The 57399-nt window shown below is 43.1% G+C and carries 61 protein-coding genes, 1 tRNA gene and 2 pseudogenes (2 of these 64 cut by a window edge); 45 read left to right on the forward strand and 19 right to left on the reverse strand.

Going from position 1 to position 57399, the window contains the following annotated elements:
* Positions 1 to 366, reverse strand: the 5' portion of a protein-coding gene (locus AC4G47_RS09080; RefSeq protein ID WP_491105783.1) for an Ltp family lipoprotein. Its footprint begins 216 nt before the window's first position; 366 of the gene's 582 nt are visible here — the first part of the coding sequence; it begins with the start codon at positions 364 to 366; the stop codon falls past the left edge of the window.
* Between the two features lie 265 nt (positions 367 to 631).
* Here AC4G47_RS09080 and AC4G47_RS09085 point away from each other — a divergent pair, with 265 nt between their 5' ends.
* Positions 632 to 2212 (forward strand): SIR2 family protein, encoded by a 1581-nt coding sequence (locus AC4G47_RS09085; RefSeq protein ID WP_491105784.1) that lies wholly within the window; start codon positions 632 to 634, stop codon positions 2210 to 2212.
* Positions 2213 to 2369: 157 nt separating this feature from the next.
* Here the strand turns inward: AC4G47_RS09085 and AC4G47_RS09090 are convergent, their stop codons facing one another.
* Positions 2370 to 2696 (reverse strand): toxin-antitoxin system HicB family antitoxin, encoded by a 327-nt coding sequence (locus tag AC4G47_RS09090; RefSeq protein WP_491105785.1) that lies wholly within the window; start codon positions 2694 to 2696, stop codon positions 2370 to 2372.
* A gap of 84 nt (positions 2697 to 2780) precedes the next feature.
* A complete protein-coding gene (locus tag AC4G47_RS09095) occupies positions 2781 to 3005 on the reverse strand; it encodes a type II toxin-antitoxin system HicA family toxin (protein WP_076328831.1) in 225 nt (74 codons plus the stop codon).
* A gap of 909 nt (positions 3006 to 3914) precedes the next feature.
* Here AC4G47_RS09095 and AC4G47_RS09100 point away from each other — a divergent pair.
* Together AC4G47_RS09100 and AC4G47_RS09105 are read left to right on the forward strand one after the other, a co-directional pair.
* Complete coding sequence (locus tag AC4G47_RS09100) at positions 3915 to 4589, forward strand: hypothetical protein (RefSeq protein ID WP_491105786.1); 675 nt, start codon at positions 3915 to 3917, stop codon at positions 4587 to 4589.
* 72 nt (positions 4590 to 4661) lie between these two features.
* Complete coding sequence (locus AC4G47_RS09105; protein WP_491105788.1) at positions 4662 to 5765, forward strand: thermonuclease family protein; 1104 nt, start codon at positions 4662 to 4664, stop codon at positions 5763 to 5765.
* A 253-nt stretch (positions 5766 to 6018) separates the two neighbouring features.
* Here the strand turns inward: AC4G47_RS09105 and AC4G47_RS09110 are convergent, their stop codons facing one another.
* The gene (locus tag AC4G47_RS09110) at positions 6019 to 6690 is read right to left on the reverse strand and encodes an SOS response-associated peptidase (RefSeq protein ID WP_491105789.1); all 672 of its coding nucleotides are present in this window, start codon (positions 6688 to 6690) and stop codon (positions 6019 to 6021) included.
* Positions 6691 to 6905: 215 nt separating this feature from the next.
* Here AC4G47_RS09110 and AC4G47_RS09115 point away from each other — a divergent pair, with 215 nt between their 5' ends.
* A complete protein-coding gene (locus AC4G47_RS09115; protein ID WP_491105790.1) occupies positions 6906 to 7937 on the forward strand; it encodes a fibronectin type III domain-containing protein in 1032 nt (343 codons plus the stop codon).
* Between the two features lie 53 nt (positions 7938 to 7990).
* On the opposite strand, the gene AC4G47_RS09120 is transcribed toward AC4G47_RS09115, so the two are convergent.
* The 3 genes from AC4G47_RS09120 to AC4G47_RS09130 form a co-directional block, all read right to left on the reverse strand.
* Entirely contained in the window at positions 7991 to 8848 is an 858-nt protein-coding gene (locus AC4G47_RS09120) for an ATP-dependent DNA ligase (RefSeq protein WP_491105791.1), read from the reverse strand.
* 144 nt (positions 8849 to 8992) lie between these two features.
* Positions 8993 to 9418 carry a stress protein gene (locus AC4G47_RS09125; protein ID WP_491105792.1) on the reverse strand — a complete coding sequence of 142 codons (426 nt, stop codon included), beginning with the start codon at positions 9416 to 9418 and terminating at the stop codon, positions 8993 to 8995.
* 304 nt (positions 9419 to 9722) lie between these two features.
* A complete protein-coding gene (locus AC4G47_RS09130; RefSeq protein ID WP_491105793.1) occupies positions 9723 to 10466 on the reverse strand; it encodes a hypothetical protein in 744 nt (247 codons plus the stop codon).
* 472 nt (positions 10467 to 10938) lie between these two features.
* Here AC4G47_RS09130 and AC4G47_RS09135 point away from each other — a divergent pair, with 472 nt between their 5' ends.
* The 4 genes from AC4G47_RS09135 (at position 10939) to AC4G47_RS09150 (ending at position 16179) form a co-directional block, all read left to right on the forward strand.
* Entirely contained in the window at positions 10939 to 11133 is a 195-nt protein-coding gene (locus tag AC4G47_RS09135) for a hypothetical protein (RefSeq protein WP_062319556.1), read from the forward strand.
* Positions 11134 to 11144: 11 nt separating this feature from the next.
* Complete coding sequence (locus AC4G47_RS09140; protein WP_491105794.1) at positions 11145 to 11429, forward strand: hypothetical protein; 285 nt, start codon at positions 11145 to 11147, stop codon at positions 11427 to 11429.
* Positions 11430 to 11442: 13 nt separating this feature from the next.
* Positions 11443 to 11778: a YolD-like family protein gene (locus AC4G47_RS09145; RefSeq protein WP_491105795.1), complete on the forward strand. Its 336-nt coding sequence runs from the start codon at positions 11443 to 11445 to the stop codon at positions 11776 to 11778.
* 1479 nt (positions 11779 to 13257) lie between these two features.
* Positions 13258 to 16179: an insulinase family protein gene (locus AC4G47_RS09150; protein WP_491105796.1), complete on the forward strand. Its 2922-nt coding sequence runs from the start codon at positions 13258 to 13260 to the stop codon at positions 16177 to 16179.
* A gap of 155 nt (positions 16180 to 16334) precedes the next feature.
* Here the strand turns inward: AC4G47_RS09150 and AC4G47_RS09155 are convergent, their stop codons facing one another.
* The gene (locus AC4G47_RS09155) at positions 16335 to 17042 is read right to left on the reverse strand and encodes a helix-turn-helix domain-containing protein (RefSeq protein WP_458123320.1); all 708 of its coding nucleotides are present in this window, start codon (positions 17040 to 17042) and stop codon (positions 16335 to 16337) included.
* Between the two features lie 249 nt (positions 17043 to 17291).
* Here AC4G47_RS09155 and AC4G47_RS09160 point away from each other — a divergent pair, with 249 nt between their 5' ends.
* The 5 genes from AC4G47_RS09160 (at position 17292) to AC4G47_RS09180 (ending at position 20845) form a co-directional block, all read left to right on the forward strand.
* Positions 17292 to 18512: a MalY/PatB family protein gene (locus AC4G47_RS09160; RefSeq protein WP_491105797.1), complete on the forward strand. Its 1221-nt coding sequence runs from the start codon at positions 17292 to 17294 to the stop codon at positions 18510 to 18512.
* 159 nt (positions 18513 to 18671) lie between these two features.
* Positions 18672 to 19340 carry a uracil-DNA glycosylase gene (gene ung / locus AC4G47_RS09165; RefSeq protein ID WP_145322965.1) on the forward strand — a complete coding sequence of 223 codons (669 nt, stop codon included), beginning with the start codon at positions 18672 to 18674 and terminating at the stop codon, positions 19338 to 19340.
* 19 nt (positions 19341 to 19359) lie between these two features.
* On the forward strand, positions 19360 to 19779 hold the full coding sequence (locus tag AC4G47_RS09170; RefSeq protein WP_017687369.1) for a hypothetical protein: 420 nt from the start codon (positions 19360 to 19362) through the stop codon (positions 19777 to 19779).
* Between the two features lie 232 nt (positions 19780 to 20011).
* On the forward strand, positions 20012 to 20596 hold the full coding sequence (locus AC4G47_RS09175) for an LOG family protein (protein ID WP_491105798.1): 585 nt from the start codon (positions 20012 to 20014) through the stop codon (positions 20594 to 20596).
* A 120-nt stretch (positions 20597 to 20716) separates the two neighbouring features.
* Positions 20717 to 20845, forward strand: coding sequence for a YjcZ family sporulation protein (locus AC4G47_RS09180; protein ID WP_458123317.1), 129 nt, complete (start codon positions 20717 to 20719; stop codon positions 20843 to 20845).
* 219 nt (positions 20846 to 21064) lie between these two features.
* Here AC4G47_RS09180 and AC4G47_RS09185 read toward each other — a convergent pair whose 3' ends face one another.
* Positions 21065 to 21331 carry a hypothetical protein gene (locus tag AC4G47_RS09185; RefSeq protein WP_336761686.1) on the reverse strand — a complete coding sequence of 89 codons (267 nt, stop codon included), beginning with the start codon at positions 21329 to 21331 and terminating at the stop codon, positions 21065 to 21067.
* Positions 21332 to 21562: 231 nt separating this feature from the next.
* Between AC4G47_RS09185 and AC4G47_RS09190 the strand changes: the two genes are divergently transcribed.
* From AC4G47_RS09190 to AC4G47_RS09230, 9 genes and pseudogenes are all read left to right on the forward strand, one after another.
* Positions 21563 to 22300: a glycerophosphodiester phosphodiesterase gene (locus tag AC4G47_RS09190; protein ID WP_491105799.1), complete on the forward strand. Its 738-nt coding sequence runs from the start codon at positions 21563 to 21565 to the stop codon at positions 22298 to 22300.
* A gap of 272 nt (positions 22301 to 22572) precedes the next feature.
* The gene (locus AC4G47_RS09195) at positions 22573 to 23628 is read left to right on the forward strand and encodes a FecCD family ABC transporter permease (RefSeq protein WP_458123314.1); all 1056 of its coding nucleotides are present in this window, start codon (positions 22573 to 22575) and stop codon (positions 23626 to 23628) included.
* 2 nt (positions 23629 to 23630) lie between these two features.
* On the forward strand, positions 23631 to 24662 hold the full coding sequence (locus tag AC4G47_RS09200; RefSeq protein ID WP_491105800.1) for a FecCD family ABC transporter permease: 1032 nt from the start codon (positions 23631 to 23633) through the stop codon (positions 24660 to 24662).
* A 44-nt stretch (positions 24663 to 24706) separates the two neighbouring features.
* Positions 24707 to 26422 (forward strand): ABC transporter ATP-binding protein, encoded by a 1716-nt coding sequence (locus AC4G47_RS09205; RefSeq protein ID WP_491105801.1) that lies wholly within the window; start codon positions 24707 to 24709, stop codon positions 26420 to 26422.
* Positions 26423 to 26654: 232 nt separating this feature from the next.
* On the forward strand, positions 26655 to 26984 hold the full coding sequence (locus AC4G47_RS09210) for a hypothetical protein (RefSeq protein WP_458123311.1): 330 nt from the start codon (positions 26655 to 26657) through the stop codon (positions 26982 to 26984).
* Positions 26985 to 27109: 125 nt separating this feature from the next.
* Complete coding sequence (locus AC4G47_RS09215) at positions 27110 to 27691, forward strand: DUF3221 domain-containing protein (RefSeq protein ID WP_491105802.1); 582 nt, start codon at positions 27110 to 27112, stop codon at positions 27689 to 27691.
* 180 nt (positions 27692 to 27871) lie between these two features.
* A pseudogene (locus AC4G47_RS09220) lies at positions 27872 to 28929 on the forward strand (DUF3626 domain-containing protein).
* A 282-nt stretch (positions 28930 to 29211) separates the two neighbouring features.
* Entirely contained in the window at positions 29212 to 29391 is a 180-nt protein-coding gene (locus tag AC4G47_RS09225; protein WP_017687382.1) for a ribbon-helix-helix domain-containing protein, read from the forward strand.
* A 112-nt stretch (positions 29392 to 29503) separates the two neighbouring features.
* On the forward strand, positions 29504 to 29797 hold the full coding sequence (locus AC4G47_RS09230; protein ID WP_047843715.1) for a DUF6809 family protein: 294 nt from the start codon (positions 29504 to 29506) through the stop codon (positions 29795 to 29797).
* A 224-nt stretch (positions 29798 to 30021) separates the two neighbouring features.
* Here AC4G47_RS09230 and AC4G47_RS09235 read toward each other — a convergent pair whose 3' ends face one another.
* Complete coding sequence (locus tag AC4G47_RS09235; RefSeq protein ID WP_491105803.1) at positions 30022 to 30924, reverse strand: manganese catalase family protein; 903 nt, start codon at positions 30922 to 30924, stop codon at positions 30022 to 30024.
* A gap of 259 nt (positions 30925 to 31183) precedes the next feature.
* On the opposite strand from AC4G47_RS09235, the gene AC4G47_RS09240 reads away from it, so the two are divergent.
* From AC4G47_RS09240 to AC4G47_RS09255, 4 genes are all read left to right on the forward strand, one after another.
* Positions 31184 to 31441 (forward strand): hypothetical protein, encoded by a 258-nt coding sequence (locus AC4G47_RS09240; protein ID WP_491105804.1) that lies wholly within the window; start codon positions 31184 to 31186, stop codon positions 31439 to 31441.
* A 106-nt stretch (positions 31442 to 31547) separates the two neighbouring features.
* Positions 31548 to 31868: a DUF3889 domain-containing protein gene (locus tag AC4G47_RS09245; protein ID WP_491105805.1), complete on the forward strand. Its 321-nt coding sequence runs from the start codon at positions 31548 to 31550 to the stop codon at positions 31866 to 31868.
* A 196-nt stretch (positions 31869 to 32064) separates the two neighbouring features.
* Positions 32065 to 32286, forward strand: coding sequence for a hypothetical protein (locus AC4G47_RS09250; protein ID WP_491105806.1), 222 nt, complete (start codon positions 32065 to 32067; stop codon positions 32284 to 32286).
* Positions 32270 to 32551, forward strand: coding sequence for a hypothetical protein (locus tag AC4G47_RS09255; protein ID WP_458123307.1), 282 nt, complete (start codon positions 32270 to 32272; stop codon positions 32549 to 32551). Before AC4G47_RS09250 ends, AC4G47_RS09255 begins: the two co-directional genes overlap by 17 nt.
* 74 nt (positions 32552 to 32625) lie before the next feature.
* On the opposite strand, the gene AC4G47_RS09260 is transcribed toward AC4G47_RS09255, so the two are convergent.
* The 3 genes from AC4G47_RS09260 to AC4G47_RS09270 form a co-directional block, all read right to left on the reverse strand.
* Entirely contained in the window at positions 32626 to 32862 is a 237-nt protein-coding gene (locus AC4G47_RS09260) for a DUF3892 domain-containing protein (RefSeq protein ID WP_076211448.1), read from the reverse strand.
* A 112-nt stretch (positions 32863 to 32974) separates the two neighbouring features.
* A complete protein-coding gene (locus tag AC4G47_RS09265) occupies positions 32975 to 33418 on the reverse strand; it encodes a GNAT family N-acetyltransferase (RefSeq protein WP_458127301.1) in 444 nt (147 codons plus the stop codon).
* 239 nt (positions 33419 to 33657) lie between these two features.
* Positions 33658 to 33915, reverse strand: coding sequence for a hypothetical protein (locus tag AC4G47_RS09270; protein ID WP_491105807.1), 258 nt, complete (start codon positions 33913 to 33915; stop codon positions 33658 to 33660).
* A gap of 204 nt (positions 33916 to 34119) precedes the next feature.
* On the opposite strand from AC4G47_RS09270, the gene AC4G47_RS09275 reads away from it, so the two are divergent.
* Together AC4G47_RS09275 and AC4G47_RS09280 are read left to right on the forward strand one after the other, a co-directional pair.
* A tRNA-Val gene (locus AC4G47_RS09275) sits at positions 34120 to 34191 on the forward strand.
* Positions 34192 to 34420: 229 nt separating this feature from the next.
* A complete protein-coding gene (locus AC4G47_RS09280) occupies positions 34421 to 35809 on the forward strand; it encodes a recombinase family protein (protein WP_491105808.1) in 1389 nt (462 codons plus the stop codon).
* A gap of 182 nt (positions 35810 to 35991) precedes the next feature.
* Here AC4G47_RS09280 and AC4G47_RS09285 read toward each other — a convergent pair.
* The 3 genes and pseudogenes from AC4G47_RS09285 to AC4G47_RS09295 all read right to left on the reverse strand — a co-directional run bounded on the left by AC4G47_RS09285 (position 35992) and on the right by AC4G47_RS09295 (position 39434).
* Positions 35992 to 37451 (reverse strand): annotated as a pseudogene (locus AC4G47_RS09285) (IS1182 family transposase).
* 440 nt (positions 37452 to 37891) lie between these two features.
* On the reverse strand, positions 37892 to 38494 hold the full coding sequence (locus AC4G47_RS09290; protein WP_491105809.1) for a hypothetical protein: 603 nt from the start codon (positions 38492 to 38494) through the stop codon (positions 37892 to 37894).
* An 85-nt stretch (positions 38495 to 38579) separates the two neighbouring features.
* Positions 38580 to 39434, reverse strand: a complete 855-nt coding sequence (locus AC4G47_RS09295) for a hypothetical protein (RefSeq protein WP_491105810.1) — start codon at positions 39432 to 39434, stop codon at positions 38580 to 38582.
* A 924-nt stretch (positions 39435 to 40358) separates the two neighbouring features.
* Between AC4G47_RS09295 and AC4G47_RS09300 the strand changes: the two genes are divergently transcribed.
* The 10 genes from AC4G47_RS09300 to AC4G47_RS09345 all read left to right on the forward strand — a co-directional run bounded on the left by AC4G47_RS09300 (position 40359) and on the right by AC4G47_RS09345 (position 47695).
* Entirely contained in the window at positions 40359 to 42578 is a 2220-nt protein-coding gene (locus AC4G47_RS09300; RefSeq protein ID WP_491105811.1) for a M1 family metallopeptidase, read from the forward strand.
* A 340-nt stretch (positions 42579 to 42918) separates the two neighbouring features.
* A complete protein-coding gene (locus tag AC4G47_RS09305) occupies positions 42919 to 43176 on the forward strand; it encodes a hypothetical protein (RefSeq protein WP_145322923.1) in 258 nt (85 codons plus the stop codon).
* Between the two features lies 1 nt (position 43177).
* Positions 43178 to 44176: a hypothetical protein gene (locus AC4G47_RS09310; protein WP_491105813.1), complete on the forward strand. Its 999-nt coding sequence runs from the start codon at positions 43178 to 43180 to the stop codon at positions 44174 to 44176.
* A gap of 2 nt (positions 44177 to 44178) precedes the next feature.
* Positions 44179 to 44865: a hypothetical protein gene (locus AC4G47_RS09315; RefSeq protein ID WP_491105814.1), complete on the forward strand. Its 687-nt coding sequence runs from the start codon at positions 44179 to 44181 to the stop codon at positions 44863 to 44865.
* A 31-nt stretch (positions 44866 to 44896) separates the two neighbouring features.
* On the forward strand, positions 44897 to 45301 hold the full coding sequence (locus AC4G47_RS09320) for a GNAT family N-acetyltransferase (protein WP_491105815.1): 405 nt from the start codon (positions 44897 to 44899) through the stop codon (positions 45299 to 45301).
* A 204-nt stretch (positions 45302 to 45505) separates the two neighbouring features.
* Positions 45506 to 45925 carry an organic hydroperoxide resistance protein gene (locus AC4G47_RS09325; protein ID WP_215079538.1) on the forward strand — a complete coding sequence of 140 codons (420 nt, stop codon included), beginning with the start codon at positions 45506 to 45508 and terminating at the stop codon, positions 45923 to 45925.
* Positions 45926 to 46070: 145 nt separating this feature from the next.
* A complete protein-coding gene (locus AC4G47_RS09330; protein WP_491105816.1) occupies positions 46071 to 46250 on the forward strand; it encodes a hypothetical protein in 180 nt (59 codons plus the stop codon).
* A gap of 74 nt (positions 46251 to 46324) precedes the next feature.
* A complete protein-coding gene (locus AC4G47_RS09335; protein ID WP_458123295.1) occupies positions 46325 to 46525 on the forward strand; it encodes a hypothetical protein in 201 nt (66 codons plus the stop codon).
* A gap of 199 nt (positions 46526 to 46724) precedes the next feature.
* Positions 46725 to 47279: a stalk domain-containing protein gene (locus AC4G47_RS09340; protein ID WP_278298976.1), complete on the forward strand. Its 555-nt coding sequence runs from the start codon at positions 46725 to 46727 to the stop codon at positions 47277 to 47279.
* A 98-nt stretch (positions 47280 to 47377) separates the two neighbouring features.
* Complete coding sequence (locus tag AC4G47_RS09345) at positions 47378 to 47695, forward strand: DUF1292 domain-containing protein (protein WP_036614722.1); 318 nt, start codon at positions 47378 to 47380, stop codon at positions 47693 to 47695.
* A gap of 206 nt (positions 47696 to 47901) precedes the next feature.
* On the opposite strand, the gene AC4G47_RS09350 is transcribed toward AC4G47_RS09345, so the two are convergent.
* The gene (locus AC4G47_RS09350; RefSeq protein WP_458127300.1) at positions 47902 to 49377 is read right to left on the reverse strand and encodes an aminotransferase class I/II-fold pyridoxal phosphate-dependent enzyme; all 1476 of its coding nucleotides are present in this window, start codon (positions 49375 to 49377) and stop codon (positions 47902 to 47904) included.
* A 177-nt stretch (positions 49378 to 49554) separates the two neighbouring features.
* On the opposite strand from AC4G47_RS09350, the gene AC4G47_RS09355 reads away from it, so the two are divergent.
* Positions 49555 to 50847 carry an MFS transporter gene (locus AC4G47_RS09355; RefSeq protein ID WP_491105817.1) on the forward strand — a complete coding sequence of 431 codons (1293 nt, stop codon included), beginning with the start codon at positions 49555 to 49557 and terminating at the stop codon, positions 50845 to 50847.
* 122 nt (positions 50848 to 50969) lie between these two features.
* Here AC4G47_RS09355 and AC4G47_RS09360 read toward each other — a convergent pair whose 3' ends face one another.
* Positions 50970 to 51152, reverse strand: a complete 183-nt coding sequence (locus AC4G47_RS09360; RefSeq protein ID WP_491105818.1) for a DUF1054 family protein — start codon at positions 51150 to 51152, stop codon at positions 50970 to 50972.
* Between the two features lie 251 nt (positions 51153 to 51403).
* Between AC4G47_RS09360 and AC4G47_RS09365 the strand changes: the two genes are divergently transcribed.
* From AC4G47_RS09365 to AC4G47_RS09375, 3 genes are all read left to right on the forward strand, one after another.
* The gene (locus tag AC4G47_RS09365) at positions 51404 to 52003 is read left to right on the forward strand and encodes a YkzI domain-containing protein (protein WP_491105819.1); all 600 of its coding nucleotides are present in this window, start codon (positions 51404 to 51406) and stop codon (positions 52001 to 52003) included.
* A gap of 173 nt (positions 52004 to 52176) precedes the next feature.
* Entirely contained in the window at positions 52177 to 53586 is a 1410-nt protein-coding gene (gene gnd, locus AC4G47_RS09370; RefSeq protein ID WP_145322900.1) for an NADP-dependent phosphogluconate dehydrogenase, read from the forward strand.
* Positions 53587 to 53909: 323 nt separating this feature from the next.
* Positions 53910 to 54419, forward strand: a complete 510-nt coding sequence (locus tag AC4G47_RS09375; protein ID WP_260871033.1) for a shikimate kinase — start codon at positions 53910 to 53912, stop codon at positions 54417 to 54419.
* 124 nt (positions 54420 to 54543) lie between these two features.
* Here the strand turns inward: AC4G47_RS09375 and AC4G47_RS09380 are convergent, their stop codons facing one another.
* Complete coding sequence (locus tag AC4G47_RS09380; RefSeq protein WP_491105820.1) at positions 54544 to 54849, reverse strand: rhodanese-like domain-containing protein; 306 nt, start codon at positions 54847 to 54849, stop codon at positions 54544 to 54546.
* Between the two features lie 106 nt (positions 54850 to 54955).
* Here AC4G47_RS09380 and aroA point away from each other — a divergent pair, with 106 nt between their 5' ends.
* From aroA to AC4G47_RS09395, 3 genes are all read left to right on the forward strand, one after another.
* Positions 54956 to 56251 (forward strand): 3-phosphoshikimate 1-carboxyvinyltransferase, encoded by a 1296-nt coding sequence (aroA, locus tag AC4G47_RS09385; protein ID WP_366348987.1) that lies wholly within the window; start codon positions 54956 to 54958, stop codon positions 56249 to 56251.
* Positions 56252 to 56312: 61 nt separating this feature from the next.
* The gene (locus tag AC4G47_RS09390; RefSeq protein WP_017687409.1) at positions 56313 to 56747 is read left to right on the forward strand and encodes a CoA-binding protein; all 435 of its coding nucleotides are present in this window, start codon (positions 56313 to 56315) and stop codon (positions 56745 to 56747) included.
* Between the two features lie 196 nt (positions 56748 to 56943).
* Positions 56944 to 57399 carry the beginning of a glucose PTS transporter subunit IIA gene (locus AC4G47_RS09395; protein ID WP_458123291.1) on the forward strand. 1425 nt of this gene lie beyond the right edge of the window, so 456 of the gene's 1881 nt are visible here — the first part of the coding sequence; the start codon lies at positions 56944 to 56946; its stop codon lies beyond the right edge, outside the window.

Here is a 57399-nt window from a genome sequence, read left to right on the forward strand (position 1 = left end):
CAATTGGTCGTAAACACCGGCTTTGGACATGTTCATAACTTCAGCATAAGTAATTGCTTTTTCTAGTGCAGCCTTGTGCTCTCTTGGTACGCTATTTGCTTCAGCTTCCTTTTTAGCCAATTCTGCTGCCGCAGCTTCATCTCTTGCTTTCTGTTCCTCAGCAGCTTTTTTGTCGGCTTCAGCTTTCTCTTTGTCTTCAGTCGTTTGTTCAGTTGGTGTTTCTACTTTCTGTGATTGTTGGGTGGTTGCTGAGGCGGCAGGTTCGTTAGCTACAGTCTCTTTCTCTCCGAGATTACCGATCACTCCGATAACAACTACGATAGCGATCCAGAACCACCATTTCTTATAAATCGGTTTTTTGTTCAAGGTACTTCCTCCTATGTATTTAGATAAAGCTAGTCTATCAGACCTAGGAAAATGTTTCTATATTTATTTGAAACAATTTACAAAACTGTCGAAATGGGTTACTATATGACTAAATCCGAAAGAATCGGTGAAAAGGACCTCACTGGCCATGTGTGCTGGAGAGGTCCTTTTTTTAATTTAATTATATGATTATTATAAATAATAAAATTAAAACACTGTACTCATTTAATGGTATATTATACTTAAAAGTTAAGGAGGGAGATATATGAGTAACAGCTTAGAATCTTTTTTCTCAAATCTTAAAGAAATAAATAGATTGCCTATCATGTTTATCGGTTCAGGGATGGCAAAAAGGTATACTTCCAATAACTTTGATTGGAAGGGCTTACTGATAAAATGTATTTCAGCTTATCATGAAATGCCAGATAGAAAATATAAATGGTATATAGAAAAAATTAAGTCAGAACATAATGTTGAAAACGATAGTCACATGATGTATAAGCTTCTCGGATCTTACATACAATCAGACTTTAATATGGAGTTCTATGAAGGAAAGTTTGAATTAGAGGGAATTGGTGATGATCAGATTCCTTTAAAGTATTTCATTAAAACAACTTTGGAGAATTATTCAATTAAAGATGAAATGAAGCCAGAGCTTGAGATGTTGAGACGTCTCAAAGATAAAATGCTGACCGTGATAACTACAAATTATGATACATTCTTAGAAGATTATGTATTTACGAGCCATGAGAAAATAATAAAACAACAAATTTTCACAGGTTCAGAGCTTGGAACCCTTATGAAGATTCATGGCTGTGTGTCTGAACCGGATTCAATGATCCTTACACAAAATGATTACGAAAATTACTACAAAAAAAGCAAAGTCCTTGCAGCAAAGGTAATCAATATGTTTGCGGAAAATCCAGTTCTGTTTTTTGGATATTCAATCACTGATGAGAATATCAGAGACTTTTTGCATGACGTATATTCATGCTTAGAAACTAATGAGGAGCTGGATCATTTTGAGAAGCGTCTAGTAATAGTAGACTACGATTCGTCAAAATCAGAACCTGTAATCGGCCCTCATACTATAGACTTTAATGGAACTCGAATAAATATGTCTAAGATATCAATATCTGACTTTTCCCAATTATATCAGCAAATGATAGGATTAAAGACATTTACTCAACTTCGGGAGATAAGACGATTAAAAAACCTTGTGTATGATATCGTTCATGATTATCAAGGTGAAAAGAAGCGTGTCGTAAATCTCATGAATGATGAAGAAGATGGAGGGGATGAAGTTGTAGTAGTAATAGGTAGATCGTCACAGGTGATGGAACTAACTGGAGTTACTGGCGTGTTAAGCGATCAAGTGTTTAGGGACATACTCTATGACGATCTTGCTTCAATGCTTCCTATAGAAATATTCGTTGATAGGGGGCTTCCTCAGCTGCTAAAAGGAAATTCTGTTATCCCTGTTCACAAATATCTACGCAGACTACCCTCGGAGAAGGATGTTATCCTTGATAAAAATGTAATTGAAATGAGAGATAAGAATCCTGAGAATCTTCTAACAAAAAGTATGATAAGGGACTTAGATTCATATGAGGAGTATAGATTTAATTCTTTAGATGAAATTTATCTATCAAATGTTCCTAAAACGAAAAAACTTCATTTTCTATTATTTTGGAGCATTGCGGCACTCACTGAGGAGATAGATGAAATAAGAGAATTTTTAATTAGGCATTATGAGGAATTAAATGCAAACTCAAGAACAGTTTTAAGAAAATTAATTATTGTCTTAGACATAAAAGAAAATAAAGAGAGCACCCCACAAGGGTAGCATTAGTCCGACTAATACGCCTCATAAAGTGCTCATTTCATAATCATACGTTATCATAATAGATTTTATTCGTCAATACTGCGATTGACCTCAGATTTTTTTATCGTACTGACAAAATGCCCTGTTAACCTTCAACGGTTAGCAGGGCATTTTTGGTTTATCGGCTCAGTTTGTACAGGCAATACTGATTCAGTGAAACACTCTCCGCGGCTGCCCGTTCAACCAATTGCCGGTGCAGACTCCGTGGTACGCGCAAATTGAATTTACCGCTGTACTCATCCTCACCAATTGGCTCAGGAATGGCGTCACCATATTCCAGTTTCACTGCCAGGTGTCCCTCCATAGCTTCACGAACACTTTCGTAGGCTTCAGCAAAAGTATCTCCATTGCTCTGGCACCCATCTAATTCCGCAACAGTTGCGAAGAAATAATCACCGCTCTCGTCTTTAACGGGTCTGATTTGTATCGTATACGGGAGGGCCATGTAGTACGCTAAATCCTTCTTTTGGCTATGATTTGCCATTAATAATCGGCTAGGATATGATGAGAATTAAGGAAAGGGGAGGTGCTACTCCCCAATCCGGTCCAGTACGTCTTTGACGTATGCCGCCTTTAGTGGTTGTTCCTTTTTGATGGTTATCAAGTCTCCTGCTTGGTTTCGGAAATGGAAGTGCGAGCCGTTGCTTCTCACTAATCCATAACCGTGATGCCGGAGTACCTTGGCAACTTCATCATATTGGATACCACTGGGGCGGTCTTTCATTTTTTGGACCAATTTTTCTATCCTAGCCATGTCTCACCTCCTTCACATATAGTACCGTATATAGTACTATTATGCAAGGCGCTTTTTTTGATTCGCATGTATTTATTTTTTGTTGTATAATTGTTCCATCCTTCTGAAAGGGGGACACCGGAATGATAATTCGCTTTTGGAAGTGGCAGCTTGTTATCTTTTTCTTCCGGGCCAAAAAATAATTTATTATTTTCTGGTCCTTGGTTTGATGGAGGTACTTATATTATTTTCTCCCTCAAAAGTGCGGGATTCAAATGAATTCACCGTACTATGTGACGCTGAAATGCGTCGCATCCAAGGACAGGTGCTAAATAAAGTAGTGTTTGATTTTAGTTTATGTTGATTTTAATTACACGTAAAAAAAATTTCTACTGCTAAGGGTAGAAATTTTTTTTGTTGTATAAAGAGCGTACGTTCGCATACAAACGTTCTTACCTTGCGTTGATAATCAGTCAACATGTTTATGCCCCCTATGCTGTAATACTAATCGGATGACATGCCAGCAACCCGGACTCCCGGAATGTACGCGGCTGGCCAGATAGCAGATCATCAGCTTTGATCATTCCTGAATGTATGTTTTTCACCTGGATGCGGCGTTTCGTGATCTTTCCATTCCGATCCTCATAGATAATCTCGACCAACCACCCTAAATATTCAATGGCATGCTCATCACTCCCAAGGCGGATCTTGTACAACTACAAGGGGGGCGGCGAAGGCTTCCCAAGATCCACGAGATAACGGTTAAAACGGGAAAACAAAAGACTGATGTCATGAATGCTTTGTACGCTCTTGTAGCCGCTGAATACATATATTGAAAGGACCGCGGTATAACACGATAATTTCCATTATGGTAGATATTACCTTCGTATGTTAGGATTAAAGTACTATATATACATGGGGGCTAAGAATGTGCGTAGAAACAACAAGATGTTGCTTTTGGCTGCAGGATGTATTTCTTTATCCATAGCAATAGCCGGTTGCGGAGGACCTACTAATGAAAATGTAAATACGAATAATTCATCGGAGACAGCACCTACAGCTGATTCATCAATTGTGAATGAAGCAACAGCAGGTAAAGAGGATTACAGTTCTACCGCGTCTGTTGTAAGCGACAAACCAATTATTGAACCATTGATTACGAAAGATGGAGGGCTTGGTGATACGAAGGAGGCTATCGAACAAATTCGCGGTGCAAGTGAGAATAGAGAAGACGCCACCTTTAGTTCTTATCAAAATGATAAGTTTGTCATTTTATATGTTGAAGATGAAGTGAAAAAAAATACAGCTATTAATGTGACCTTGCAATTTGAATTTACGGACATACCAAGGCGTTCTAAAAAGGAAGCTTTACTTGAGGCATCTACAGTAATTCCAAGTGATGCAGTAAAGGTCAAGGAGTATAAGGCAGATGAGGATCGGTATGTTATCCAGTACGAAAGTAAGTTGCTTGCTGGACGTCTAGAGGGTTTTTATGATCTTCATAAAGATGATCATGAATTCAAACCTGGCACCTTTATAGTTCTACTGAAGCACGATGAACAAGGTTTTTTTTCAGTCGTGGTTGGTGCTGGTGATAAACCGTAATCGGGGCATGAACAAATAAGGCGGGCTTTTAAATTGGCAGCCGTTTCTTATTTAAACTATCGGGAGGATAAGATGAAGAAATTGAAGAAAATTGCGTTATGGAGCTTGTTAGGACTATTTTTGTTTGGAGTAGCTGTACAGATCACAGGCGATTTTGCTCTGCTTATTTTAGCTCTGATATTGGGTTATTTGGGTTACAGAAGGTTTAGTTCTAAAAAGAAAATGTCAAATAAAATTAGCAAAGGTTCAGTTGCACTGTTCTTATTATCTGGCTTCTTTCTATTAACCTTTGTAGCAGTTATGTCTGCTCCAAATGAGCCGAATCAAATGGCGAAAAATGAACCAACGTCAAGTGCCGCTGTAAAAGATAACAATACGGTACCTTCCGCGACTTCAAATGAAATTCAAGAGGTAGCAGCCACTACTGCTGATGTTAATGACAAGTCTGAAGAAGAGACTGATACCGGAAAAAAGACAGACCGAATTCCAGTGAACTTTATCGAAGCTACAGATGGTGACACCTTCAAAGTATTACTTGACGGTAAAGAAGAGAAGGTACGCTTGCTACTGGTGGACACGCCTGAGAGTGTTAAACAAGGAACGCCAGTTCAACCGTTCGCCAAAGAAGCATCTAATTTTACATTGGCTCAATTGAAAAAAGGGAATCTCACTTTGGAACTAGATGTATCTGAGCGTGACAAGTACGGCCGCCTGCTGGCGTATGCCTGGGTAGGAGATAAGATGTTAAATGAGCTGTTGTTGGAGAAAGGTTATGCCCGAGTCGCTTACATATATCCACCTAACGTAAAGCATGTAGACCAGTTTGAAAAGATCCAGGTGAAAGCTCAAAAATCAGGATTGGGAATCTGGAGCATTGAGAATTACGCACAAGAGGATGGATTTGATGTGGCCGCAGCTAATAAATCCACTGCTGAAAAGCAAGAAACGATAACCAAAAAAACAGAATCCCTTAGTAGCTCCAGCACGACTAAATCAACAACATCGACTCCTAAAAAGGAGACTGTCCCTAAGCCAGACCCTAAACCATCATCCGAGGTATACTACAAGAACTGTACTGCGGTAAGAGCAGCTGGGGCAGATCCAATCTATGAGGGAGAACCAGGGTACAGTAGGAAGCTTGATCGTGATGGTGATGGAGTTGGATGTGAGAGATGAATCATTCCTTAAATAGGAGTGTTAGAGCATGTCTAGAAGATCCGATATTTATAAATTATAAATAGGATTTTTATCCTCCCAAGCCAAAGTATCAGTATGACACGTTCTTGAGGATCAGTAATATCTTATGGGTACAAAGAAACTAAAGGCTCTGCTGGCTTATCGTTGGCAGGGAGTAGATACTTCCGTGATCGGTTTGAGTTTAGGGTACAAAAATAGAGCAGGAGGGATAACCTCACTGCTCTTTTTACGTTCAGCCTACCTCTTTTATTAAATCCTCATTGTTATTCCTCACATTACCGACTTCCTTCGGCACCTCATATGCTCTCATCTCAGAAGCTTGATAAGGCTTAAGCAAATCGCTTAGAGACTGCACATCATCATTGTTTCTTCCGAGCCACTCAGCCTCATCCTCAGGACGCAAGATGACCGGCATACGATTATGAATGTCTTCCATCAGTTCATTGGGCTGGGTAGTAATAATGGTGCAAGTACTCAGTTTATTACCGTCTGGATCTGTCCAAGTATCATATAAGCCAGCCAATGAAAAGATACTGTCGTCTTTCATCAATATACGCATCGGCTTCTTGGTAGATCCTTCCTTGCTCCATTCATAAAATCCGTTCGTGGGGATGATGCAGCGCTTGGAGCTGATTAACCGTTTAAAGGCAGGCTTCTCTACAAGCGTCTCAGCTCGTGCATTTATCATCTTATTCCCGATCTTATCATCCTTTGCCCATGAAGGAACGAGGCCCCATCGGAGCGAACCCAATCGATTTCCTTCCTTGCTGCCTATAATTGTAGGAATGTATTGCATAGGGGCAGCGTTGTAATTAGGCTTGTACTCAAATCCATCAGCGATAGATGCATAGTACCTGTCCATTATTGCATCTAAGGGGTCAGTGATCGTAAATCTTCCGCACATGGTAATGCCTCCTTTGAGACTCTATACTATGTAATTTTACTCAAATATTTAAGAATAGAAACGGGTAATTTGTGGAGATACGCATCCAATATAAAATAAAAATGCAATAAATTAGATGATATTTATAGATCAGCAAGTTTATGTTTAGACAAAGAATGAAGGAATGAATTATCTTAATATCTGGTCAAAAGATTACTGAGGGGATTGATTCGAAAATGAGGATCGGAAAGAAAATTGGTGTTTTATTTGGAGTATTAATGCTATTATCAGCAATGCTTCTAAATTCTTCTATTTATGCGGCAACTGTAGGGCAGAGACTTGATGAACCTGAGGCAGGATGGCAAAGATACGATGATATATCACCGTTTTTAAACTATTCAGGGAGTTGGACTAAAGCACGACCATCAGCCCAAGGAAATCATTACAACAATAATTACTCATATACAACAGATACTAAAAACGGAAAGCTTAATTTCGTTTTCTATGGTACTAAAATGAGATATATTGGCCAAACATATTCAAACAAAGCAAAGATAGTTAGGATAAAAATTGATGGTCAAGAAGAGACTTTCAGGCAACAAGGTGCAGATACATATTTAATCGTGAACTACGAAAAACTTGATTTGCCATTGGGTTACCATAAAGTAGAAGTTACATTTGATGATTCAATGCTGATGGTGGATGCTATAGATATTGATGCGGATGGTCGGCTTGTAAGTGAAAATACTCCTCTAAATTTAGAAGCTTCTGGTGGGGATAGTCAGGTCGGCCTGAATTGGAATGCTGTTCAGAATGCGGAGTCATATACAGTTAGATACGGGACTGAGCCAGGTAAGTATTCAGAAACAGTAACAGCCACTAAAGATTCATATGGGAACCTTCTCATCCCCGGGCTAACTAATGGAACAAAATATTACTTTGTGGTGAGTGCTGTTGTGAATGGCGTAGAGTCCGAGTTTTCAAATGAAGCTTCTGCAACTCCTCAAGGACCAATCGTAGAGCCAGAAGAGCCATCAGGTAATCGTGCAATCCTAGTCGTTACAATGACAACTGGATTGGAAAAAGAATTCGATCTGAGTATGCAAGAAGTTAACAGCTTTATCGATTGGTACGAAGCAAAACAAGCTGGAAGCGGAAAAGCATCTTATGCAATCAACAAACATGATAATAACAAAGGACCGTTCAAGAGCCGTAAAGACTACATCCTATTTGATCGAGTCCTAACGTTTGAAGTGAGCGAATACTAAGCTATCAATAAAAAAGACTCTGCATTGAGTTGCGGAGTCTTTTTTGCATTATCTCAGACAATAAATTGATCAAACACGGGTATACGTAGCACGCCTGACTTTGTCCAGCTGCGCATTTTGACCCTGGCTTGTATACGTGGTTCTAGGTAAACGTGATTCTTGTCCTCTCCGGTCACGAGTTGCTGGCACACTCCGCGGAACGCTTGCTTATGTTTTGGACTCGGACCATGCTCGATGATCCCTACTGGGCGCATCCTACCAGTTGAATCCGGAACAGCAGCAAGCCATCCAAACTCAGATTTTTTGTACCCCGTAATGTAAACATCAGCATAGGACCAGTTAATGACCTTCATCCAATCCTTTGACCGTCTGCTGACGTACTGGCTGTCTTTGCGCTTGCCAACTACACCTTCCATTCCCATAGTCTCTATCTGAGTGTATAACTCCTCTCCAGCGCCTTCTATATGGGGTACAACTCCAAAGTTAGAGGAAGGAAGAGATAGACTGTGTAGGATTCTCTTGCGTTCCATAAGAGGTAGCTTACGTAGATCTCGTCCTTGGTAGAAAAGAATATCAAATATAGCAAATGTGGCAGGCAGTTTATGAGTGAGCTGCGTTATCTTGCTGGTCAGCTTTGTGCTGAATCTACTCATGACTGCTTCAAAGTCGTTAAGCCCTGTCTCTGGATCAGTGCAAGCGACCTCGCCGTCCAGGATAATATCAGAGTCAAACGGCAGAAGCAATTCCGGGTACTGACGGGTACAGCCGTTGTTGTGACGAGTGAATAGCCGGACTACTCCGGCTTGTTGCGAATATATCAACCGGTGTCCATCAACCTTAGGTTCAAAAAGGTAATCGGAGTGGCTGAATGGTCCTGGTGCCGTCTCTAGTAACATAGGGCTAATAAACATAAAAACACCTCAACCCAATTATAGCTGTTTGCTACAAAGGATTGAGGCGGTAAGTTTTGGAGAAATCCTAGGTAAATATAGTATTTGCACGTATAAAGTCATGCTGCTAACGATTTTATAAAACGAGGTTAAGGAGGGAGCTATTTATAACTCATCTAAGACTTTAACGTATTTATCAAACTCAGTTTGACTCATTTTATTACTCATTTGTAATAATACATTGTCTTTAACGTACATGTGTGAATTAAACATTGACGAAGATTCTTCGGATTCTTCATAGACATCCTTTAGCTTCTCAAGATTACTCTGGGTGTCAAACAAGAATAGATAACCACCCTCACCTTCACCTAATGCCGGCACAAGAATGCGTTGACCTTCGATAAAACCTAAGCTACCTAACGCATGTTCTTCAGTAATTGATTCAGTTGGAGTTTCGATTTCTAATCCTGCTTCTTTGAATTTGTTGACAATGATACCAAGATCGATCGGAGATTCGCTTTCACTAGAAGAGCAAGCAGAAAGTATGCTTACTAAGAAAATAAAGCAAATGTAAAGACTTAACTTTTTCATGTTACGTACACCTCCTGCTGCAATTAAAAGTGATTACAGTTTACCATAATTGGATATTTGCAGTCATCTTTTATATAGATAAAAGAGTGAGAACAATAAAATGCAGTAATTAAAATGTTGATAAGATGATTGAAATCAGAATTGGATTAGTAGGAAAGTTTATTTATGTTAAGCTGAACAACTTAATGTTTTGTACAGAGAATTAAGATATTGGGTAAGATTCACTTACCAAATATTTAAAAGACAAAGGTGCTAGAATTTAAATTCTAGCACCTTTGTCTTTTGATTAATAATATTTTATGTTTTACACATTTCCATCTGCGGTGTAAGTATCATTTCCGACTAACAAATTCATAACAATAGTATTAGTAGATAATGCAGTATTTACTTTGAACGTAAAGTTAGCTCTAGCCTTTTCATATGAATTTTCAGTGGCTCTTTGGATACCCCATTTTTCTACCTCATAATTAGTGCCTGAGCCAGGGATGATGACTCTTCTATCATATACTTTTTGGATAGAATCATAACCATCTTTGACTAATGTAAAGTCGGCTTTGTATGTTGCAGTAAATATAACAGCATTACCAGTTACATTCATTCCTTGGTAGATAGTTGCGCCTAAAGTGTAAGTTACTTTAGTTTCGCTGTCACGCCCAACATCCGCCATGGGTGTAATAGCCCCTTCCTCTGGAACAGATCCAAAGGTTTGAATTATAAATGATCCGTCTGGAAAAACAAGTTTAGTTTCATTCTCTTTTAATTTCACTTCGGTTGCAGTTCCACTTTTCTCTGGATTTAGTGAATCCCATGATTCTCCATTTGCTAGTTTACTAACCAAGCTATCTATCGTTGCATCATCAGTATCATATTTTTTTAATTCGTTTCTTACAAAACTTAGATACTCTTCTTTTTCAGCTGCAGTGCTTACAGTTACATTTTCTTGAGTGCTTAATTCATTTGCTGAGGTATTCGCAGTGAGGAGGAGACTCCCACTAAATAACAAAGATCCAGAAAGAATAATTGGTGCAATTTTTTTCATTAAATACATGTTAATTTCCTACCCTTCCATTATTTTGTTTTTGTTACTGGGAAAAGCATATCATAATTTGGTGAAGGTATTTGCTTTTTTTGGAAATTTAATTATAAATACCTATCTTAATGATTACAAAGACTATAAATCCTATAGGTCTATATGATTATTTTTATTGATCTTAGTAAGAGTTCAGAGTGATTTTAATTTAATCTTGCAGTGAATATGTTGTTGCTTGGTCATTTCCTGTGCAATGGAATACCACCGATTGTCTTTAATCGGCTAAGGAAAAATATCCTGAAGCTGATCGCAGGGGTTAATGGAAACGTGGCTGACATGAATCGTGGGAATGGTAGTAGTAATCCTTCTCCCATAAACATTGATGGTACCTAGTCTTTAGACTGGGTATTTTTTTCTGTTGATTATCGAACATATATTCGCATATAATAGCTAAAAGCAAACGAATGTTCTTATTATTGGAGGGGTGAACATGCCAGTGAAATACTTGGGTTGGTTGGTTGAAATTATCTATGAGGATCAAAGTGGAAAGATTACCAAACGACGTATCCAGGTCAAGAGCATACGGTCGGGAATGATTAAAGCTGATGATCTATTGTCGGGACAGCCACGTACGTTTAGGGAATCCGGTTTACTGGCATGCCGTCCAATAAGAACGACAGCATAGGGGGTAGAGTCATGTTATCTGATTACGAACGGAAGGTATTACGGATCTTATACAACTACAAAGGGGGACGACGTAGGTTTCCCACGGTCCACGAGTTGACCGTAAAGACAGGCAAACATAAACCAGACGTCATGGCTGCTCTCGACGCTCTTATAGCCGCGGAATACATACATTGGGATGACAAGTCGAATACATCTAACATAGTCATTTTGGAAGGCTGGGAGCGCGAGGCAGAACGACCTAAGGTTGACCACACGCCACCCCCAGGGAACATTGACTATTGGACTGAATATTAAGGAGGAGTTTATTATGGCTAGCAAATTGATGGCTAACGGCATATATGAGGGATCGCGTATAATTCTTCCTGAACATCGAGAAGCTTTTTTAAGGGATCAGAAAGAACAAGAGAGGAAGGGGAAGCCTGTCTTGGATGAACAGGAAATGCAGCTCATTGAAGAAGCGATCCTTGAATCTTACCAAGAATGCCGATCTGTTACGTTGACGGTATTTAACCCATTCGATGATGAAATCATGCGGGGCGTTGTGACATCGATCGATAAGCCAAACAGAAGAATCAAACTTGTACGCGGTGATGAGGATTACAGTTGGCCGAGGATAGAAGAGATAATTTCAGCATCAATATAAGATTTAGAATAATTAAAATCCGTCAGGAAAGCACCTGTCGGATTTTTTATTATCCATAAATCATCCCAAAAACAACTCTACAAACTACCTCCAATGCCTACTGTATGTATTAAAATCAGACTTGTATTCGACAATTTAGTAGATTATTAACAAGAATATGTGTTCTGTGTACGCTGTAATATTTATCTATAATACAAAGTCAATTCATAGTTTAACGAAGTAGAAATATGTAAAGTTTTACCTTCAGGACGTTCGACACATTGCGACACCATATGTCATAGGAAAAAGGTATTGTTTACATATCTGTTTTAGAACAAATTGTTCTAAATTTTCCGGGGGAGTGCGGTAACACCGCCTCATGCACGCTTTACTTTGTACTCATATAGATCTTCCCATTTACACCCCAATAACAGCACGGCAGTATACATATCTTCAGGCAGCATCACACGGGTATTGTTACAAAAATGGGATATCATTCGCTGGGATCGTCCAGATCGATTAGCATACTCGGTCTGAGTAAAACCCTTTGCGTTAATGAGTTCAAGAAGCCTACATCTCCCTCGAGAGATTTCCACTTATTGACCTCCAGTAGCCAGTATTCCCACGATTATAACACTGGAAAGCTCTGGGGGTAAACTGAAACTAAGGGGCGTTCACCATGCGATCACACCAAATTGATGTTCATCAGACGCTTACTCAAGAAGCAGCTAAAACCCTTGCGCAGGTTTTAGTTTCTGCGCAAGGGATAAAAACTCCTGTTCTAGTAAAAGTGGTCTCGCCGTCTTTAGATCACACAGTTTTGCTTGAATAAATCAGGGAACGGGCTGGGGACGAATTGGGGGCAGACTGTAGGTCAACCCATAGAAACCAGTCCAAATGAGAACGACACACGAACAGCTTGAAGCCTTGTTATTACTATATTTTAGCCTGTCGTTCCATTTCAGACCAATCAAAACTCATGTCTTAAAATCCTGCGGTAGGTGACTACCGTACCGGTTCGATCCCGGTCCTCGGCATCTTAAAGAAAAGATCGTATGACGCTTGTTAATCAAGCTGCATGCGATCTTTTTTTATGTTCTTTTATATGAATGGAATGTCATGATCCACTACTTCACCATGCAGCTCATAAACACAAACGCTGCATAATACATATCAGAAAGTGGATTCGACGGTCTTTTTATGAAGAGACGGGACAATGGTGTATACTATCCGTAGGCATATATTACCTTTACCTTGCTGAACGATATAAGTTCAACTACACATTTACACGATAACGGAGAGGACGGAAATAACCTGAAGAAGCGAAGCGTGCGCCTTTATCCCCGGATTTTCCCTTTCAAAAGGGAATCAAAAAATCTGGGGATAACAGTGATCGGAAGGTTGTTCTGTCATCGGAGTGCCCATGTAAATAAGCATATTTGAACTTATGTAAAGTCACAAAACCAATAAAACAATCTTATGGACGGAGGACTCAAGTTTATGTTGAAACAGCTTAAGCCATACAAGGTGTTACAGGAGCGCAGAATCGAAGAACTGAAATCGGATGCGTATCTGTTGGAACACCAGAAATCCGGAGCCAAAATTGTACTTTTGTCCAATCAGGACGACAACAAAGTATTCAGTATCGGTTTCCGCACACCTCCGGAAGACAATACAGGGGTAGCCCATATTCTTGAACACTCCGTGCTCTGCGGGTCCAAGAAATTTCCGGCCAAGGATTCTTTTGTTGAGTTGTTGAAAGGTTCATTGAATACATTCCTTAACGCCATGACGTATCCCGATAAGACGATCTATCCGATCGCGAGTCGTAATGATCACGACTTCCATAATCTGATGGATATTTACCTGGATGCGGTATTGAATACGAATATTTATGAGAATGAAAAGATATTTCTGCAAGAGGGTTGGAACTACAATCTGACCTCTGCCGACGATGAGTTAACCTATAACGGAGTTGTATATAACGAGATGAAGGGTGCCTTTTCTTCACCGGAACGAATGGTGCGCAGAGAAGTGTTAAACTCCCTTTTCCCGGATACAACATACTGCTCCGAGTCTGGCGGATTCCCGGAAGCTATTCTGGATCTCACCTATCAGGGGCTACTGGATTTCCACACGAGATACTATCATCCGTCCAACAGTTACATCTATCTGTACGGCGATATGGATATGGAAGAGAAGCTGCAATGGCTGGATGAGAACTATCTGAGTGCATATGATCGAATCGAGATTGATTCTGCTATTCAACTCCAGCCTGCCTTTGCAGAGCGGGTGGATACGGTCAAGACCTACTCTGCGGGAAGTACGGAATCGGAAGTGGATAACAGCTTCTTGACCTACAATGCGGTGATCGGCACAAGTCTGGATAAGGAACTGAACATTTCGTTTCAAATTCTGCTATACGCACTGCTGAACGCCCCGGGAGCGGTACTGAAGCAGGCGTTGCTGGATAAGGGCATTGCGAAGGATGTCTACGGTTCGTATGATGATAGCCTGTATCAGCCTGTATTCACGGTTGGACTGAAGAAGAGCAACCTGGCGAGCAAAGAGGATTTCCTGGGAACGGTAAAAGAAGTGCTTGAACGTGTGGTGAAAGAAGGCTTCGATCCTAAAGCGCTGCTTGCAGGAATTAACTCATATGAGTTCAATCATAGAGAAGCAGACTATGGCAGAATGCCGAAGGGACTGATCTACGGATTCTCCTCCCTGCAAAGCTGGTTGTACGATGAAGATGCGCCTTTCACCCATTTGGAGGCCAATGACGTATTTGCTGAGCTGCGGACGAAAATGAACGAAGGTTACTTCGAGCAATTGATTGAGAAATATATACTGCAAAACACGCATACTTCCTTTGTGGCGCTTACCCCGGATAAGGGGCTGAACTCACGCAAGGAGGAAGCGTTGAAAGAACGTCTGAAAACTATTCAGGCCGGTCTTAGTAAGGAAGAAGTTCAGACGTTGATTCAGAAAACGGAAGCACTCGCCGAATATCAGAATACACCTTCAACCAAAGAGCAGCAGCAGGTCATTCCGACGTTATCGATCGAAGATATCGAACCAAAAGCCTCTACGTTGCATCAAACGGTGAACGAGGTCGATGGCACAACCATTCTGCATCATAACCTCTACACGAACGGAATTGGTTATCTGAGACTGTTGTTTGATATCAAAGAAGTACCACGTCATCTGTTGCCGTATGCAGGATTGCTGAAAAATGTACTGGGTTACGTGGACACTCAAAACTACTCGTTTAATGAATTGTCCAATGAAATCCATATCCATTCAGGCGGTATTCATAGCGGGGTTGGATCTTATGCCAACTCGCATAAGCACAATGAATTCAAGGCGACCTATGAGTTCAACGCGAAAGTGTTGTATGACAAGCTTGGATTTGCCTTTGACATGATCAAAGAAATTGTGTTCACATCCCGATTTGATAATTCGAAGCGATTGTACGAGATTATCTCCCAGATGAAAGGCAATCTGCAACGTAATCTGATCAATAGCGGACACTCTGCGGGAATTGGCCGGTCTTCGTCCAAACATTCAGCGGTTGCGGATTTCAGAGAAGCTGTGAGTGGCATTGCCTTTTACCAGTGGCTTGAAGATCTTCAAGCGAACTTTGAGGCCAGAAAAGAAGAGTTATCTTCCAGCCTGCATGAGTTGACAGGGTATATTTTCAGACCGGAAAACTTGCTTGTTAGTTATACTGCCGATGAGCAGGGATATGAGGGACTGGAGCAACAGGTTTCCGATCTGAAAGCGAAGCTGTTCACACATGAGATTGCCAAGGAAGAGTTTACGTTCACACCTGCTACTCATAAGGAAGGATTCCGATCCCCATCTGAGGTACAGTATGTCGTGCAAACGGGTAATTATATTGACAAAGGATATCAATACACGGGTTCACTCCGAGTTTTGCAGGGGATTCTGTCTCTGGATTACTTGTGGACCAATATCCGTGCCAAAGGCGGAGCCTATGGTTGCATGTCAGGCTTTAGACGCAATGGAGACAGTTACGTTGCATCGTACCGAGATCCGAACCTGGATAAAACGTACAAAGTATATGAAGAAATGCCGCAATATCTGAACGATTTCCGGGCAGACGAGCGGGAGATGACGCGTTATATCATTGGTGCAATTCAGGATCTCGATACGCCGAGAACGCCTTATGGCGAAGGAGCATTCTCTCTGGAGTGTTATCTGTCCAATGTGACTGAAGCAGACCTGCAGAAGGAACGTGACGAAGTATTAAGCACCAAGGAAAGCGACATTATCGGTTTTGCCGGACTCGTATCCGCTATACTTGAACAGCAACAGCGCTGCGTGATTGGGAATGAGAACAAGATTGAGGAACAGAAGCAAATGTTTGACGAGACGCTTGATTTAATTAAAAATTAAACGTTTAGTCTCGCCGATCCACAGATCCCCGATCCAATAGGCGTCAAATGCGAAAGGCACTTGTATGAGCTGGTATGAACAGCTTATCAAGTGCCTTTTTTCTATAAAAAGGGCCTATCCCCATCCCATATGAAATGAATGATCCGCCTCGTTGTTCAGGTGACGGCGAGCATATTGTATATTTTCAACGTTCGCAGATCTTCCTTTGAGATTTTCAATTCATGATATAACTCCTGATTCTCAGGCAGCGGAGTTCTGGAGAATAGCATTTTGAGCGCAATAGGCATGAAAGGTCGGAAGGAGACACCTGCCATCAGTCCCCACTTTTTCTCCGACTCTTGAAAAGACGCCAAAATATTAATATATAGATTCTCCAGCGGCGTGGCCTGATTTTTCAAAATCAGCGTGGTCAGTGTATCGTAATGCTCGGTGTGACCCCAATACATATTCTCGCACTCCTGGTAGTTCTCGAAGTCCTTCACATTCATATACATCACGGTGCGATAACGGTTGGCATCCGACTGTGCCATCATGTCAATGACACAACGAATGAGACTGTTGTTACGCCCATCATAGAAATAAGAATAGAAACGGGTGGAGTTTTTGAAAAAGCTGGATGGGACCGCATTCATCAGGGGAGAAGCATGCCTTGGCTCTTGGTACAAGAGTTGCTCCACCTGAATGTTGAGCGCATCTGCAATATGATGTAACGTGACCAGATCGAGTGAAATATCTCCGCTCTCATATTTGGATAGTGTGCCCTTGCTCTTGAAGATCTGATCCGCAAGCTGTTGAATGGTCAGTCCTCGCCACTTCCGAAAGTTTCGTATTTTCTTGCCGACTTCCTGGTTGATATTGTTCATAACCGGTTCTCCTTATGCCATGTTTCTTGAGAGTACGTGAAAAAGATGAAAGTCATTCAGAAAAATGATGCTATATGAGAAATATATCACTTTTTCACGGAAATACCTATTTTGGAGAAACAATAACCTTGATTTGTTTCGTCTGAATAGATTCTGTTGCATTTGATGCAATTACTGCGTCATGGAATAATAGAGGCAAACGACATGAACCGACAATGGAAAAGTAGAGCAGACAGAGGAGCAGAAGCTATGAAATATAACTTTGATGAGATTATAGATCGTACAGGTACGAATGCCATGAATACGGATGGTTTCCGTCAATATATTTTTAAAGCGACAGAAGATATGACATTTCCATTCAAGGACGAAGAATTCATTCGCATGTGGATTGCGGATATGGAGTTTGCCACACCTCCCGAGATTCTGGATGCAGTCAAACAGCGACTGGATCGTAGAATCATGGGTTACTCCCAATTGTTCGATCCGGCATACTATGAAGCTGTTTCGAATTGGATGAGAAGGTACTATGATTGGTCTTTCCCCAAGGAGCACTTGGAGACCTCAAATGGAATCATTCCGGCTTTATATGAACTGGTGGAATATATCTGTCAATCGGATGAGAAAGTACTGATCGTGACACCTTCTTATGGATTTTTCAAGTCAGCTGCAGAGCATAATGATCTTGAACTGGTGTGTTCGGATATGATCAACGAGCAGGGGCGTTACTCGATTGATTTCGAGGATTTTGAAGCCAAGGCGAAGGATGAGAAGGTAAGGGTATGTATTTTCTGTAACCCGCATAATCCGTCTGGACGTGTCTGGACAACGGAAGAGCTGCAACGTGTGGGTGAAATCTGCCTGAGTAACAACGTATGGGTCATCTCGGATGAAATCCACTGTGATCTGCTTCGGACTGGCAAGAAACATACACCACTCGCTAAGCTGTTCCCGGATACGGATCGAATCATTACATGTATGTCCCCGAGCAAAACATTCAACATGGCTGGTCTGATGTTCTCTAATGTCATTATTCCGAATAAGGCACTTCGAGATACCTGGCAGGCGCGCCATTATGGTTTCAAAAACCCGCTGAGCATCGCTGCCACTCAGGCAGCTTACGAAACGGGTGATGAATGGCTGACAGAATTAAAATGTTACCTGGATGCCAATTTTGCCTACGTAGAACAGTATGTGAAGCGACATCTGCCACTGGCGGTCTTTCACATCCCAGAAGCCACATATCTGGCCTGGATTGATATCTCGGCATATGCTCCCAAGCATGTAAGTCTACCTTTATTCTTCGCTGAGCAAGCGGGTGTGTTGCTCGAAGATGGTCATATGTTTGTAGCGAATGGAGAGGGTTGTATTCGGTTGAATCTGGCTTGTCCCCTTTCTGTCCTTCAGGAAGGGTTACGGAGAATTAGCAGTGTGCTTGTGAAAGAAGTCGAAGAGGTACCCGTTCAAGTGTAAAGTCACCCATCCCCTGATGCGCGATTCTGGCCTGCTGTCCCCGGTTATGTTAAAATGGTGGATAGTCTATGAGTCGCATGACATGCGGCTCTCAGAATGAAGAGTCTCGTAGTTAGGCTGCACGAATCTGCATTCATCAGGGGAAAGGAGTCTATACATATGTTTGGAAACGACTGGGACAAGGTGCTTCAAGAAGAAACGGAAGCCGAATATTTCAACAAGATTCGTTACACACTCGCTGCCGAGTATAAAACGCAGACGGTCTTTCCGCCCAAAGAAGACCTGTTCTCCGCATTGAAGCTGACTCCGTATCATCAGGTTAAGGCTGTAATTATTGGTCAGGACCCTTATCACGGAGCGGGTCAAGCCCACGGATTAAGCTTTTCGGTTAGACCGGGAGTTCGCGTACCGCCTTCTCTGAAAAATATATATAAGGAACTTCAGGCCGATCTGGACCTGCCGATTCCGAATCATGGATCTTTGGTCCATTGGGCGCAGCAGGGAGTCCTGCTATTAAATGCCGTTCTGACGGTCCGTGAAGGTCAGCCTAACTCGCATCAAGCACTGGGGTGGCAGACATTTACGGATGCTGTAATTCGTGCGCTGAATGAACGTTCAGAGCCAATGGTATTTATGCTATGGGGCAGTCATGCCCAGAAGAAAGGTGCTTTTATTAACAGGGACAAGCACCTGGTACTGGAATCTACACATCCCAGTCCGCTGGCTGCGCATCGTGGATTCCTCGGCAGTCGTCCCTTTTCCAAAGCCAATGATTTCTTGACCTCCAAAGGTATTGAACCGATCGATTGGAAGATACCTGAAAACTAGACAGATGGAGGTGAGAACATTGCGACATTGGATAGGACGAAAAGTAGCGGTATATCGTGCGACAGGCATACGGGAGCCATTGAAAGGAACGCTTGTCGAGTGGGATGAAGAAGCGGAATGTGTACGGATCGGACCGAAACGGATCAAGGTATCGTTTGACAATATCGCAATGATCAGACCTCTTCCTGAAGAGAGTCTCCCGTTAAAGAAAGCACGTTCTGAAGTGCACAAGGTTGGATATGTGATGAAAAAGGCGATTCAGTTCGAAAATGCCATCTATTTCAAATCACAGGTTATGATCTGGCGCCGGGCCAAAATTGTAGCATTATCCACGACGATTCTGCGTCATGACGAGGATCAGGTTGAACTTGCAGATGGCCGGGTTCTTCGTAAAGACAAGCATATGTTTGTCGTTCGTTCACGCCGTGGGATACGTTAGTACCAAGAAGATTTAATATTCATTTCATGCAAAGATCATACGGATTTAATGTTCGGTCTGTATATTAGGTAGTAACAACCCCTTCTAAATTGATATGTATTGAAATGGGAGCCCGGCCGGCTGCAAACGGCCGGGTATTTTTTTGTCCATTGGTTCTGTTAACCTGTTGTACATACCCATAACATTCATGTTATATATTATTAAAATAGATCATGAGAAGGAGTGAAACTCATTGAAACGTATATGTGTTTTTGCAGGCTCTAACCCGGGAAATCATCCCGATTATACAGAAAAGGCTGTTCAACTGGGCAAACACATTGCCGATCGCGGATATGCACTAGTCTATGGTGGTTCTTGCATGGGCTTGATGGGTGCAGTTGCCGATGCAGCTCTTAAGCAAGGTGGAGAAGTGATCGGTGTCATGCCTACCGGATTGTTCCGGGGTGAGGTTGTTCATGGAGGGCTTACACAGCTGATTGAAGTGGGAACCATGCATGAACGGAAGGCTACAATGGCGGAATTATCCGATGGATTCATTGCACTTCCCGGAGGCATGGGTACATTTGAAGAACTATTTGAGGTACTGTGTTGGGCACAGATTGGCATTCATCGCAAGCCTGTGGGCTTATTGAATGTCAACGGATATTATGGCCCGCTGATGAAGATGGTAGAACATAGCGTACAGGAAGGGTTCTCCAACACGTCACATCTTAGTCTGTGGAGCCTGGAATCCGATCCAGCTGAACTGCTCAACCAGATGTCGTCCTATATTCCGGCAGAGTTGACCCAGAAGTGGTCACAGCTGAACGGACAGTGAGTGTACAAAAATAGGGAGCTGTAGCCAATCGCTTCTGAGGAGAATTTTCGATCTGCCCAAGCAAGTCGCGCTATCGGACATAGTCTATAGTGTACTTTAGTGAAGAGGGGAGTGTCACTCATGAGCGAATTCAAAGGCACAGGTTACGGATACGGCGGAGGCTTGAGTGGTGGAGCATGGACATCGACAGGCGCAATTCTGGTGTTGTTCATTCTGTTGGTTATCATCTCTCGCACATTCGTTCTCTAATTCGGCCAATATTCCGAGACGGGAATAGCGTTGCAGGGGCAGCGTCCGAATAAAAAATGACCTTTCCAAAGAGACGCCGGTATATGCTGGCGTTTCAGGGGAACGGTTTTTTGACGTTTTCTGTATACGCGAATGAAAAAGCAAAAACCTGCCCCTGAATAATAATATCGTCAGAAGCAGGAGAGAGCCTCCTTAGTTAATCGCTGCTTATCAAGCAGCTTACACCACAACAGCAGTTTGATCCGGATTACTTAACGATTTCCAGGCGATATATAGCCCGATGGCGGCCGCAATTAAGGAAAGTATAGCTGCAACAATAGCCAGCTGATCCAGTGTGTTGGGTGAACTGGAGTTAAACGAACGCTGATTAGCCGTCTTGCCGGATTTGTTTTTGATATGGACAGATGCTCTGGAATGCCTGGAAGCCGACTGTAATTGGGATGTGCGAGGGCGTGTAGGTGTCGATTTTTTCTTTGAGGAGTTCAATAGTCAACCTCCTTATAACGGAGTGCAGTGCTTCCATCGTTCATACTATGTTATGTCGATTTCCAGATTGAGTTCGCAAAAATGAGTGAATCCCCAGCCCGTTGGATGTTCAACTATATAGCTTCCATTGGCGGAGTAGTCATGTAATTAAACGCTCTGTTAATACAGGTCTAACAAACAGTGTTTATAGTGAGGATCATAGAGTTAATGTTGAACGCAGGAGGCGCTGGAATGAGGAACATGGAGATTATTGCCCATCGCGGCGCATCTGCCGTATGCCCTGAGAATACGATGAGTGCTTTTGAACGAAGTCTGGAACTTGGAGCGACAGGTATTGAAACCGATGTGCAGGTAACGAGTGATGGCAGATTGGTGCTAATTCATGATGAGACGTTAAGCCGAACTGCGGGTGTGGAAGGTTGGGTTAAGGATACAACTTATGATGAATTGCGCACACAGGATGCCGGGTCCTGGTTTCATGCCGATTTTGCCGGGGAACGTATTCCTTCTCTGGAGGAGCTATTCAAGCTGGTACAGGGGAAAGGCACCCTGCTTAATCTGGAATTAAAAAATGGTATTGTGAGTTACAAGGGAATGGAAGAGAAGATTATACAGGCAATCCGGGATTGGAAGCTGGAGCAACAGGTCGTCCTGTCCAGTTTCAACCATGCTTCACTGGTGAGATGTAAGCGTCTTGCCCCGGAGATTCGTACAGCGCTTCTATATATGGAAAAGTTGTATCGTCCCTATGACTATGCCGCCAAACTTGAAGCTTCTGGTCTTCATCCCTACAAGCTGGCAGTTACACACGAAGATATTGCTGCAGCACTGGCACATGGTGTTGTAACCTACCCATTCACGGTGAATGATCCCGCGGAGATGCAGGCCATGATTGACATGGGTGTACAAGGAATCATTACCGATGTTCCGGATGTTCTGGCATCCTTAATTTCGGTACATGCCCGATAATCAAGTTTGTGTTTTACATGTGTCTACATAAGCAATGACTAGGCTACGTTCGAGCTTTTTGGCTCCGCGTAGCCTTTTTGCGTGCAAATTTGTGTGCAAATCTTCATATATGCAATAAACATGTCCCATTTGTCCATTGCCAGAGACCGTGGATTCACTTACAATGATCTATGGGAATGAGAATCAATATCATTAAAGTTCGGTATTTATAGAGAGGTGATTGTTATGTACATAGGTTTGAGCAGCTCTACTCATAACGAGGGTGGACGCGTATGAGTTCAAAAGCTTCACCAGCAAATCATAATCCGGAATCCCCCACAGCGAAGATACATACTCGTCCGTGGGCAGCCACACTTATTCTTACAGGGGGAATTTTATTACTCGCTCTGGGTATGGCTTTATCCATTTCTTTTGGTGCTGCTGATATTAAACTCGGTGTAGTCTGGAAGGCTATTTTCGACTTTAATCCTGAACTGACTCCGCATCAGATCATATGGGAGATTCGGTTACCGCGTATTCTTGGCGGAGCAATGGTAGGTGCCTGCTTCGCTGTAGCTGGTGCGATCATGCAAGGCATGACCCGTAACCCGCTGGCCGATTCCGGTCTGCTTGGGCTGAATGCGGGTGCTGGATTTGCACTTGCGATCTGTTTTGCCTTTTTCCCGGGCTTGCCATTTATGTACATCATTATGTATTCCTTCATTGGGGCTGGGCTTGGGGTCCTGTTGGTGTATGGTTTTGGTGCAGCTTCCAAATCGGGTCTAACTCCTCTACGCCTTGTCCTTGCAGGTGCTGCTGTATCAGCCATGTTGTCTGCACTCAGTGAAGGGATTGCATTGTATTTCAGAATTGGACAAGATCTGGCTTTCTGGACAGCTGGCGGTGTAGCCGGAACGAAGTGGTCTCAATTGGAGGTTATGTTCCCATGGGTACTCGCGGCACTGATCGCAGGTCTTCTCATCTCCCGTTCCATTACTTTACTTAGCCTCGGAGAAGATATTGCTGTTGGCTTAGGCCAACGTACGGGTCTGATTAAGCTCGTGGGTCTGATTGTTGTACTAATACTTGCAGGTACGGCCGTGTCCGTCGTGGGTGCGGTTGGTTTTGTTGGACTCATTATCCCCCACCTTACGCGAAAGTTGGTTGGGGTAGATTATCGTTGGATTATTCCATGTTCCGCAGTAATGGGCAGTCTGTTGCTTGTATTTGCGGATCTGGCTGCACGTATGATTAACCCGCCGTACGAGACGCCAATTGGCGCATTGGTTGCCCTTATTGGGGTACCATTCTTCCTCTATCTGGCGCGGAAAGAAAGGAGGACTCTGTAACGATGGAATCCTCAACAATAGTTGGAGCAGAGCGCAAAAAGAGAGCCAAGAGTACGATAGTCCTCATTGTGCTTGCCATATTAATTATTACGGCTTTTGTGGTGAGTATGAACACAGGTTTTACCAAGCTTTCGCCGCTTGAGGTGATGCGTACCCTGTTTGGCGGAGGCACGGCGAAACAGGAGTTAATCCTGTTTGAATTCCGTCTGCCGCGTATTGTGATTTCGGTAATGGTCGGTGCCGGACTCGCATTATCTGGTTGTATTTTGCAGGGGGTATCTCGTAATGCGCTGGCAGATCCGGGTATCCTCGGGATTAATGCAGGTGCTGGACTGGTTGTCATGCTTTTCGTTTCCTTCTTCCCGACAACGACAGCAGCGCCGGTATTTCTGTTGCCAATTCTGGCACTGATCGGTTCGGGTTTTGCTGCATTTCTGATCTACGTACTCTCTTACAAAAAAGGAGAGGGCATTCTGCCTACTCGTATGTTGCTTACGGGGATCGGGGTAGCGGCGGGAATTAGCTCTGCCATGATCGTGCTTACATTGCGGCTTAGTCCGGAAAAGTATCAATTCGTAGCTACCTGGATGGCTGGCAGCATCTGGGGTTCGAACTGGAAATTTGTAACGGCATTACTGCCGTTTCTGATCATTCTTGTACCGCTTGTCCTGTATAAGGCACGTGTACTGAACGTACTGAATCTGGGCGACCAGACTGCAAGTGGACTCGGGACTCCGGTTGAGCGTGAGCGGTTGATTCTGCTTGCGGCTGCTGTAGGGCTTGCGGGCTCATGTGTATCTGTGAGTGGGGGGATTGGTTTTGTCGGTCTGATCGGACCGCATTTGGCGCGTCGTCTGGTGGGTCCAAAACATCAGTTCCTGTTACCCGCATCTGCGCTGATCGGTTCATTGCTCGTGCTGGTTGCAGATACGCTGGGCCGTGTCATACTACAGCCTTCGGAGATACCTGCGGGTATCCTGGTTGCCATTATTGGAGCGCCATACTTCCTGTACCTCTTAAGCAAGACGAAATAGAACGTAATCATCATGGTGTGGTTGCATAAGGAGGACATTAGTCCATGCTTCGTCGTTTCTTTGCCTATTACAAGCCTTACAAAAAGCTCTTTATTCTTGACTTTAGCTGTGCGATTCTGGTCGCGCTGCTGGAGCTGGCTTTTCCACTGGCAGTCAACCGGGTAGTCGATGATCTGCTGCCAGGCGGCCGCTGGGATTGGATTCTATGGGCGTGTCTGGCATTGCTGGGCATCTACTTATTGAATTCATTTCTGAACTTCGTGGTTACCTATTGGGGACACAAGCTGGGCATTAACATTGAGACGGATATGCGTAAAAGTCTGTTTAATCATGTGCAGAAGTTATCGTTCCGTTTCTTCGATAATACGAAAACAGGACACCTCGTGTCCCGTATGACTAACGATCTGATGGATATCGGTGAGATTGCCCATCATGGTCCAGAGGATGTATTTATCGCGGTGATGACACTGATTGGTGCATTCAGCATCATGATGAGCATTAACGGCAATCTGGCCGTGTTAACTTTTATCATCGTACCGCTGATTATTTATCTGTCGCTCTACTTTGGCAGTAAAATGTCCAAGGCATTCAGTCGAATGTTCGGGGATATAGCGGACTTCAACGCTCGCGTTGAGAACAATATTACAGGTATTCGTGTTGTTCAGGCTTTTGCTAATGAAGAGCATGAAAAAGCACAATTCGCTGTAAACAACGGTCGTTTCCGTCAGACCAAACTAATCGCATACAAAATTATGGCCTGGAACTCCTCTGTCAGTTATATGCTGATGAAGCTGGTATCCCTCTTTGTCCTGGTATGCGGAACGTGGTTTGTCATTAATGGCAGTATGACCTACGGTCAGTTCATTGCATTTATTATGTTGTCCAATGTGTTCCTGACACCGATCCAGAAGATTAACTCGGTTATCGAGACGTATCCCAAAGGGATTGCAGGCTTCAAACGGTATACGGAGCTTCTTGATATGGAACCGGATGTGGAGGATCGTCCAGGAGCTGTTAAGGTATCACACTTGCGTGGGGATATTCGTTATGAACAAGTGACCTTCGGTTATTCGGATCAGGAACCTGTTCTCAAGGGTATCGATCTAAACGTGCATGCAGGTGAAACGGTGGCTCTTGTCGGTCCATCGGGTGCAGGGAAAACAACGTTGTGCAGTCTGCTGCCAAGGTTCTATGATGTGCTGGAAGGTCGCATCACGATCGATGGCCAGGAGATACAGAACATGACGCTGGACTCCTTACGCAGTCATATCGGTATTGTACAACAGGATGTATTCCTCTTCGATGGAACCATTCGGGAGAATATTGCCTACGGCAAGCTGGATGCATCCGAAGAAGAAATCTGGATGGCCGCCAGACGTGCACAGATGGAACCTTTGATTCAATCGATGCCGGAAGGATTGGATACGTTAATTGGTGAACGAGGCGTGAAGCTATCCGGTGGACAGAAACAACGCTTGTCCATTGCCCGTATGTTCCTGAAAAACCCACCAATTCTGATCCTGGACGAAGCAACTTCCGCGCTGGATACAGAAACGGAAGCAGCGATTCAGCAATCCCTTGCTGAGCTGTCCGAGGGCCGGACGACGTTAGTCATCGCCCACAGGCTGGCTACGATCAAAAATGCAGACCGCATTATTGTCGTTGCTGAACAAGGTATTACCGAGCAGGGGCGCCATGAAGAATTACTCGCAGCAGGTGGGGTGTACAGCCGCCTTCACTATGCACAGTTTGGCGCGTAACGTATCCGACGTGGATATAACAATGTAAATACGAGAAGTAACGCCATCGTTCATGACTTGGAAGGAGTCAGGACGGTGGCGTTTTTTTCTTTTTTCATGATCAAGTGTGGGTCAGGGGTACTGTGCTCTTATCTGCCTGTGATCATGGATATGGAAACGGGTAATATAGTAAAGAGAACGCTTAACGTGTAAGATATGTTCATCATCTTGCAAGATGTAGGAGGTACACGATATGCAGTTGAACGATATGCTGAAGATTCTTATAACCTGTCTATTATTTATTCTGATTTGGTGGCTTCTGACTCAAGGGATTCGCAAACTTTCTAGTACTCGTGCGGGGTCCGGTTTCCGACGCTGGGGTGGATGGTCCATTGGACTTTTCATTGTTGGCGCCGTGCCACTCGGTTTTTCGCTATACACAGAGATCTTTGATAAGCGTCTGGATGCTAACATCGGGTTGGGGCTTGCCATGTTTTTTGTATGGGCTTATTGTGTGATCTTGTTGTGTGCGGCGTTGGTGGTATGGGGAAGGTATGTGTACAAAAGGGATATAAAGAAATGAATATTTGGTTTGATCGTGCTGAGCCCGTCAGGAAGTTAAGGGTGAACTAAAGGCTATATTCGCAACAATAACATGACATGGAACGTTAAATTTAGAAAGAGGTGTTATTAAAGGGGGATTTACATATGTCCAATCTTCGTCGAGTCCTCATATTGCTCTCAATCCTAATCGTATGCCTTACTGGATGTTCAGGACATATCGAGTGCAACTCTGTGCAGGCTCAAGCCAATGCACCAAGTGAAGATGGATTCACTGGTTATGTGATTGAACGCAAAGACAATTCCATTCTTGTTGTTGATCCTGCATATGAGGATTTTAGTTCCAATGGAGGAAAGAGTCGGTATTATCCGGCAAAATGGTTCTCCAATGCGCCTGATCCGCAGATCGGCTCCTATGTTGAAGTCTGGACGGATGGAGGCCCGGAAAATCAACCCTATCCTGGGCAGGCCAGAGCAGAAAAGATAGCGGTATCTTGTCCAGTGGCACCGGATGGTGCGCACATGACGGATGCGGATGCGATTCGTAGCGGACTGCATTCACTTGATACAGAGAACATGCATATTCCCGTCATAGAGGACACACGGTTTGATGCAGATACAGGGACATGGACCATTCAGATGCGAGATGCGAATACAGTGAATGAAGGGCAAGTAGTTCATGTGACCGTGAAGGATGAGGAGAAGGTTAAGACACAAGGCGGAGAATAAGGGGTTCATAGCTTTATGATGGTGGGGGAATGCGTGTTGCACATGAATATGATTCAAATTGAAAGAAATGATGTGGATTAGATTCATTGCAAGCTATCATGAATTTTGAACCGCCTGTAAGTTCCCTTACTGTCCATCATGTATTATGATTTTATAAAAATGGAAAGGAATCTTCTGCTTATGGAATTATCAAGGTCTCAGCAATTAGCTCAAGAGCATGTAACCAATTATGCAAGAAGCCGAAAAAATGAGACGGAGCAAACCATTAGGGAAATTCTTCGTATGTCCAACATCGAGCTTAATACATTTGAAGATGCTATCACTAAACTAAAATCTCATGCAAGTATCGCGTTACACTTTCACCCAGATCGATTAGATCCGAATATGAAAAGCGTGGCTGAAGCACTACTTGAGCAGGGAGTTTATAAAAGTCAATTTGAAACTTTTTTATCGAATGGAAGTGTATCCGCATTTTCAGGCGGTGAACGTGACGTTTGGGAGAATAAAATGTTTGGCGGAGCGTACCAAATAAATGGCTCAACCAATAGCGAACGTCCCAAGTATGGGGCACTCAATGTCATGTTACATCCCGATGGACCTGCTCCGCGTTTTGGATCATGTTATTTCCTTTTATCCACTGAGGTCTCTCAACGTTGCACGTATACATATTTGGATTCTCATCAAGAACCTGAGGAAAAGGGAACGTATGAGGAATTTGACCTCATTTTGGCTGCTCTCATGAGGGATGTATTCTATAGTAATTTTGCCATTGGTGAAAGAAATCTAACGGTTCAAAAGTTAATTGACCATATGCACGTCAATCTTGAGAAACCATTCCAAAATCCATCAAACAAATCGAAGCGCAGGTTCATGGTGACATTTCCCTTGAAAAAGATGTAAAGATGCTTGTTGCCGACCCATCATTTAAAGGCACCCATACAGGAAGAATCTTAGAGCAGATATGTTTAAAGTATTCAATTGATCTCCACTGGCACATGGGCTTTACACTATTAGTTAATGACGTTCCTATGGATTTTCGAGGTCCTTCGATGCCTTCACTAGCCAAGAGAATTGCAAAAAGTGATTTGATTGATGCAAATATCATTGGTTCTGCAGCTATGGACTTGAAACGAAACCCAAGCCATTGGAGCGATAGAGGAACCTACAAAGAAGTTCTACAAGAGTTAAAATTACTCTGGCATGTCTTAGTGAGATATGGAAAGCCAATGGAAGAGTGAAAACATTTTATTGAATATGTAGTGATAAAAATGCTAAAACACCAAATTCTTTTTCCTACTTGTTTGCGTATCTCCTGAATTTTAAATTGTTACTCAATAATAGTATTCTAACGACCTTGAGTGCCTAGCCGTTCAAGGTTTTTTTATCATTCAAACGGATTACTGACTATAGATTTATCTATGAATCTGTTGTGACAAAAACGAACGTATGTTTTACAAATAAATTGACTTTTTGTCCTGGCAATAATATATTATTGTCAGGACAAAAAAAGAGGTGAAGCAATGTCCGCCAAAAAGATGGGGCGGCCTAAATCTGACAAACCCAAAAGCAGAACGATTGAAATACGTGTTGATGAGGAAATTATGAACAAGCTCGATATTTCGGCTGAGAAGCTGAATACGAATCGATCAGACATCGTTCGCAAAGGGATTGAGAAGATTTACGACGAGCTCCAAAAATAAAAAGGAAGCAGCGCTAGTCCCACGAAGAACACGCTGCTTCCTATACCGCAATCACTTGAATGAGCGACTGCATAAATATCCTACCATGTGTAGAACGTTCAGGAGGATGCACATGAATTCGATATTAGAAGCATTATATAATGGACGACTTCGACCGGATGAGATGATGATGCCGACACATCCTGAATACCAAGCGTTAGGGCGGCAGATTGCAGCTCTGACAGAGCAATGGAAGAATCGTTTGAGCGAGAATGAATTTCTTGAGCTTGAACAGTTATTTGACTTGTGTGGCAGATGTGAGGGCATGCATACGGAAGCTGCGTTTGCACAAGGTTTTCGTCTGGGTGCCAACATGCTAATTGAAGTCATGAGTCAGCGGGAGGAATCGGTGTTGGAGTTTAACTAAGTTTAACGATGTGAACAGAGATCCGGTTTACTTTTACAGCTAAATTCTCAGGAAATGACGTGCATACAACATACTCATTTTGCACCATAAAATTGTATCATAAATTTAGTAGAACAAAGCCCTCCAACCCTCTCTGCATTCAGCAGCAGGGTTGGAGGGCTTTACTTAAACATAGAGTTAAAAAATCTATATATAGGGAAAGAACCTGTTAAACAAATTGTTCCTTAATCCGCAATATTCCCCGCCATCTTCAGACGGCGAGCAATTTCCTTGAAGTCTTCCTGAGAGATGCCTGGTGCGAATTCTTCCTCCACTGCCGGAGCTTCCGGAATCGGGAATCCCTGAGGTATGCCTTGGATAACCTCCAAAGGTTGTCCATCTTCGGGGTGCGTTCCTTTCCAGATCTGATCGATGGCATTAAAGTCTTTATCACTATAGGTATACAGCTTGGTGTGTACCCCTTTTTCCTCATATTTACGAGTTTCATTGAAAGCCTTATTATCCAGTGAAGGAATCGGAATCAGTTTGGTCACATTTACGCCGGTTGCAATTTCGATTGCTTTCGCATAGGCAACCACGTGTACGCCGCCACGTACAAGCAGAAAACCGACGACTTCGCGGGCTGCTGGGTGATCTGTCATTTCATATACTTTCATTTTATGCGTACGCGCACCACATTCGAGGAAGAAGTTATGCAGCAGATCCTCGACCAGATTACCGCTATTGAAGACATTGGCACTGGTCCACGGATTACCCATGGAGTCGAAAGGCATTGCTCCTTGTGCTCCTGCCAGGAAGTGATAGGACAGACGAGCATCCTTCACGGAACCAAGGGGTGTATCATCGGGTTCTTTGTATTCGGTTGATCCTCTAAGGCATTTGTTAATACCATGAGACACTAGCTCAACATGCCCCAATTCTTCGGCGGTAATACTCATGACGAGGTCATAGAAAGGCTTCAACTTTTCTTTGGATCGAAAATTAAAAGATTGATAGAGGTAGTTGTTCAACGTTGACATTTCTCCGAATTTGCCGCCGAGCAATTCTTGTATGGCTGCTGCTGCATTCGGATCTGGCTTTTCGACATTAGGAATCTCAATCAGGATTTCATCCAAGCGTTTGAACATATAGGGATAACCTCCTCGAATGTGGTGTTACAGATCTTGTGGGGATTCAGATCGTGAAGTCATTCTGTCATGGCTCATTACACGAATATTTCCGTTTTTAAACATAAAATCAACCAAATGGGACTTAAGTATTGCATATCACATGCCTCATCTCGTTTTCCATTTTCTATTACCAATATGTTGAATGTTATGTATAATCTAATTTTCAAATGAGTCTTCCATGTACAATAGATACCCTATATCGGTGAAGGAGAGAAAGATGAACAAAAGGTACATAAAAATAGCCCGGATTTTGATGTTTCTAATGATTCTGATGTACATAAGCAGCGGGACTATCACGGCATATGTCGCTACGAACGAGGCTCAGGTGGACGAACAAACGAGGAAGTTACTTGAGAAAAATACGGTTTGGAACGTCCTGAGGAGATACAAACACAACAACATTTATTTTCAGGTGACTGGGGTAATAGCTTCCAGACTGGGCCTCCTGATTCGTTTGACCGACTTGTCCATGTAGCTCCCTTCTCCTTAAGGCCACTGGCCTGGATCTTTCGTTTATTCGTGTAAAATAAAACTCATACGGGCAATATAACAGAAACATATTGTCCCAAGGAGTGAGTGAAATGAGAATGCTCATCGTTACCGTCATGGCGATAGTCCTGAGTTTAGCCGGAATCACGTCAGGAACAGGTGCCGCCATCCCGGATTATGCGAAATGGGGAATTATTGCGGTCAAAGAAACACAAACCAAGTACAATGTGGATATATTGGACTACAAGCATATCGGTCGGACATCTCTCACAGCAGATGAATCACGAGAACAGTTTAAGTTGTGGGTTCGTGCTAAGGATGGTAAGCAATTCGCAGTCTATGTCAATGTTGACTTTAATCCGTCCACGCAGCAATTGAAAAAAGTACAATTTTCGGAATCGGATCGACATTGATTCGGCACAGGACTTGGTGACAATAAGTCATGTTTTTACATTAGCTATACCATTAGTAGGACCAGACTGCCTTAATCTCTAAGGTGACAGTCTGGTCTTTTATTTATTATAAAATCCTTTTTTTACTATTGAATAAAGAACTTATGTTCGCATATAATGATAAATACAAACAAATGTTCTTATCGGAGGGATGATTATGCTAGGAAAATATATTGGCCAGATGGTGGAGCTTGTCTACATGGATCGTGCTGGACAGATTACGCAGCGACAGATTCGCATAAATAGTGTACGTGGCGGGATGATTAGGGCCTCAGCAGGAAAAGAAGGCTCACCCCGAACATTCTTGGAACAAGGTATTCTGGCATGGCGTCCTGTTAAGGATATGAATGGGGAGGTAAAGTATGCTGAACGACTTTGAACGCAAAATTTTGCGAATTATGGTGAACTATGCAGGACAACGGCGCCGACTACCACGTATGGATGAACTGGAGAACAAGACCGGACGAAGCAAAGCATTCATTCATGAGTCATTGCTGGAGCTTGAACGTACGGGACATATCGCTTGGAATAACCATTCCACTCTCGAAGGGATACAGATTTTGCAGGCTTGGGAACAGGCACAACAGCCGATTCGCAAAAGCCAGCCTTCCGGGGACTCCGTAAAATATTTTACGGACTATTAGTATAAATAAGAAACGCCAACCCGGATAACCGGATCGGCGCTTACTGTGTCACACGTACGACGTGTGTATCTATTTTAGAAATGGGGGAGTTGGTCCAGGTTGTTGGTTGGGTCGCCGTCGGCATCGCCGCGAATGTACATTTCTCCATCCTTGCCTTTAAATACATTCACGCCGGCAATAGCCCCAGCTTGTACTTCTGCAAGTGCCTGTTGATAATCCAGCACGCGTCCTGCTGAAGTCTGAAAAGCTGTCAGGTCACCATCGCCGTTTTTCTGTACTGCTGTGAAACTCTCGCGTGTCGTTTGATCCATGATGTCACACTCTCCTTATATGACGAGATAGGAATCTGTTTACCTGATTAGCCTATCCGAATTCCTCGGAAGTATGCACCATGTGGTGATAAGACCTGCCTAGGCAGAGGTTTTACAGACTCTTTCTCATACGAACATGCAATATATCTGCATCATAAAATGGTTCTTCCGAAATCACTTCATAACCTAGTTTCTCATAGAATTTCTGTGCCTGACATTGAGCATCGAGTACGGAATAGGATAAGCCGAGTTCACGTGCCCGTTCCTCCATCGCCAACAGAAGCACACGTCCATAACCGAATGAACGATGAGACTCAAGCACCGCGATCCGCTGCATTTTGGCAGTATCCTTACTGTAATAGATCAGACGTCCCGTGGCCACAGCCTGTCCATCTGTACTTAATAATACATGATGCACATCCGGACTGATGACATCGTATTGATCAATCTCAATCTCGGCAGGCACCTGTTGCTCAATCACAAAAACGTGATGGCGAATCCCCAAGGCTTGCTCCAGTTGTTCTTTCGTCGTTACATAACTAATCTCAGCTGCCAATTCCATTCCTTCTTTCTGCTCTTGCGCGACATATCAGACTGAATTATACAAAAAAATGCTTTTCCTGTATAGTTAAGTCTGGGACATATTGGCAGAGGAGGGGCTAGTGATGGGCATGGCAGGCATCATGGTAATTACATTGCTAATGTCGGCGGGAATGATTACTCTGTTGTATTATGTGACCAAGAAAGCATACTCACGCAAGTGGGATGAAGATGAGTAATTCCTCTGTTTACTCTTCATGGCAAGACTTCGCTGCTTCCTCCCGGAGAATATACATCCTGAATCACAGATTTGGAGTATACGTCCAGCCAGACAGGCAGAGATTCGCCATTTTCATTGGGCTGTTGTAATTGTTGGAATTGTACCGTATGTTCATCTCTCTCCAAGCTGCAACCGGTAACGGTTGTAATCAGAACGATAAGCCCAACAAAGGGGAGGAAGCATTTTGTAAATATATATTTATCGTGGTCCCGGCGTTTTGTTTTGTTTCTCATGGGGAATTCACCTCGTTGCAGAAATGGTAATCTTTCCTTTATTGTGCTCCATTTCAGGTGATTTATAACCAAATAAATTATTGACAATGAACACGGTTACTTGATATGATACTGTTACTTGATTGGGAAACAATTATATCTCATGATCTGTTAGCTCAGCTGAATATAGTAGTATGATCGTGATTGATACATTTTAATTATTACAGGGCGATAGCTCAGCGGGAGAGCATTATCTTGACAGGGTAAGGGTCGTGGGTTCGATCCCCACTCGTCCTATTCGAAAAACCGAAAGCAATTCCTTTTGAGATATCTCAAGAGAGTTGCTCTCGGTTTCTTTCATTTCAAAAATAATAATAAATTTTATGGCTACCTGCATGACTATGTGTAGGTAGTTTTGTTGCTGAAAAATAGGGTTAATGGTACAATTTGGATGTTGTTTATATGGTGAAAGTAGTAATGGATACTGAAAAACATAGCACAGAAAAAAAGATATGGTGGTGGAAAAATGGTGCAAATTAAACGGGTAGCAACTCTGTATCGTGTATCTACAAAAGGGCAGCTAGATGGAAATGATATACCAATGCAACAACGATCATGTAGAGGAATGATTGAAAAGAAGGATGGTTGGAAACTGGTAAAAGAATATACTGAAAAAGGTGTATCCGGCTTCAAAGTATCCGCTTCTAATCGTGACGTGATCCAACAGGCTAAAGAGGACGCAGAAAATAGCTTGTTTGATGTATTGTTAGTCTTTATGTTTGATAGGCTTGGGAGAAAAGAGGATGAAACTCCCTTTGTGCTTGAATGGTTTATAAACAAAGGGGTTGAAATGTGGTCAGTAATAGAAGGTCAGCAAAAAATTGAAGCACACACAGATCGGATGGTCAATTATTTAAGGTTTTGGCAGTCAAGCGATGAAAGTAGAAAGACCTCTGACCGCGTCAACGAAAAACATATGCAGATGGTCGAAGATGGTGTTTTCAGGGGAGGGGGTATCCCCTACGGTTATAAAAGTGTTGATTCAGGTAATCTAAATAAAAAAGGGAAAGCACTGCATAAACTAGACAAGCACGAAGAAGAGTCAAAGATCGTACATAAAATATTCCGATTAGTTCTCGAAGAAGGATATGGACAATTAAGAATAGCTAAACTTCTAAATGAAGAAAATGTCCCGACAAGAAAAGCAAAGCAATGGGGGGCTCCAACTGTAAATGTCATACTTAAGAATCCAATTTACAAAGGAGTGATGAGATACAGAACAGAAAAGGGAGACGAAATATTCTCAAAACAGATCCCTGAATTAATAATAGTTTCAGAAGAGGAATGGAAGACTGTACAGGAAATAATAGAGAAAAAGAATCCTAAGAATTACAAAACAAACGAAGCATCCATTCCGATGAGTACTAAAGGGAGTTTGCTTTTAACTGGGATAGCCAGATGTGGTTGTTGTAACTCTAGATTGACATCGACTACATTTGTAAATAAATACAAAGCAGCTAGTGGAGAAATTATTAAATACAATCAGAATAAAAGTTATCGTTGTAGTGGGAAATTGCAAGGGAAAACTGATTGTGACGGACAGGCAACCTTTTCTTCAAAGAAAGTAGAGAGGCAAGTCTTGGAGAGAGTGGATATATACTTAAGTCAACTCAGCACCATAGATTTTCAATCACAAATTGAATCAATAAAACAGAATGTTTCTAATGAAGAAGAGGAGAAAATTAAAAAACTGCAAAGTATACTGGAAGGGCACTATGATGAGCTTGCGGCGGCATTAAACGCTGAAGTTCCAAAAGCTATCATGGGTAAGAGCGCTTTCAATCCAGAAATGCTTAATAATCTTATTAAGAAAAAAGATAACGAAATTCAGGAAACTTCTGAAGATATCAAGTGAATAGAGAAACTATTATCTTTAAAAAAAGTGGAGTTATCAGAGATGGAGACTCTAAAAGATTACCTCCCAGTTTGGGAGGCCACTGAAAAACTTGCGTTTTTAATTTGTTAAGATTTATTTTAAATCAAAAAGGCTATATTTCGTTCATATTGGAACGGAATATAGCCTTTCTCTTTATCCTTTTACTTTGAGGCTTTTATGAGTGTAATGATTCGCTTGAGATTAACAGTAAATATGGCCATGGCACCTTGCATTTGCATGCCAACAAGACCCGAGGACGATGCAACATCATACCCGTGTCTATGCTTGAGTTCACTATTTTTTGCTTCAATTTTATAACGTTCTTCGATTTTTCTTTGAAACCATCGCTATTTTGAAATGCCTCATGTTCCTTATGTTCGGTCGATTTGATGGTTACAGAATAGGTTTTACTTTTCGCACCTTCTTTATAGCACCCGTCTTTCATTGGGCATACTTTGCATTTTTCAATGTCAAACATGTAGGTATTCTTTTGGTTATTATTCATACCTTTCTTACCTGTACGCGCTCTTTGAATCGCCAAATGTCTAGCTTTACAAACGTACATACCTGCATCTTTATTAAACTCAAATTCATCTTCTTTTTTACGAGTTCCTTGTGTGATATTAGGGTTTAATTTTGATATTAATTGTAATTCGTTGTGATTGGCATATTGAATATTATCTTTTTCAGAATAGGCAGTATCTCCAATGACGGTATCGATCTTCATACCTGTGTCACGACTTTTTTCAATGAGAGTTTGAAGTTGTTTTCCATCACTTTTCTCACCAGTCGTAACCACCGCAGCTGTAATAATTCGTTCTTCATTCATAGCAAGATGTGTTTTGTAGCCGAAGAACGAGGAGTCTGCCGTTTTGTGACCTATGCGTGCATCTGGATCATTGCTGAGTTGAAAGTGCTCATGGTGATCAGCTACGATTTCTTTTAAGTAGTTCAGCTTTTCTTTCACCTTTGGGTATTCACGTAGGGATTCTTCTTTTTCTACTGCATCTATAACTTTTTGGCAATAGTCCAGTTCATCAGACAATTCGTTCGTCGTTGTTTTCGGTGGGAATTTATCCTTCATTTTTTCATCGATCTTGTAAACGGATTTTCTCAACAACTTAGACTTTTGCATTAATATTTCTTTGGGTGATAGCTGATTAAATCGTGCTTTCGTATGGGTGGCATCCACAATAATTGCGCTGCTTTTGATAATTTCTTTTTCCAACGCGATCTCCACGGTCTTTTGAATAAGTATGTCGAGCAGGTTCACATCTTTCAAGCGAAGCCTGCGAAACTTTGTTAGTGAACTAGGATTAATGACTTCGTCTTCAGGTGCCATATCTAAAAAGTACTTAAAGGACATGTCATATTTAGAACGTTCCACAACATCCACATCGGATACATCGAAAATGGATTTCAACAATAGGTATTTGAACATTCGAATGGGAGGCACTGCATTGCGACCATTGTCGAGGCAGTATTTATGCTGTAATTCTACATGAACAAATGAAAAATCTACGAGATCATTTATTTGACGAAGCATATTATCTTTAGGTACGACGATATCGTATATGGCCATAAATGGACTAAGGTTAAGAGATTGTTGGTTTGAAATCATCCGAGACACCACCTGAAATTAATCATTTAATTATACAGGAGAACAGATATCCCTCCTCAAAAAAATGAGGAGGGATATCTGTTTATAGATGTTGGACTTTTTCAGTGGCCTCCTGCAATACAGAGATCATCTTCTAGAAGCAGTGTAGATGCCTTTTTACCGATCTTTTTATTTTTATCCTGGTGAGTTTTTTTATTGAACTAACGTTTCCCGTTTAGTTTAATGACTAATTCTGTGTTAATCATAAAAAATTCTTTATTTATTCTAGCTTAATAAGTTTGTCCTCCTCAATAAAATGTCAATTATAGAGCTACTAGACAACAAAATTGGGAGAAATTTATACAAGCAATCATGGCCTTATTTCAAATACATGAACGGCTTAGTTTATAATCATTGCTATTATATATCGAATGCGTTCTCTTATCATCAAAGTATTAAATTCAAAGTGTATGAGTGTCTAACTCATCCAATAACTTCAAGTATTTATCAAATAATTTTTCGGAATCCTTCACGTTGTATATTAAATGCTTTCTTTCCTCTTGTACTAGATTTGTTATATAATTCTCGATTTCATAAGTTGTAGGAATAGATTCAACATTTCTCACTATATTGTCTATTACAATTAGGATTGAATTTAAAATCTCAATAAAAACGACTAATGATAACTTTTCATCGATCAAAATTTTTGACTTGAAATTTTTGGATAAGGAGCTAACCACAGTTTGACATAGCTTGTTGAGAATATTTGAATATTTATCATCTATTATTAAACAGTGCCTAATGTCACCTATTGATGATAGCTCCGGCATTAAGTTATGCACGTATTGATTACTCGAAGTGGTAAAAAGAGTAGCCAGTTTTGAGTACGGTTTACCTATTAAATCCATCTTACTTTGAATTTTACTTTTTGTCGCTTGATCCTTGTTATCTCTAAAATTAATGAGATCAGACTTTAAATCGACTAGAATATCGTCACTACAAGATAAAGTGAATTCATCTAAATACTTTGTTAATTTAGAGTTTAGCTGTTTAAAGTCTTTCATTCGCGTTACCACCTCTAGAATAAAATTAATCAGAAAAAACCATAGAAGCAGTGTTTGAACACTGCTTCTACTTATTTCTATAATATTAGAAGAACGAGTGACCACCAACTCTGTTCCATGTATGGAAATGGTAATAGTAACCAAACCCAAGACCTGCACCATGAATTTCAGGGCCAACTGCTTCTTTACCTCCACCAGCTCGCTCAGCAACCTTAGCTGCTCCCGATAAAGTTGTTGACCATACATCATTACCGGTAATTGTAGAATCTCCATTAAATGATTTTAATCTCGCAGCTGCATTAATTAAGGAGATAGAAGGTCCAATCCATACATCACCTTGCACTATTTTAGCGTAGTAATGGTCGTACTCTCTTTTATTTCTCAAGTTCATTGCAATTTCATCTGTTCTTGCAAATTCGATATGATTGATAATAATGACAGCAGCAATAAGAAGAAGTGCTTCTATTAGCTTAGCGCCCACTATTTGCACAAGAGGAGCTAAAATTACCATCATTGGTTGAATAACTGAATCATTATTACTGATAGTTGACTTCTGTCCTGTTTCCTCATCCTCATATGTTATAGTTGCGCCAAACCCTGTTGAATAATCATCGATTGTTAAAGAATATTGTTCTACAAGATTATTATCAATAGATTCAACAGACATTAAGGAAACAGGCGTAAGTTTTGATTCTTCATATGTAGTAAGAGTAGTCTCCAATGTCTCCTTATCTTGAACTAATATACCAACAACACCATCAATCTCAGTTTTCAATCTAATCTCTTGCTCATTATTAACCACAACCTCAACACCATCTAACTCCGTTGTGATGTTGTTATTCTGAGCTTTAACATTAGATGGAGTAATCACACCTACACTAACAAGAACAAATACAAGGAATGTTGCCAAGAATTTTACAAAATTTCTTTTAAGTAACATTGTATTGGATATCTCCCTTTTTTATAGTGTGTTTTGAAAAAACTAAAAACTAAGCTAACCTCCTTTTCCTCATATATTGTAAATATATACTAAAAAAATAGTATTCATCAACAATAAATATAATTTATTTCATGTTATGGAATTTAAAACACAAAAAAATTATATATAAAATTATTACATATTTATCCATTATCAAACTAGTCTAACTGGCAAACGAACTAAGGAGTCGATTAAGACATCCAACCCTAAACCCCCCGTTGCTCTTGGCCTAAGACGAACTTGCACTTAAACCTTGTTTATAACCTTGTCTCTACTACTGTTATATTTCACCATGATCTTAACAAAGTGAATATAAAAATTTGCATATTTACGGAGCTCATTTTAATAGTTATGTAATTAATCGTAACCTTTTATCTCATGCAGGAGTCGTTCTTTGGCCATTTTAAGGGGGTGAATTTCTCCGAAAAACTGCACTACCCTAGAAGAGGTTAAACGAGAGGTGAAAGCCTATATAAACTACTACACCATTGCAGATAACAGTGGAACCTAAAAAGGATGACCCCTGTGCAATACGTTTGGCAGGATGTATTTAAAACAGCTTCTACAGAAAAGAAGAAAATGATGTTAAGTATATTGCTAGAAGTGGTCTATATTAGTAAAGATAAAATATTGGTTGAAATCAAGGGTAGATTAAAAGAACTACTCCGGTCATCTATTCAGAGAGAGTATGGAAACGAAGAACTCACTTTCTGAGAGAATAAGGTCAGTGGTTCGAGCCCACTACAGATCAAAGAGGAGAAGCCTTACGATGTAAGGCTTCTCCTCTTTTTTAAACAAAATTTAAATAGAACATAAATTCAACGTAAGGTTCGTCTTCTATACTTGGTTCTGAGATCAACCTAGAATACGAAGAGGAGAGAATTTATGAATTATTCAAGTCCCTTTACATCAAAGATAGCCAGAGTAGGGATCGCAAGTACACTGGCCTTATTGCTGGCAACAAGTCCACTTGGGAACATGAATTATACTGCGGCTCAGGCAGCGCCCACATCTGCAACTGTAGAATCTGCTCTACATAACACACAGAAAGATACCCTAGAGCAGACCCCGATTCAATACGAGATCCAGGCTCGGCTCAATGAGAAGGACATGACCCTGCAGGGTAGCGAAAGGATAACTTATCGTAACACAAGCAAAGATACACTTCAGCAGTTGGTCCTCCATACTTATGCTGATGCGAACCTGACGAAGTCTACACAGGCGACCATGTTTCAACAAGACAATGAAATGATCAGCACAAATAATCCAGATAAGAAACCCGAAGATTTCCTTGGAGGGATGGATATTCAGGGAATAACAACAAATGGCCAATCGCTGGATTTCCACAAGGAAAACCAAGTGTTGAGCGTACAGTTGAAAGAGCCCGTTCAACCAGGCGAATCTGTAGTATTCCAGCTGGAATTCCAGCTGAACATTCCATATGGATCGCAGCGAATTTCCTACTACAAGGATATGATTAATGGTGCACACTGGTTTCCGGTGATGTCTGTCTACGACGAAGTTAAGCATCAGTGGAACAAGGCACCGTATAGTCGAACCTTTGAGAGCGATTATTACACCTCATCAGACTTCGATGTTCGATTAAATGTTCCTGATAAGTATCAGGTAGCCATGCCGGGTATGATTACCACTCGAGACAGTACAGAACAGGGGCGTAAAGTTGTTTCTGCTGTAGCCAAGAATACAAGGGAGTTTGTTTTCTTTGCCAGTCCAAACCTTCAAGTGGAGAGCGTTACTCGTAAAGGTCTGACGGTGGAATATTATTATTCCAACGATGATCCTTCCAAGAAAGAGCTGGTTGACCGATACATTAATCAGGCATTCAAGGTTATTGATTTTTATAGTGAGAAATATGGGAAATATCCCTATCCCGAGTTCCGAATCGTCGAGACGCATGTACAAGGCGTCGCTGTGGAGTATGCAAGGCTAATTCAGATGGGACAGATTCAAAGCGGTGTTGTTCCAGAAAAAGATACAACATTTGTTCATGAAATAGCACATCAGTGGTTCCATGCATTGATCGGTAATAATTCGGAGACAGAATCCTTCCTGGATGAAGGATTTGCTGATTTCTCCATGGTGTATTTTGCAGAGAAACAGGGAGACAAGCTAAATGGTTTCAGATCCATTCAGTTTGATAGTACGCCCGTAGATATGACCATTGCGTCAACAAACGATGAAGCAGGGGATTTGGCCGGTCTGGTGTATTATCAAAAGGGAAGACAAGCGATCTATCAGCTTTACCGTTCCGTCGGTGAAGAGAAATTTGATGAGTTGATGAAGACATATCTCAAACGCTATGTGTACCAAAATGCAACGGTAGAGGGGCTGCTTCATACCATTGAAGATGTGCTCGGTAAAGAAGTACGTACAGAAATGCAGATGGCCCTATATCAGCCTAATTTTGTCTTAAAGCAGGAATACCAATTATCACAAGAAGAGACCGCGGCCTATGTGCATGACATCTTACAACTACAGTATCAGACTGTTATGGGGATGATCCCTGATCTGCCTTATGAAGTGATGAATCGTTTGATGGACAAAATCCTTCAGGGCGAGGAGTTAACCATTGTGCTCAGCGATCAGGTGAGTAAGCTTGCAGCTAAACAGCAGGAAAATATGGTTCATCAGTTGACTGGATTCCTTGATATGAGCGGTGTGAGATACGACGTTATACGGGATCGCAAGGAATTGAAGCAAAAGATGAAAAAGGAGATCGGCACCAGCAACCTTATTGTAATTGGCAATGCAAAGTCAAACGGTCTGGTGCAGGCTTTAAAATCCAGCATGATCGACCGAGCGAAACAGACAGGTTTTCCTTGGAAGAATACTATGAATGAACCTCTCACTGCTGGTGCATATGTGATCAAACATCCCTATAACCAGAATCGATTGATGCTTCACTATTTCTGGAATGAGGATCATCTGAGTGATGCAGCATATGAACCTTTTAAGCTGAAAATACAGGAGTCTATCGGATTCACTAACGATTTTTACCAATACTATCTATTGGACAACCAAGGCAAGGAGAAATCCAATAAAAAAATAGCGAATCCCATATCTTCATTGTTTGCGGAGCAATAAGTCATTGGCTTTAGAAACGTGAAGAAAGCATCCCTTGTGACACGACGAAAAGACTTGTTTAAGAGAACATCTATATTGCAGTTTCTTCCTCTAATCAGGTTAGCCAATTGTTATTGGTTAGCCTGTTTAGTCATTTTAACAAAAGCAAACCGATGGTTGCATAACTCACTCCCCTTCAAAGGAAAGATATAACCTTCAAAAAGTCTAAAAGGGGATAAAATTTTATGTTGTTTTGCAAACCAGTCTTGGAATATTAGGGCCATAAAATGGGTATGATGCTTTAACAGAAAGGTAACTTCATGAATATACTTATCGTGAGAAAACAATAGGAGGGATTAATATGAAGGATCAACATTATCCGGGCATGCCATGGAAAGAGACAGTCACTGATCACAACGGTAAGGAAAGCAAAGGAATTAACAAAATGAAAGCGTATTCATACAATACAGGCATTCGCTCTATCATTCGTGTTATTCAGGGGCCGGCTGCGAATATGGGTAATGTTGTTGATCTCTCAAATCTACTAAAAGTCACATCGGAATTAGTATTCTTCTCTCCATTGGACATTGTCACCCTGCACGTTAAGGAGGTTGTGTAACATGTCAATGGTTGAAAAAAATATCCAGGCAGAACAGACTGCTAATGTCACAGCCAACAGTGTCACTTCGCCTTACGATTATTGCGATGCAGAAACCAAACGGATGTACACGCCTCAATTTGATAAAAAAATGGACAATCCTATGTATACCGCTGTAATGGCGGGTCTTCAATCGATCTATTGGTTTCGGGCGATCAAGGTAAAGGGGCTTATCCCCGATGCCATGGCTGATTATTATGCCACGTATTCTACCAATCATAATCACATCGGAGGAATTGGACTAGCCTACTCGAACAGCCCGACAGGACCATGGACGAAACACGGACAGGTATATCTGGATACTGTGGTTGGGAATTCGACGGAAACTCCATTTGTAATCTGGAACGATGTTGAACAATTATTCTTCATGTATTATCAACAAAACGGGCTGGGGATTAATCAATCAACCGCACTTGCGACATCTGTGGACATGATCAATTGGACAAGAGTGGGTTTGATTTTGGATAAACCTCCCGGTTTTCCGGGTGATGGGCATACGGGATACTTCTCATGCTTCAGAAATGGCGGCAAATGGATCGGTTTCTCGGTGATGGGCGGGGGTGACTTTGGCCGTAAATGTATCTGGCACTCTCATGACGGGCGCTGCTGGTTAGCTGATCCCAGACCATTATTGGGCGGTAATGATGCCACTTTAACTGCGGCAGAGAACATTTCGAGATCCAATGCTGGTGTATTTATGTATAAAGGAAGCATGTGGTGGCTAGGCATGTTGTCAGCTTATGCTTCAGGTGGGGCTGCGACCGTAGCCCGGCCTGCGATCGCCAGGATCAGCGCAGACTTTCGACAGCTGCTGGATAAACCTTCAGATATACATTTTCCGGCATTGACCTGGGAAACGACGAACATGCAATCCATGATGGTGTCTGTTATGGACGGTGTAGTGTACGTGTATTACAATACCGATCATAATATCGGTGTAGCCTATTCGGTGGGGGTGTAGAGATGGTTATACGTGATGCAGCGGGTCAGATCGTACCCTTCGGAAAGGTCCACAAACAGCTTGTGGCCGATTTTCTTCACGGAACGTTACCGGACTGGCTTGAGGTGGTGGGTACACCAACGTTTGAGCCTTTGCCTGATAGAGGAACCATTACAGTCACAACAGCGGCAACGGCAGGAGCATCCGCAGAGTTGAAAATGAAGCATCTGATTGATAGCTCGAAAGTAACCGCTATTGCGTTCACATTGGAAGCGCTACAATTGAACGGGAATATTGGTATCTCGGTTCAGGTCGGCATTAAATCAAAGGATAGCAAAGCAGGAATCACCTTTTTTCAGAACGTCAATCAGAAGTATGGTATGGTTCGAGCCTATAAAGCAGACGGAACGTACACCGATTTCAAGCAAAACATGGTGTTCTTCACCACACATGGCATAGCAGGAGATGAGGCACAGAACCGTAAAAATCTCACTGTGCTGCTCTGTACCGGATTACAGTTCTCAGCTGGGTTCGAGAGACCGTCTGTATGGCTTGGTGCAGATGACCAATACGGCGGTGTTGCTGCTGATCTCAGCGGTGGACTGTTCCAACATGGAAACCTGCAATGTCTGTTAAAATTGACAACAAGCCCGGCAGAGGCGAAGTATTTCAAATGTGCACAGGTGAAGGTCGATATCTGGAGTAACTGATTGGTTAGACAGGTTGGGGAGGTATTTGACGATGAACACGATCCATTATTCAGCAGAATCACTTGAAAATGTGGAGCAGTTACTAACTTTATATGAAGCTTTGGGATGGAACTCGCTAAACTTAACCCTTGATGAGTTGGAGCGTATGTGCAGACAGAGCTGGTATGCATTATATGCGTATGACCAACAGCGCTTGGTCGGTATGGGGCGCGTAATATCCGATGGGGTCATCACAGGCATCATATGTGGAGTAGGTATTCTGCCTGACTACCAATCCCGAGGAATCGGTAAGGAGTTGTTAACACGAATCATTGAACATTGTGAGAAAAATAAGGTGATTCCACAATTGATGTGCACCGAAGGTTTGGCAACCTACTACGAAAAACTCGGATTTGAGAGATTTACGATTGGAATGACGAAGAGAATAAAGCGATAAAAGCTGTTCGTGAGTATAAACATGTATGATCTGTCCTAACGATAAAAAGTATATTTAGAAGTCGCTATGTAAGCGGCTTCTTTTTTTGTTTCAAATAATCATTTACAAACACGATTAAATTGTGTACAATCAAATTGTTAGCAAAACAAAAAACAAGAAATCATGTTTAACCAATAAAATTAAATTCGAAGAGGAGTCTTTCACATGAAAACATTATATGAAACTACAGTAATTAATACAGGCGGACGTCAAGGAATCGTACAATCCCCAGATAACGTGTTTATGTTGGATGTCGCTGCCCCCCCTGAACTTGGAGGCAAGGTAACGACGGCTACGAATCCGGAGCAGCTGTTTGCAGCAGGATATAGTGCTTGTTTTAACTCCGCGCTGGAGTTCCAATTGAAGAAACACAAAGTTGAAATTGAAAGAAGTACCGTAGCTGCAACCGTAATGTTGGTGACGGACTCTGAGGATAATGGCGTGAAGCTTCAAGTAGATTTGGAAGTTAAAATTCTCGGTCTGGATGAGGAGACAGCACAGAAGTTTGTGAAACTTGCCCATGACTACTGCCCATATTCCAAAGGAATCAAAGGGAACGTGAATGTTAACGTGGAACTGGCGTAATCATTGATACTATGTATAGTTGATTAGAAACCTCCGAGAAATCGGAGGTTTTTTGGTGTTTTATGCAGAAGAATCAAATTCTCCCTCTAATATGGGTTATAATGGTATAAGGATTAAACAAAGCTGCTGAAAGGGGAATGTACTTATGATGGATTTTAGCAAACCACCCCATGGCTCTGAGACTGATACCCACCGTCAGCGTCATCAGGAAAATGAACAGAAATACCTGTCCGGAGGGAAGAGCATCTGGTATGAAATTAGTAATTGGCTCATTCTCGCAGGCATCCTTCTGGTCATATTCTTATTATTTAAATACGTTTTCTAAATAGACACACAACCGGGCGAATCCCCATATGATGCATTACATCAGTAAGCACTTGGGGAAATGGGGAATCCGGGATGGCAAAGGCAAAAGGAAAGAAAGCTCCCGCGCTGAAGAGTGACAAAATTCGTGTGTCCATGAAGTTGGTCACTTCGGATGTATGCGAGAGATGTAAAACACCATGTACACGAGGAATGGAGTACGCTGCACGGATGAGAATTGAAGGGGCTGTAGGTAAAGGTGTTCCCTGTATACTGACCCGCCATACTTCTTCGTAACTCTTCATGTAATCCCGTATATATAACAATAATAGGATAGGGGCATCCTTTAATGAGGATTGCCTCTTTTTGCGTATTCCAATGGGTGGAAAAAATGTTGGATAAAAAATGAAAAATGATGAAAAACAGCGCAACTTTGTGGATGAATCTGCAGTATAAATGTACAACAGCTAGCAGCAGGGGAGGGAATATTGACGGGATGAAATGGAAACGAATATTGCTGTGTGTCACGGTATTCTCCTTGCTCGGCGGGTCTTTATTGTTTGCGGATTCGGTGAACGAGAAGATTCGAGTTCTCATTAACGGCAAGGAAGCAGCTGACGGAGGTTACCTCATTGATGGAACGACCTATGTACCTGTAAGGGAAGCCGGAGGCGTCGTCAAATGGGATAGCAGTAACAAGAGAGTAACGGTGATTAAACCGAATGTACATATTTTTCTCTTCAAGGGAGACACTGTATTTGGTAACGTTAACGTGGGTAAACTGAAATTCAATGTATTTTCACAAGTGGACAGTTTAACAGCAGATGTAGCTGCCGTGAAAGTAACCATCACCAATCCAAGCGGTCAGGTGAAGGATATCCAGTCACAGGAGCTTACAACGCAGAAGGATAATTTCTGGTTCCGCACATATGATTTTACGTATGATTTCAGTCGTGCTGGCAAGTACCAAGTCGGTTTTCATATTAAAGAAAATGCAAACAGTAACTACGTCCTGGTAGCGGAGAAAATCATTACAGCGCTGAACGATTGAAGCGAAAGTAACGCTGCCCTTTTAAATTGACCTGGCTCAATGAACATGTTACGATATGCAAGGTTACACAATTTCTATTTAAAAAGCGAGGTATTTCAATGAGCGATCACACACATGAACACGGCGATGGCTGCGGATGCGGGCAAGACCACGACCACGACCACGAGCATGAAGAAGTCCTTCTCACATTAACAGACGAGAACGGCCAGGACGTGGAAATGGTTTTGGTGGAGACGTTTGACGTGGAGAAGCATGTTTATGCGCTCCTGCTGGAACGTAACAATCCTGAAGCTGACGGCATCATCCTGCGTATGGAAGAAGAAGACGAGGAAATGGTGCTCTACAATATTGAAGACGAAGAAGAGTGGAACCGCGTTGAAGCGGCTTACAACGAACTCGTTGCATCACAAGAATAGTCAATCTTTTGGAACATAGCATGAAGGCTCCTTGATTTCAAGGGGCCTTTTGTTTGTTTTCAAGAGGTATTCGAGCATTATCAAGCCCGTATGGTCAGAAAAATAGACGGAAAAATGCAAACTTGCTTTTCTTATAAAATAAAAAAGGACCAAGCTTAAGGCTTGGTCCTTCAAGTTCATTCCATTCACAGGGTAATGGAGTTGCTTTAGAAAATGGCATCGGCTTCCACGATCACTTTAACGTTGGTTACGCTGCGATCTTCGGGCCCTTTGACAGGTAATCCAACTTCGACATGGTCGATGATATAATCGATGTTCTCTTGGGTAATAACCTCACCCGGTAACAGGATTGGAATTCCTGGCGGATAGACATAGATGAATTCCGAAATAATACGTCCTGCGGATTCCTTGAATGGAATCACTTCGGTATCACCATAGAATGCATCCCGTGGAGTAAGCATCAACTGTGGAATATCCGGAACTTTAACCACCAGTTCATGCGCCGGGTTTACTTGATAATAGGTACGGGAGAGATCCTGCAAAGCGTTCAGCAAGATATCCACGCTGTCATCCGTATCTCCTGGGGTGATGAGACACAGAATATTGTACATATCACTAAGTTCGACCTCGATGTTGTAATGTTCGCGCAGCCAGTTCTCTGTCTCATATCCTGTGATGCCCAGATGGCGGACATGGATCGTTACTTTGGTGGGATCATAATTGAAGGTAGCTTCTGTACCCAGTAGCTCTTTGCCGAAGCAATATAGTCCGTCCATATCGTTAATCGAACGTCTGGCGAAATCAGCCAATTCAATCGCCTTCTGAGCAATTTCACGACCGTTGAGGGCCAGATTACGTCTGGATGTGTCGAGTGAAGCGAGCAAAATATATGAAGTTGATGTTGAAGTGAGAAGGCTCAGGATCGTCTGTACACGCTGTGGATTCACGAACCCGTTCTTCGTGTTCAGGTTGAGTACAGAGCTCTGCGTCATGGAGCCACCGAGCTTGTGAACACTGGTTGCAGCCATATCGGCACCTGCTGCCATCGCTGACAACGGCAGATCCTCATGGAAATGAATGAGTACGCCATGTGCTTCATCCACAAGCACAGGGACTTGATAGCTATGTGCCAGCTCAACAATCTCTTTCAGATCGGTAACCACACCGTAATAGGTCGGGTTAATCACCAGCAATGCCTTCGCATCCGGATGACGTTCAAGTGCGCGGCGGATAGACTGTGTGGTCACTCCATGGTCAATGCCCAGATTGGCATCTTGGGAAGGAGAGACAAATACGGGCTTCGCGCCTGAGAAAATAATGGCGGACAGAACCGATTTATGCACATTGCGGGGCACAATAATTTTGTCACCCGGTGAGCATACAGACAGAATCATGGTCATGATGGCACTGCTTGTGCCTTGTACACTAAAATAGGTATAATCGGCTCCGAAGGCATCTGCTGCCAGGATCTGTGCTTCCTGAATGACACCGGTTGGCTGATGCAAGTCATCCAGCGGTGCGATGTTAATCAAATCTATGGAGAAGGCATTATCGCCAATAAATTCACGGAATTCAGTATCCGCTCCCAATCCTTTTTTATGGCCCGGAATATGAAACTGTACCGGATTGAGTGCCGCATGATTTTTTAAAGCGGTAAACAGCGGCGTACGGTGGTGATTCATCAGTGCTGTCACAACCCTTCCTAATAAAATTGGTAAACAAAGATGAGTATAGCAAATTAAGAACCGAATGCAAGCAGTATAATCGACAATTTTTTAAATTGCCGAGATTTGGTCACATTCCCCAGGGTTACACTATGGATAGGGGATAGGCAAATGAACGCCGAAAGGGGAAAAAGAATGCAAACCGATACGAAACCAGCCAAAATTTTGCGATCACCATTTTTTATCGCGATGTGGCTTACACTTTTTCTAGTTGAAATTATCAAAGGGGCCCTGTTGGTTGCTGTTCTGCCCGTGTATATGGACAATATTCTGGGACTATCTGCTGGTGTCATCGGTGTGGCGTTTGCTCTTCAATATCTGGGAGATAATCTGTTCCGGGCACCTTCCGGCTGGGCAGCAGAACGGATCGGATTCCGTGCAACGATGGTCACAGCACTAATCTGTACCTTAATCGCTGTAATTATGATCCTTTTTCTTAAAAGTGCCTTTGGACTGGCCATGGCCTGTCTGATCCTTGGCATTGGTACGTCACCGCTTTGGCCTTGCGCCATGACAGGGGTGACTGCGATGTCAGGCCCGCAGAACAAGAATGGTACAGCGATGGGTGCACTGGAGATGGCTGCTCTGGGCGGAACCGGGCTTGGACCAGTAGGCATGAACTGGTTGCTGGAGCGTACACATCATGATTATCGAACCATATTCCTCGTGCTGATGGGGTGTGCCATACTGGTTATCCTGGTAGCGATGATTCTGCCCGGACGTGTCATTGTCGAAGGAGGGCATGCCGAGCAAGCGGCGAAGAATGGAGATGTGAAATATCCAGCCAAACCGAATCTGCTCACGCCGTTCATCCGGCTGCAAAAGAGTGTGAAGGGCACATTGCAAAGAGTGCGGAGCACGCTTAATGTCAATCCGCTGGTGTATCCTGCCTTGTTTATGCAGTCATTTGTCATCGGGCTGCTCAGTCCTGTAATTACGCTATATACACGCACAGACCTGCAGATTTCACCGAACCTATACAGTTTGTTGCTGATTGCGGGTGGTGGAATAACGGTTATTGCCTTGCTGCCTGTAGGTAAAATGGTAGACAGGTTCGGCACGAAACCGTTCCTGAACGTTGGTTTTTTGATGGCGGCCGCGAGTCTGTTCGCGTTTTCCTCCATAACGTCTATTCCGGTGGTGTTTGGCGTTGTCATGCTGGTGGGGATCAGTTATGCCATGATTTTGCCAGCCTGGAATGCTTTTGTAGCTACGCTGATTCCCAAAGGGGAGCGGGGAGCGATCTGGGGATTCTTCCTTACATTGCAGGGATCAGGCATGGTTGTAGGCCCCATCGTATCCGGGCTGCTGTGGGACCATGTTAGCCATCCGGCTCCATTCATCGGGAGTGCCATTGTCATGGCAGGACTTGCCGTAGTGCACTTTGTATTATCCCGAAATCCGTTTCGTACCGCTCCAGCCAAATAAGAAAAAGAAAAGGGAGTTCCGTCAACCGTCGTGGTTACTGGAACTCCCTTTTGACGTGGCGGTTGTTGTTCCCGCCACGTCATTCAGTGCAAATATCCTTTGCACATATATAGCTGCTTGGCTTAAGACAAAGACATTCTATAAAGCGGCAGCAAGGTTTGGAACGTTGAACGGGCCGTTTCCAGGAACTTGTCCCCATCCGCGGCAAGCGGATCATCCCGATCAATACGCAGTCCGCACATCACCTCGGCTTTTTTCACTGTCTTCAGCTTGGTCATGATTGTTTCATAATCCTCATCCTGCATGTCCTTTTGCAGTGTGCCAATCCGAGAAAGTCATCTGCATACCTCCATTTCGCGTCCATTATATCATGAAAATCGGGGGCTTGCCCCTGTGCGCCTGCGGAAAGCTGCAATCCAGAGGTCCTTTCGGTGAAAAATAGTCAAATAACCAAGTACCCTTACATAAAATGAAGTATAAAATAGGGTAAGCCGATTGAGTAGAAGCGATTGAAGACGAGGGCCGGAGCAAATCCGGTACAGATGGAGGGAGTGCCGTGAATAAGAGTTATGAAGTTGAATATTGCAATCTGGAGCTGCGGTTCAACCGTCGGCATATCCAAAATTTGATCAAAGACCTTATTCGTGAGGGGTATTCACTATATTGGAGCGAGGACGAATCCTTTTTTATCCTGTCTGTCCGTACCGGCCGCAAGCTGGTAAAGCTCCGTTTTCAACAGACACGCAGTGGGAACTATAAGATGACAGGCGATTATATTATCAAGGACGCCAAGCTGGCAGAGTGGTTGGAGAAGCTGATTGGAGATACACGTGGGCATGCGGTTGTGAAGAGGTTCAAGGATCAGCAGATGACTGTGGAGAACATTTTGTTCGGTGAAGTCATTCGTCTCGTTGAAGTGTCCGGGTTCAAACAGCGTGTCATTTTTCAAAAGGAACCTGCGCCAACGGCGGAAGAGATGGAAGAAATGTTCCTCTCCCGCGAAGGCGAGGAGCGACTGATGTTGTTGCGCATGGAAGTGGACGATGAGCTGGAGCGCCTGTACACGGCCATGCAGATGGATAATATCCAAAAAGCAAATGCTTGTCGTGAAGTCTTAAAACAGCTGTCTGGACATTTGTTAATGCTGGAAGGCTGATCAAGACAAGGCCGTATTTATGAAAATACGATGAACACCTCAGCAGATTGGGGTGTTTTCTCGTTGCGTAACTGTGCCACGGGGTTCACTTCTATACATAAAACCGTTAAAATGGGAGTATTGTTGAGAATTTATTTCAATAAAATTAATTGGAGCAAAGGATGGAGGACCAGATGACAAAACAACAAATCGGCGTAATTGGCCTGGCTGTCATGGGCAAAAATTTGGCCCTTAACATTGAAAGCAGAGGTTTCTCGGTATCGGTATATAACCGTTCCCCGGAGAAAACCAATGATCTTCTGAAGGAAGCTGAAGGTAAAAACCTGACAGGCTCATTCTCCATTGAAGAGTTCGTAGCATCCCTGGAATCCCCGCGCAAAATTTTGATCATGGTACAAGCCGGCAAAGCGACCGACGCTACTATTGAACAACTGCTTCCTCACCTGGATGAAGGCGACATCATCATTGATGGAGGGAACGCATACTTCCCTGACACGCAACGCCGCAGCAAAGAGTTGGAAGACAAAGGCATTCGATTCATCGGTACAGGCGTATCCGGTGGTGAAGAAGGCGCATTGAAAGGCCCTTCCATTATGCCGGGTGGACAGGAAAGTGCTTATAAATTGGTTGAACCGATCCTGACGGCGATCTCAGCCAAAGTCGGTGACGATCCATGTTGTACATATATTGGACCTGACGGTGCCGGACACTATGTGAAAATGGTGCATAACGGAATCGAGTACGGAGACATGCAATTGATTGGTGAAGCGTACCACTTGCTCAAATCCGTATTGAATGTTTCCGTTGAAGAGCTTCATGCAATCTTTACGGAATGGAACCAAGGGGAGCTGGATAGTTACCTGATCGAAATCACGGCAGATATCTTCTCCAAATACGATCCTGAAACTGGAAAACCAATGGTTGACGTTATTCTGGACGCTGCTGGACAAAAAGGAACAGGTAAATGGACAAGCCAAAGCGCGCTGGATCTCGGCGTACCATTGTCCATGATTACAGAATCCGTATTCTCCCGGTTCTTGTCTGCGATGAAGGACGAGCGTGTAGCAGCTAGCAAAATCCTGAGTGGACCAGCGACGGAAGCATTCTCTGGCGACAAAAAGGCATTCATCGAGAGCGTGCGTAAAGCCCTCTTCGCAAGTAAAATCGTATCCTACGCACAAGGATTTGCACAAATGCGTGCAGCTTCCGATGAGTATGGCTGGGATCTGAAATACGGCAATATTGCCATGATTTTCCGTGGCGGTTGCATCATCCGTTCACAGTTCCTGCAAAACATCAAGGAAGCTTATGATAAAGACGCAGCACTGAAAAACCTGCTCTTGGATCCTTACTTCCAAAACATCGTTGAGTCTTATCAAGGCGCTTGGCGTGAAGTTGTAGCTGCGGCTGTAAAACAAGGTGTTCCAGTACCTGGCTTCTCCAGCGCACTGTCTTACTACGACAGCTACCGTACGGAGCGTTTGCCAGCAAACTTGTTGCAGGCTCAACGTGACTACTTCGGTGCTCACACGTTCAAACGTGTGGACAAAGAAGGCAGCTTCCACCACAATTGGATGGAGTAGTACCACATATATGAGTCGATGAGATTGGTAAAGCGCCCTTACGCAGGAGCTTTGGCCCGTTGAGAGACTCGAAAGAGGCTTGGCGTTCCGGTTATTGCCGGTTAACGCCAGGTCTCTTTTCGTTTTATACAGCCGTGTTATTTGTGAAAGTACTTCAGTATGATCTGGCGTCCTTAAGATGCGGAAGTTACTTGATCTGCCTTGGAAGTATTCATGGATGTTCGAAATGAAGTCGTAAGGCGATGGTCTTTCCCAGTCCGCAGGGCTGTGTTATGATAGGACAAAAGTGCTCACGAATTGCTTGGATTAAAGGAGTGTACACCTTGAGCAAGTCTAATAATATTATTCTCATCGGCATGATGGGAACCGGCAAATCAACCGTCGCTGACATGCTTGCACGCGAGCTTGGTTACCGATTGATTGATGTGGACGCCGCGGTGGAGAAAGAGGAAGGCTGTACGATTCCAGAACTGTTCACTGGCAAGGGCGAGACGTATTTCCGTGATGCCGAGAGTCGCATGTTGTGCTCGGTACTGGAGAAAAAGTCACAGGTGATAGCGACCGGCGGTGGTGTAGTGCTGCGTTCGGATAATTGTGACGTGATGTCGAAGAATGGTTGGGTCGTTGCCCTGACTGCTGATCCGGCAGTGATTGTAGAGCGTGTTAGCGGTTGTGACAATCGCCCGCTTCTCGCAGGCAATGCAGAGGAACGCATTCAGACGATTATGGAAGAACGAAAAGATGCATATCGGTTCGCGCATTATACGGTGGATACAACCGAGTTATCCGCTGGTGAAGTGACTCGTTTAATTTTAGCGCATTACCGCGTCTAAGCTTGTTATCATCGAAGTTTGTTGCTTGATAAAGAGTGGCAGATATAAGAAAACGGGCCATATTGGCCCGTTTGCAGGAGTGGAGTATAGTCACGAATTTATAGTGTCATAGCTCAGATTCCTTCTAGTCTTCCTGTTGCCATTGAAGCATGCCGCCGACCATGTTCGTACAGCCTTCATATCCGAGTTGCTGCAGATATTCACAAGCACGTTCACTGCGGTAACCGCTACGACAGATGATGATAATCTCGCCTGACTTATCAATCTCAGTCAGTCGGTCCGGAATCTGTCCAAGCGGGATATGCTTGGCTCCTTCGATCATGCCTTGCGCGACTTCATCGTCCTCGCGGACGTCTATCATCTGCAGCTTCTCTCCCGCCTGTAAACGGCGACGTAGCTCAGACGTTTCAATTTCAGCTATTTGTGTCATATTCAGGTCCTCTTTTCTGTATGGACTTAACGCCTATAATGATACCCAAGCGATGTACGGAATGTCAATTTGGCGACAATATAATCAATGAAGGAGAATTTCATCCATGGACGTTATTGTTAAACCAACCCCTACCCTGAACGGGGAAATCGGAGCTCTGTCCTCCAAAAACTATACTACCCGCTATTTGCTGGCTGCTGCGTTGGCAGAGGGCACAAGTACCATTCATTTCCCCGCACACAGTGAAGACAGTGACGCTATGCGCAGATGTATTCGCGATCTTGGGGCAGTGCTTGAAGAAGACGACAGCAAGATTGTGATTCAGGGCTTCGGCAGTCATCCCCGTGATGTGCGTGAATTGAATGTAGGGAATGCAGGTGCTGTACTTCGTTTCCTGATGGGCGTTACGGCGCTCTGTCCTGAAGTTACCTTTGTGAATACGTATCCGGATTCGCTCGGCAAACGCCCGCATGATGATCTAATCGATGCACTGGGTCAACTGGGTGTAGAAGTACAGCACGAACAAGGGCGCTTGCCGATTACGATCAAAGGCGGCAATGCCAAGGGTGGGCACATTCGAGTATCCGGCTCCGTTAGTTCCCAATATCTGAGCGCATTGTTGTTTGTTACGCCTTTGCTTGCAGAAGACAGCACCATTGAAGTGCTGAATGACCTGAAGTCCAAGGTCGTGATTGGACAGACCCTGGAAGTGTTGGAGCAGGCAGGTATCGTTATCCATGCAAGTGATGATTACATGTCTTTCCGTGTACCAGGTGGACAGGCTTACCAGCCAACGACCTACACGGTTCAAGGAGACTACCCGGGCTCAGCAGCGGTTCTTGCTGCAGCAGCGGTTACACAGTCTGATGTGAAGATTTTGCGCTTGATGGAGCAGAGCAAACAAGGTGAACGTGCTATCGTTGACGTGCTGCGCATGATGGAAGTACCACTCACACATGAGAACAATGTGGTTCATGTTCAGGGCAATGGCAGACTGAAAGCAATCGAATTCGACGGGGATGCCGCGACAGACGCCGTTTTGGCTATGGTAGCCGCAGCTGTGTTTGCGGAAGGCACCTCACGGTTCTATAATGTAGAGAACCTGCGTTACAAGGAATGTGACCGAATCACCGATTATTTGAACGAACTGCGGAAAGCAGGAGCGAACGTGGAAGAGCGTCAGGCTGAGATTATTGTACACGGACGTCCGGAAGGCGTCGAAGGCGGCGTTGAGATTAACGCTCACTACGATCATCGCGTAATTATGGCGCTCACTGTCGTTGGACTGCGCTCCAAAGAACCGCTTCGTATTCGGGATGCACACCATGTAGCCAAGTCTTATCCGCAATATTTCGATCATTTGCAGGCGCTTGGCGCTTCGGTTCAATGGGTAAAAGAGTAAAACAACTGAAAACCTGTCTTTTGAACACGCACTTTTAATCAGAAAAGGATGGTGCTTGAACATGGAATTTAACAACCCTACTCGTGAAGAAATTGGACAACTTTTGCGCAAGGCAGGCAACATCGCAGTCGTCGGCTTATCAGACAAATCGGATCGCACATCCTATATGGTAGCAGAAGCCATGCAGAGCAGAGGCTATCGCATCATCCCGGTTAACCCACAGGTACAGGGGGAAATTCTCGGAGAGACGGTATATGCCACGCTTGCGGATATTCCAGAGCCGGTAGACATTGTTAACGTGTTTCGCCGCGAGGAGTTTTGTGCGGATGTGGCTCGTGACGCTGCTGCCATCAAAGCGAATGTACTGTGGCTGCAGCTTGGCATCCATAGCGATGAAGCGGTCCAGATTGCTGCGGAGAACGGCATGACAGCGGTAACGAATCGTTGTATCAAGGTAGAGGATTCCATCGTTCTGCGCGGCGCTGGACGCGGCTGAGAAGCCCGTTCACCTGTGATCTGATGATCTCCTGATCGCACCCAATTGAATGTATATAGGATGAATCCCGTTAACTTGAAGTTGACGGGATTTTTTCTGTGCTATTTTTGCCGTATTAATTACCAATTGGTTACTGTTTTGCTTTGACAAAACGTTGCGTAAAGCTTACCATCTAGGATAGAAAGGAGAGGTCGCCATGAATTGGCTCGGATCCTTGCAGCAGCTCGGACGAGCGGTAATGCTGCCTACAATGGTCCTGCCCGCCGCCGCAATTTTGCTCAGTGTGGGCAGTCTGCCCTGGAACGCCTGGGGATTGGAAGTTGTCGGTGAAGTGTCTACCGTGGCCGGACACGGTATTTTTTATTTTTTACCGTATCTGTTCGCTGTCGGTGTAGCCCTGGGACTCTCCAACCAGGCCGGGCAAGCGGGACTCGCTGCGCTGGCTGGTATCGTGATATATGATCAGGTGACTCGCAACTTCGGCGACGGCACCGTTCAGCCCGCTTCCTTAATTGGAATCATACTCGGCGCGCTTGCCGGGGGAATGCATAATCGGTTCAAAAGTATTAAACTACCCGAAATCTTACAATTTTTCGGGGGTTCAAGGTTTGTTTTGCTTATCGTTGGACTCTGTTCGGCTCTGTTCTCTTGT

The organism is Paenibacillus sp. Negev47 (assembly GCF_058313655.1).

Bases quoted from the DNA above. Each gene is read 5' to 3' on its own strand.
- AC4G47_RS09195 (WP_458123314.1), top strand. From the start codon at position 22,573: ATGAGTTCAAAAGCTTCACCAGCAAATCATAATCCGGAATCCCCCACA.
- AC4G47_RS09110 (WP_491105789.1), bottom strand. From the start codon at position 6,690: ATGTGCGGAAGATTTACGATCACTGACCCCTTAGATGCAATAATGGAC.
- AC4G47_RS09380 (WP_491105820.1), bottom strand. From the start codon at position 54,849: ATGACACAAATAGCTGAAATTGAAACGTCTGAGCTACGTCGCCGTTTA.
- AC4G47_RS09190 (WP_491105799.1), top strand. From the start codon at position 21,563: ATGAGGAACATGGAGATTATTGCCCATCGCGGCGCATCTGCCGTATGC.
- AC4G47_RS09310 (WP_491105813.1), top strand. From the start codon at position 43,178: ATGTCAATGGTTGAAAAAAATATCCAGGCAGAACAGACTGCTAATGTC.
- AC4G47_RS09390 (WP_017687409.1), top strand. From the start codon at position 56,313: ATGGAATTTAACAACCCTACTCGTGAAGAAATTGGACAACTTTTGCGC.
- AC4G47_RS09335 (WP_458123295.1), top strand. From the start codon at position 46,325: ATGGCAAAGGCAAAAGGAAAGAAAGCTCCCGCGCTGAAGAGTGACAAA.
- AC4G47_RS09145 (WP_491105795.1), top strand. From the start codon at position 11,443: ATGGCTAGCAAATTGATGGCTAACGGCATATATGAGGGATCGCGTATA.
- AC4G47_RS09260 (WP_076211448.1), bottom strand. From the start codon at position 32,862: ATGGATCAAACGACACGCGAGAGTTTCACAGCAGTACAGAAAAACGGC.
- AC4G47_RS09340 (WP_278298976.1), top strand. From the start codon at position 46,725: ATGAAATGGAAACGAATATTGCTGTGTGTCACGGTATTCTCCTTGCTC.
- AC4G47_RS09130 (WP_491105793.1), bottom strand. From the start codon at position 10,466: ATGTATTTAATGAAAAAAATTGCACCAATTATTCTTTCTGGATCTTTG.
- AC4G47_RS09300 (WP_491105811.1), top strand. From the start codon at position 40,359: ATGAATTATTCAAGTCCCTTTACATCAAAGATAGCCAGAGTAGGGATC.
- AC4G47_RS09200 (WP_491105800.1), top strand. From the start codon at position 23,631: ATGGAATCCTCAACAATAGTTGGAGCAGAGCGCAAAAAGAGAGCCAAG.
- AC4G47_RS09255 (WP_458123307.1), top strand. From the start codon at position 32,270: ATGCTGAACGACTTTGAACGCAAAATTTTGCGAATTATGGTGAACTAT.
- AC4G47_RS09355 (WP_491105817.1), top strand. From the start codon at position 49,555: ATGCAAACCGATACGAAACCAGCCAAAATTTTGCGATCACCATTTTTT.
- AC4G47_RS09135 (WP_062319556.1), top strand. From the start codon at position 10,939: ATGCCAGTGAAATACTTGGGTTGGTTGGTTGAAATTATCTATGAGGAT.
- AC4G47_RS09125 (WP_491105792.1), bottom strand. From the start codon at position 9,418: ATGAAAAAGTTAAGTCTTTACATTTGCTTTATTTTCTTAGTAAGCATA.
- AC4G47_RS09115 (WP_491105790.1), top strand. From the start codon at position 6,906: ATGAGGATCGGAAAGAAAATTGGTGTTTTATTTGGAGTATTAATGCTA.
- AC4G47_RS09235 (WP_491105803.1), bottom strand. From the start codon at position 30,924: ATGTTCAAACGCTTGGATGAAATCCTGATTGAGATTCCTAATGTCGAA.
- AC4G47_RS09085 (WP_491105784.1), top strand. From the start codon at position 632: ATGAGTAACAGCTTAGAATCTTTTTTCTCAAATCTTAAAGAAATAAAT.
- gnd (WP_145322900.1), top strand. From the start codon at position 52,177: ATGACAAAACAACAAATCGGCGTAATTGGCCTGGCTGTCATGGGCAAA.
- AC4G47_RS09325 (WP_215079538.1), top strand. From the start codon at position 45,506: ATGAAAACATTATATGAAACTACAGTAATTAATACAGGCGGACGTCAA.
- AC4G47_RS09105 (WP_491105788.1), top strand. From the start codon at position 4,662: ATGAAGAAATTGAAGAAAATTGCGTTATGGAGCTTGTTAGGACTATTT.
- AC4G47_RS09095 (WP_076328831.1), bottom strand. From the start codon at position 3,005: ATGGCTAGGATAGAAAAATTGGTCCAAAAAATGAAAGACCGCCCCAGT.
- AC4G47_RS09345 (WP_036614722.1), top strand. From the start codon at position 47,378: ATGAGCGATCACACACATGAACACGGCGATGGCTGCGGATGCGGGCAA.
- AC4G47_RS09330 (WP_491105816.1), top strand. From the start codon at position 46,071: ATGATGGATTTTAGCAAACCACCCCATGGCTCTGAGACTGATACCCAC.
- ung (WP_145322965.1), top strand. From the start codon at position 18,672: ATGTTTGGAAACGACTGGGACAAGGTGCTTCAAGAAGAAACGGAAGCC.
- AC4G47_RS09290 (WP_491105809.1), bottom strand. From the start codon at position 38,494: ATGAAAGACTTTAAACAGCTAAACTCTAAATTAACAAAGTATTTAGAT.
- AC4G47_RS09210 (WP_458123311.1), top strand. From the start codon at position 26,655: ATGCAGTTGAACGATATGCTGAAGATTCTTATAACCTGTCTATTATTT.
- AC4G47_RS09315 (WP_491105814.1), top strand. From the start codon at position 44,179: ATGGTTATACGTGATGCAGCGGGTCAGATCGTACCCTTCGGAAAGGTC.
- AC4G47_RS09270 (WP_491105807.1), bottom strand. From the start codon at position 33,915: ATGAGAAACAAAACAAAACGCCGGGACCACGATAAATATATATTTACA.
- aroA (WP_366348987.1), top strand. From the start codon at position 54,956: ATGGACGTTATTGTTAAACCAACCCCTACCCTGAACGGGGAAATCGGA.
- AC4G47_RS09320 (WP_491105815.1), top strand. From the start codon at position 44,897: ATGAACACGATCCATTATTCAGCAGAATCACTTGAAAATGTGGAGCAG.
- AC4G47_RS09140 (WP_491105794.1), top strand. From the start codon at position 11,145: ATGTTATCTGATTACGAACGGAAGGTATTACGGATCTTATACAACTAC.
- AC4G47_RS09205 (WP_491105801.1), top strand. From the start codon at position 24,707: ATGCTTCGTCGTTTCTTTGCCTATTACAAGCCTTACAAAAAGCTCTTT.
- AC4G47_RS09245 (WP_491105805.1), top strand. From the start codon at position 31,548: ATGAGAATGCTCATCGTTACCGTCATGGCGATAGTCCTGAGTTTAGCC.
- AC4G47_RS09295 (WP_491105810.1), bottom strand. From the start codon at position 39,434: ATGTTACTTAAAAGAAATTTTGTAAAATTCTTGGCAACATTCCTTGTA.
- AC4G47_RS09120 (WP_491105791.1), bottom strand. From the start codon at position 8,848: ATGTTTATTAGCCCTATGTTACTAGAGACGGCACCAGGACCATTCAGC.
- AC4G47_RS09240 (WP_491105804.1), top strand. From the start codon at position 31,184: ATGAACAAAAGGTACATAAAAATAGCCCGGATTTTGATGTTTCTAATG.
- AC4G47_RS09280 (WP_491105808.1), top strand. From the start codon at position 34,421: ATGGTGCAAATTAAACGGGTAGCAACTCTGTATCGTGTATCTACAAAA.
- AC4G47_RS09215 (WP_491105802.1), top strand. From the start codon at position 27,110: ATGTCCAATCTTCGTCGAGTCCTCATATTGCTCTCAATCCTAATCGTA.
- AC4G47_RS09150 (WP_491105796.1), top strand. From the start codon at position 13,258: ATGTTGAAACAGCTTAAGCCATACAAGGTGTTACAGGAGCGCAGAATC.
- AC4G47_RS09225 (WP_017687382.1), top strand. From the start codon at position 29,212: ATGTCCGCCAAAAAGATGGGGCGGCCTAAATCTGACAAACCCAAAAGC.
- AC4G47_RS09360 (WP_491105818.1), bottom strand. From the start codon at position 51,152: ATGCAGGATGAGGATTATGAAACAATCATGACCAAGCTGAAGACAGTG.
- AC4G47_RS09305 (WP_145322923.1), top strand. From the start codon at position 42,919: ATGAAGGATCAACATTATCCGGGCATGCCATGGAAAGAGACAGTCACT.
- AC4G47_RS09160 (WP_491105797.1), top strand. From the start codon at position 17,292: ATGAAATATAACTTTGATGAGATTATAGATCGTACAGGTACGAATGCC.
- AC4G47_RS09180 (WP_458123317.1), top strand. From the start codon at position 20,717: ATGAGCGAATTCAAAGGCACAGGTTACGGATACGGCGGAGGCTTGAGT.
- AC4G47_RS09250 (WP_491105806.1), top strand. From the start codon at position 32,065: ATGCTAGGAAAATATATTGGCCAGATGGTGGAGCTTGTCTACATGGAT.
- AC4G47_RS09155 (WP_458123320.1), bottom strand. From the start codon at position 17,042: ATGAACAATATCAACCAGGAAGTCGGCAAGAAAATACGAAACTTTCGG.
- AC4G47_RS09350 (WP_458127300.1), bottom strand. From the start codon at position 49,377: ATGAATCACCACCGTACGCCGCTGTTTACCGCTTTAAAAAATCATGCG.
- AC4G47_RS09090 (WP_491105785.1), bottom strand. From the start codon at position 2,696: ATGGCCCTCCCGTATACGATACAAATCAGACCCGTTAAAGACGAGAGC.
- AC4G47_RS09230 (WP_047843715.1), top strand. From the start codon at position 29,504: ATGAATTCGATATTAGAAGCATTATATAATGGACGACTTCGACCGGAT.